The organism is Rhizobium sophoriradicis, assembly GCF_003939025.1.
In the GTDB taxonomy this organism is placed as follows: Bacteria; Pseudomonadota; Alphaproteobacteria; order Rhizobiales; family Rhizobiaceae; genus Rhizobium; species Rhizobium sophoriradicis.
The window spans coordinates 168,120-221,829 of record NZ_RQIH01000013.1 but is presented as its reverse complement, the minus strand read 5'-3'; the positions used below and the strand labels follow the sequence as shown (position 1 = coordinate 221,829).

Annotated in this window: 59 protein-coding genes and 1 pseudogene (2 of these 60 only partly in view); 21 read left to right on the top strand and 39 right to left on the bottom strand. The window is 62.4% G+C overall.

The features are described from left to right. On the top strand, positions 1-493 hold the final stretch of the coding sequence (gene pheS, locus EFR00_RS22580) for a phenylalanine--tRNA ligase subunit alpha (RefSeq protein ID WP_077991293.1). Its footprint begins 590 nt before the window's first position; 493 of the gene's 1,083 nt are visible here — the last part of the coding sequence; the start codon falls outside the window, past its left edge; the stop codon is at positions 491-493. 16 nt (positions 494-509) lie between these two features. After that, positions 510-2,933: a phenylalanine--tRNA ligase subunit beta gene (gene pheT, locus EFR00_RS22575; RefSeq protein ID WP_077991290.1), complete on the top strand. Its 2,424-nt coding sequence runs from the start codon at positions 510-512 to the stop codon at positions 2,931-2,933. Between the two features lie 51 nt (positions 2,934-2,984). On the opposite strand, the gene EFR00_RS22570 is transcribed toward pheT, so the two are convergent. Both EFR00_RS22570 and EFR00_RS22565 read right to left on the bottom strand, forming a co-directional pair. After that, the gene (locus EFR00_RS22570; protein ID WP_010043541.1) at positions 2,985-3,344 is read right to left on the bottom strand and encodes a nuclear transport factor 2 family protein; all 360 of its coding nucleotides are present in this window, start codon (positions 3,342-3,344) and stop codon (positions 2,985-2,987) included. Positions 3,345-3,434: 90 nt separating this feature from the next. Further along, positions 3,435-4,431 (bottom strand): annotated as a pseudogene (locus EFR00_RS22565) (aldo/keto reductase). Between the two features lie 181 nt (positions 4,432-4,612). Here EFR00_RS22565 and EFR00_RS22560 point away from each other — a divergent pair. Continuing rightward, a complete protein-coding gene (locus EFR00_RS22560) occupies positions 4,613-5,521 on the top strand; it encodes a LysR family transcriptional regulator (protein WP_077991319.1) in 909 nt (302 codons plus the stop codon). Between the two features lie 22 nt (positions 5,522-5,543). Here EFR00_RS22560 and EFR00_RS22555 read toward each other — a convergent pair whose 3' ends face one another. Continuing rightward, positions 5,544-6,041 carry a YciE/YciF ferroxidase family protein gene (locus EFR00_RS22555; RefSeq protein ID WP_009995079.1) on the bottom strand — a complete coding sequence of 166 codons (498 nt, stop codon included), beginning with the start codon at positions 6,039-6,041 and terminating at the stop codon, positions 5,544-5,546. A 145-nt stretch (positions 6,042-6,186) separates the two neighbouring features. Between EFR00_RS22555 and EFR00_RS22550 the strand changes: the two genes are divergently transcribed. Beyond that, positions 6,187-6,804: a hypothetical protein gene (locus tag EFR00_RS22550; protein WP_038686288.1), complete on the top strand. Its 618-nt coding sequence runs from the start codon at positions 6,187-6,189 to the stop codon at positions 6,802-6,804. Here EFR00_RS22550 and EFR00_RS22545 read toward each other — a convergent pair. Then, positions 6,794-7,237, bottom strand: a complete 444-nt coding sequence (locus tag EFR00_RS22545; protein WP_009995078.1) for a GNAT family N-acetyltransferase — start codon at positions 7,235-7,237, stop codon at positions 6,794-6,796. The two genes, EFR00_RS22550 and EFR00_RS22545, sit on opposite strands and share 11 nt — an antisense overlap. Continuing rightward, positions 7,234-8,196 carry an aldo/keto reductase gene (locus EFR00_RS22540; RefSeq protein ID WP_077991288.1) on the bottom strand — a complete coding sequence of 321 codons (963 nt, stop codon included), beginning with the start codon at positions 8,194-8,196 and terminating at the stop codon, positions 7,234-7,236. Before EFR00_RS22540 ends, EFR00_RS22545 begins: the two co-directional genes overlap by 4 nt. A 236-nt stretch (positions 8,197-8,432) precedes the next feature. Between EFR00_RS22540 and EFR00_RS22535 the strand changes: the two genes are divergently transcribed. Next, entirely contained in the window at positions 8,433-9,419 is a 987-nt protein-coding gene (locus EFR00_RS22535) for a Gfo/Idh/MocA family protein (protein ID WP_077991286.1), read from the top strand. Positions 9,420-9,422: 3 nt separating this feature from the next. Here the strand turns inward: EFR00_RS22535 and EFR00_RS22530 are convergent, their stop codons facing one another. After that, positions 9,423-9,797: a GtrA family protein gene (locus tag EFR00_RS22530; protein WP_038686295.1), complete on the bottom strand. Its 375-nt coding sequence runs from the start codon at positions 9,795-9,797 to the stop codon at positions 9,423-9,425. Next, positions 9,794-10,801 (bottom strand): glycosyltransferase, encoded by a 1,008-nt coding sequence (locus EFR00_RS22525; RefSeq protein WP_077991285.1) that lies wholly within the window; start codon positions 10,799-10,801, stop codon positions 9,794-9,796. The genes EFR00_RS22530 and EFR00_RS22525 overlap by 4 nt, the downstream gene beginning before the upstream one ends. A gap of 158 nt (positions 10,802-10,959) precedes the next feature. Between EFR00_RS22525 and EFR00_RS22520 the strand changes: the two genes are divergently transcribed. Then, the gene (locus EFR00_RS22520) at positions 10,960-12,807 is read left to right on the top strand and encodes a hypothetical protein (RefSeq protein WP_077991284.1); all 1,848 of its coding nucleotides are present in this window, start codon (positions 10,960-10,962) and stop codon (positions 12,805-12,807) included. Between the two features lie 299 nt (positions 12,808-13,106). Here the strand turns inward: EFR00_RS22520 and EFR00_RS22505 are convergent, their stop codons facing one another. Further along, a complete protein-coding gene (locus EFR00_RS22505; protein WP_038686303.1) occupies positions 13,107-13,349 on the bottom strand; it encodes a hypothetical protein in 243 nt (80 codons plus the stop codon). A 329-nt stretch (positions 13,350-13,678) separates the two neighbouring features. Here EFR00_RS22505 and xseA point away from each other — a divergent pair, with 329 nt between their 5' ends. Further along, positions 13,679-15,259: an exodeoxyribonuclease VII large subunit gene (xseA, locus tag EFR00_RS22500; protein ID WP_077991283.1), complete on the top strand. Its 1,581-nt coding sequence runs from the start codon at positions 13,679-13,681 to the stop codon at positions 15,257-15,259. A gap of 2 nt (positions 15,260-15,261) precedes the next feature. Continuing rightward, positions 15,262-15,852, top strand: a complete 591-nt coding sequence (locus EFR00_RS22495) for an NAD(P)H-dependent oxidoreductase (RefSeq protein ID WP_009986998.1) — start codon at positions 15,262-15,264, stop codon at positions 15,850-15,852. Here the strand turns inward: EFR00_RS22495 and EFR00_RS22490 are convergent, their stop codons facing one another. Beyond that, entirely contained in the window at positions 15,853-16,350 is a 498-nt protein-coding gene (locus EFR00_RS22490) for a MarR family winged helix-turn-helix transcriptional regulator (RefSeq protein WP_009987000.1), read from the bottom strand. 82 nt (positions 16,351-16,432) lie between these two features. On the opposite strand from EFR00_RS22490, the gene EFR00_RS22485 reads away from it, so the two are divergent. Further along, complete coding sequence (locus EFR00_RS22485; protein WP_077991318.1) at positions 16,433-17,356, top strand: EamA family transporter; 924 nt, start codon at positions 16,433-16,435, stop codon at positions 17,354-17,356. Here the strand turns inward: EFR00_RS22485 and EFR00_RS22480 are convergent. Both EFR00_RS22480 and EFR00_RS22475 read right to left on the bottom strand, forming a co-directional pair. After that, positions 17,304-18,557, bottom strand: coding sequence for an aminopeptidase (locus tag EFR00_RS22480; RefSeq protein ID WP_009995897.1), 1,254 nt, complete (start codon positions 18,555-18,557; stop codon positions 17,304-17,306). The genes EFR00_RS22485 and EFR00_RS22480 overlap by 53 nt on opposite strands. Positions 18,558-18,682: 125 nt before the next feature. Further along, on the bottom strand, positions 18,683-19,366 hold the full coding sequence (locus EFR00_RS22475) for a glutathione S-transferase family protein (protein WP_009995899.1): 684 nt from the start codon (positions 19,364-19,366) through the stop codon (positions 18,683-18,685). A gap of 103 nt (positions 19,367-19,469) precedes the next feature. Here EFR00_RS22475 and EFR00_RS22470 point away from each other — a divergent pair, with 103 nt between their 5' ends. Then, positions 19,470-19,913 carry a MarR family winged helix-turn-helix transcriptional regulator gene (locus EFR00_RS22470; protein WP_009995901.1) on the top strand — a complete coding sequence of 148 codons (444 nt, stop codon included), beginning with the start codon at positions 19,470-19,472 and terminating at the stop codon, positions 19,911-19,913. Between the two features lie 45 nt (positions 19,914-19,958). On the opposite strand, the gene ybaK is transcribed toward EFR00_RS22470, so the two are convergent. The 3 genes from ybaK to EFR00_RS22455 form a co-directional block, all read right to left on the bottom strand. Further along, positions 19,959-20,432: a Cys-tRNA(Pro) deacylase gene (gene ybaK / locus EFR00_RS22465; RefSeq protein ID WP_077991282.1), complete on the bottom strand. Its 474-nt coding sequence runs from the start codon at positions 20,430-20,432 to the stop codon at positions 19,959-19,961. A 3-nt stretch (positions 20,433-20,435) separates the two neighbouring features. Beyond that, complete coding sequence (locus EFR00_RS22460) at positions 20,436-20,786, bottom strand: ArsC family reductase (protein WP_077991281.1); 351 nt, start codon at positions 20,784-20,786, stop codon at positions 20,436-20,438. A gap of 102 nt (positions 20,787-20,888) precedes the next feature. Continuing rightward, positions 20,889-21,950: a M14 family metallopeptidase gene (locus EFR00_RS22455; RefSeq protein ID WP_077991280.1), complete on the bottom strand. Its 1,062-nt coding sequence runs from the start codon at positions 21,948-21,950 to the stop codon at positions 20,889-20,891. Positions 21,951-22,178: 228 nt separating this feature from the next. Between EFR00_RS22455 and EFR00_RS22450 the strand changes: the two genes are divergently transcribed. Next, a complete protein-coding gene (locus EFR00_RS22450; RefSeq protein ID WP_077991279.1) occupies positions 22,179-22,742 on the top strand; it encodes a methylated-DNA--[protein]-cysteine S-methyltransferase in 564 nt (187 codons plus the stop codon). Positions 22,743-22,886: 144 nt separating this feature from the next. On the opposite strand, the gene EFR00_RS22445 is transcribed toward EFR00_RS22450, so the two are convergent. From EFR00_RS22445 to EFR00_RS22435, 3 genes are read right to left on the bottom strand one after another with little or no spacing between them, the layout of a single operon-like run. Then, complete coding sequence (locus EFR00_RS22445; RefSeq protein ID WP_077991317.1) at positions 22,887-23,621, bottom strand: SDR family oxidoreductase; 735 nt, start codon at positions 23,619-23,621, stop codon at positions 22,887-22,889. A gap of 43 nt (positions 23,622-23,664) precedes the next feature. Then, positions 23,665-24,516: an oxidoreductase gene (locus EFR00_RS22440; RefSeq protein WP_183599473.1), complete on the bottom strand. Its 852-nt coding sequence runs from the start codon at positions 24,514-24,516 to the stop codon at positions 23,665-23,667. A 37-nt stretch (positions 24,517-24,553) separates the two neighbouring features. After that, positions 24,554-24,928, bottom strand: coding sequence for an Atu4866 domain-containing protein (locus EFR00_RS22435; RefSeq protein ID WP_009991644.1), 375 nt, complete (start codon positions 24,926-24,928; stop codon positions 24,554-24,556). 117 nt (positions 24,929-25,045) lie between these two features. Here EFR00_RS22435 and EFR00_RS22430 point away from each other — a divergent pair, with 117 nt between their 5' ends. The 3 genes from EFR00_RS22430 to EFR00_RS22420 all read left to right on the top strand — a co-directional run bounded on the left by EFR00_RS22430 (position 25,046) and on the right by EFR00_RS22420 (position 27,564). After that, positions 25,046-25,942, top strand: coding sequence for a LysR family transcriptional regulator (locus tag EFR00_RS22430; RefSeq protein ID WP_009991645.1), 897 nt, complete (start codon positions 25,046-25,048; stop codon positions 25,940-25,942). Positions 25,943-26,125: 183 nt separating this feature from the next. Beyond that, the gene (locus EFR00_RS22425; protein ID WP_077991278.1) at positions 26,126-26,977 is read left to right on the top strand and encodes a helix-turn-helix domain-containing protein; all 852 of its coding nucleotides are present in this window, start codon (positions 26,126-26,128) and stop codon (positions 26,975-26,977) included. A gap of 41 nt (positions 26,978-27,018) precedes the next feature. After that, a complete protein-coding gene (locus tag EFR00_RS22420) occupies positions 27,019-27,564 on the top strand; it encodes a YbhB/YbcL family Raf kinase inhibitor-like protein (RefSeq protein ID WP_009990314.1) in 546 nt (181 codons plus the stop codon). 75 nt (positions 27,565-27,639) lie between these two features. On the opposite strand, the gene EFR00_RS22415 is transcribed toward EFR00_RS22420, so the two are convergent. Both EFR00_RS22415 and EFR00_RS22410 read right to left on the bottom strand, forming a co-directional pair. Beyond that, positions 27,640-28,170 (bottom strand): dihydrofolate reductase family protein, encoded by a 531-nt coding sequence (locus tag EFR00_RS22415; RefSeq protein WP_077991276.1) that lies wholly within the window; start codon positions 28,168-28,170, stop codon positions 27,640-27,642. Between the two features lie 176 nt (positions 28,171-28,346). Next, a complete protein-coding gene (locus EFR00_RS22410) occupies positions 28,347-28,745 on the bottom strand; it encodes a VOC family protein (protein ID WP_077991274.1) in 399 nt (132 codons plus the stop codon). A gap of 102 nt (positions 28,746-28,847) precedes the next feature. On the opposite strand from EFR00_RS22410, the gene EFR00_RS22405 reads away from it, so the two are divergent. Continuing rightward, positions 28,848-29,549: a helix-turn-helix transcriptional regulator gene (locus tag EFR00_RS22405; protein WP_009994382.1), complete on the top strand. Its 702-nt coding sequence runs from the start codon at positions 28,848-28,850 to the stop codon at positions 29,547-29,549. Between the two features lie 54 nt (positions 29,550-29,603). On the opposite strand, the gene guaA is transcribed toward EFR00_RS22405, so the two are convergent. The 3 genes from guaA to EFR00_RS22390 form a co-directional block, all read right to left on the bottom strand. After that, the gene (gene guaA / locus EFR00_RS22400; protein ID WP_039617411.1) at positions 29,604-31,166 is read right to left on the bottom strand and encodes a glutamine-hydrolyzing GMP synthase; all 1,563 of its coding nucleotides are present in this window, start codon (positions 31,164-31,166) and stop codon (positions 29,604-29,606) included. 113 nt (positions 31,167-31,279) lie between these two features. Continuing rightward, positions 31,280-31,918 (bottom strand): 5'-methylthioadenosine/S-adenosylhomocysteine nucleosidase, encoded by a 639-nt coding sequence (locus tag EFR00_RS22395; protein WP_010061097.1) that lies wholly within the window; start codon positions 31,916-31,918, stop codon positions 31,280-31,282. Beyond that, entirely contained in the window at positions 31,915-32,364 is a 450-nt protein-coding gene (locus EFR00_RS22390; RefSeq protein ID WP_010028223.1) for a PaaI family thioesterase, read from the bottom strand. Before EFR00_RS22390 ends, EFR00_RS22395 begins: the two co-directional genes overlap by 4 nt. 220 nt (positions 32,365-32,584) lie before the next feature. On the opposite strand from EFR00_RS22390, the gene EFR00_RS22385 reads away from it, so the two are divergent. Further along, positions 32,585-33,661: a DUF2252 family protein gene (locus EFR00_RS22385; RefSeq protein WP_077991272.1), complete on the top strand. Its 1,077-nt coding sequence runs from the start codon at positions 32,585-32,587 to the stop codon at positions 33,659-33,661. Here EFR00_RS22385 and EFR00_RS22380 read toward each other — a convergent pair. The 9 genes from EFR00_RS22380 to EFR00_RS22340 form a co-directional block, all read right to left on the bottom strand. Further along, positions 33,643-34,740 carry a DUF1513 domain-containing protein gene (locus tag EFR00_RS22380; RefSeq protein ID WP_077991270.1) on the bottom strand — a complete coding sequence of 366 codons (1,098 nt, stop codon included), beginning with the start codon at positions 34,738-34,740 and terminating at the stop codon, positions 33,643-33,645. The genes EFR00_RS22385 and EFR00_RS22380 overlap by 19 nt on opposite strands. A gap of 4 nt (positions 34,741-34,744) precedes the next feature. Further along, positions 34,745-35,845: an imelysin family protein gene (locus tag EFR00_RS22375; RefSeq protein ID WP_077991268.1), complete on the bottom strand. Its 1,101-nt coding sequence runs from the start codon at positions 35,843-35,845 to the stop codon at positions 34,745-34,747. Then, a complete protein-coding gene (locus EFR00_RS22370; protein WP_183738971.1) occupies positions 35,845-37,584 on the bottom strand; it encodes a di-heme oxidoreductase family protein in 1,740 nt (579 codons plus the stop codon). Before EFR00_RS22370 ends, EFR00_RS22375 begins: the two co-directional genes overlap by 1 nt. A gap of 47 nt (positions 37,585-37,631) precedes the next feature. Further along, on the bottom strand, positions 37,632-38,906 hold the full coding sequence (locus EFR00_RS22365; protein WP_077991266.1) for an imelysin family protein: 1,275 nt from the start codon (positions 38,904-38,906) through the stop codon (positions 37,632-37,634). A gap of 214 nt (positions 38,907-39,120) precedes the next feature. Then, on the bottom strand, positions 39,121-40,410 hold the full coding sequence (locus EFR00_RS22360) for an RsmB/NOP family class I SAM-dependent RNA methyltransferase (protein ID WP_077991264.1): 1,290 nt from the start codon (positions 40,408-40,410) through the stop codon (positions 39,121-39,123). Between the two features lie 146 nt (positions 40,411-40,556). After that, entirely contained in the window at positions 40,557-40,919 is a 363-nt protein-coding gene (locus EFR00_RS22355) for a septal ring lytic transglycosylase RlpA family protein (RefSeq protein WP_038686341.1), read from the bottom strand. Positions 40,920-41,325: 406 nt separating this feature from the next. Beyond that, entirely contained in the window at positions 41,326-42,195 is an 870-nt protein-coding gene (locus EFR00_RS22350; RefSeq protein WP_077991263.1) for an SDR family oxidoreductase, read from the bottom strand. Then, positions 42,195-43,346, bottom strand: coding sequence for a tRNA epoxyqueuosine(34) reductase QueG (gene queG, locus EFR00_RS22345; RefSeq protein ID WP_077991261.1), 1,152 nt, complete (start codon positions 43,344-43,346; stop codon positions 42,195-42,197). Before queG ends, EFR00_RS22350 begins: the two co-directional genes overlap by 1 nt. Positions 43,347-43,358: 12 nt before the next feature. After that, positions 43,359-44,051: a glutathione S-transferase family protein gene (locus EFR00_RS22340; RefSeq protein ID WP_009990869.1), complete on the bottom strand. Its 693-nt coding sequence runs from the start codon at positions 44,049-44,051 to the stop codon at positions 43,359-43,361. A gap of 236 nt (positions 44,052-44,287) precedes the next feature. Between EFR00_RS22340 and EFR00_RS22335 the strand changes: the two genes are divergently transcribed. Further along, a complete protein-coding gene (locus EFR00_RS22335) occupies positions 44,288-45,085 on the top strand; it encodes an undecaprenyl-diphosphate phosphatase (RefSeq protein ID WP_038686350.1) in 798 nt (265 codons plus the stop codon). Positions 45,086-45,319: 234 nt separating this feature from the next. On the opposite strand, the gene EFR00_RS33110 is transcribed toward EFR00_RS22335, so the two are convergent. From EFR00_RS33110 to dnaN, 8 genes are all read right to left on the bottom strand, one after another. After that, positions 45,320-45,472 (bottom strand): hypothetical protein, encoded by a 153-nt coding sequence (locus tag EFR00_RS33110; RefSeq protein WP_003570911.1) that lies wholly within the window; start codon positions 45,470-45,472, stop codon positions 45,320-45,322. 282 nt (positions 45,473-45,754) lie between these two features. Next, positions 45,755-46,735 carry a complex I NDUFA9 subunit family protein gene (locus EFR00_RS22330; RefSeq protein WP_077991260.1) on the bottom strand — a complete coding sequence of 327 codons (981 nt, stop codon included), beginning with the start codon at positions 46,733-46,735 and terminating at the stop codon, positions 45,755-45,757. Positions 46,736-46,846: 111 nt separating this feature from the next. Continuing rightward, positions 46,847-47,134 carry a DUF1330 domain-containing protein gene (locus EFR00_RS22325; protein ID WP_038686354.1) on the bottom strand — a complete coding sequence of 96 codons (288 nt, stop codon included), beginning with the start codon at positions 47,132-47,134 and terminating at the stop codon, positions 46,847-46,849. A gap of 22 nt (positions 47,135-47,156) precedes the next feature. Further along, entirely contained in the window at positions 47,157-47,864 is a 708-nt protein-coding gene (gene pyrF, locus EFR00_RS22320; RefSeq protein WP_009993837.1) for an orotidine-5'-phosphate decarboxylase, read from the bottom strand. Positions 47,865-47,870: 6 nt separating this feature from the next. After that, entirely contained in the window at positions 47,871-48,452 is a 582-nt protein-coding gene (locus EFR00_RS22315) for a histidine phosphatase family protein (RefSeq protein ID WP_077991258.1), read from the bottom strand. Position 48,453: 1 nt separating this feature from the next. Next, the gene (gene pmtA / locus EFR00_RS22310) at positions 48,454-49,053 is read right to left on the bottom strand and encodes a phospholipid N-methyltransferase PmtA (RefSeq protein ID WP_077991257.1); all 600 of its coding nucleotides are present in this window, start codon (positions 49,051-49,053) and stop codon (positions 48,454-48,456) included. 95 nt (positions 49,054-49,148) lie between these two features. After that, positions 49,149-50,054 (bottom strand): DUF72 domain-containing protein, encoded by a 906-nt coding sequence (locus tag EFR00_RS22305; protein ID WP_077991256.1) that lies wholly within the window; start codon positions 50,052-50,054, stop codon positions 49,149-49,151. A gap of 56 nt (positions 50,055-50,110) precedes the next feature. Continuing rightward, complete coding sequence (gene dnaN, locus EFR00_RS22300) at positions 50,111-51,229, bottom strand: DNA polymerase III subunit beta (RefSeq protein ID WP_077991255.1); 1,119 nt, start codon at positions 51,227-51,229, stop codon at positions 50,111-50,113. A 260-nt stretch (positions 51,230-51,489) separates the two neighbouring features. Between dnaN and rsmI the strand changes: the two genes are divergently transcribed. The 4 genes from rsmI to gshB form a co-directional block, all read left to right on the top strand. Then, on the top strand, positions 51,490-52,407 hold the full coding sequence (gene rsmI / locus EFR00_RS22295; protein ID WP_077991310.1) for a 16S rRNA (cytidine(1402)-2'-O)-methyltransferase: 918 nt from the start codon (positions 51,490-51,492) through the stop codon (positions 52,405-52,407). Next, positions 52,397-52,765, top strand: coding sequence for a YraN family protein (locus EFR00_RS22290; protein WP_009994657.1), 369 nt, complete (start codon positions 52,397-52,399; stop codon positions 52,763-52,765). The genes rsmI and EFR00_RS22290 overlap by 11 nt, the downstream gene beginning before the upstream one ends. Before the next feature lie 183 nt (positions 52,766-52,948). After that, a complete protein-coding gene (locus EFR00_RS22285) occupies positions 52,949-53,452 on the top strand; it encodes a cupin domain-containing protein (RefSeq protein ID WP_077991254.1) in 504 nt (167 codons plus the stop codon). An 86-nt stretch (positions 53,453-53,538) separates the two neighbouring features. Then, on the top strand, positions 53,539-53,710 hold the start of the coding sequence (gene gshB, locus EFR00_RS22280) for a glutathione synthase (protein WP_009994659.1). It continues 776 nt past the right edge of the window; only the first 172 of its 948 coding nucleotides appear in the window; its start codon is at positions 53,539-53,541; the stop codon falls past the right edge of the window.

Below are 53,710 nucleotides of genomic sequence, written 5' to 3'. Positions count from 1 at the left end.
CGGCAAGACTTATCGGCAGGACTCGGACGCCACCCATTCGCCTATGTTCCATCAGGTCGAGGGCCTGGTGATCGACAAGAAGGCCAATGTCGCCAATATCCGCTGGGTGCTCGAGGAGTTCTGCAAGACCTTCTTCGAGGTCGACAGCGTGACGATGCGCTTCCGCCCGTCCTTCTTTCCCTTCACCGAGCCCTCTTTCGAGGTCGATATCCAGTGCGACCGCTCCGGCCCGATCGTCAAGTTCGGCGAAGGCACCGACTGGATGGAGATTCTCGGCTGCGGCATGGTCCATCCGAACGTGCTGCGCTACGGCGGGCTCGATCCGGACGAATATCAGGGTTTTGCCTGGGGCATGGGCCTCGACCGCATCGCCATGCTGAAATACGGCATGCCCGACCTGCGCGACTTCTTCAATGCCGACGTCCGCTGGATGACGCATTACGGCTTCCGCCCGCTCGACATGCCGACGCTGTTCGGCGGCCTCAGCGCTTGAACGGAGATTTGGAACGATGAAATTCACGCTCTCCTGGCTGAAAGAGCATCTGGAAACGGATGCCACGCTCGATGAAATCTGCACCCGCCTGACCGAGATCGGGCTGGAGGTGGAGGATGTCGACGACAAGGCGGCGTTCAAGCCCTTCGTCATCGCCAGAGTTGTTTCGGCGGAAAAACATCCGCAAGCCGATCGCCTGAAGGTGCTGATGGTCGACACCGGCTCCGGTTCACCGGTCCAGGTCGTCTGCGGCGCCCCGAATGCGCGCGCCGGCCTTATCGGCGCCTTCGCAGCACCCGGGACTTATGTTCCCGGTATCGACGTGACGCTTGCCGTCGGCAATATCCGCGGCGTCGAAAGCCGCGGCATGATGTGCTCCGAAAAAGAACTGCAGATCTCCGACAATCACGACGGCATCATCGATCTGCCCGACGATGCGCCGGTGGGTCAAAGCTACGCAGCATATGCGCATCTCGACGACCCGGTCATCGAGATCAACCTGACGCCGAACAGGCCGGACTGCACCTCGATCCACGGCATCGCCCGCGATCTCGCCGCCTCCGGGCTCGGCACGTTGAAGACCCGGACCGCGCCGTCATTTTCCGTGGAAGGCGAGACGCCGATCAAGCTGACGCTCGATCTCGACGATGCCAAGCTCTGCCCCGGCTTTTCGCTCCGCCTCGTGCGCGGCGTCAGGAACGGCCCGAGCCCGCGCTGGATGCAGCAGCGGCTGACCGCCATCGGGCTGCGCCCCATCAATGCGCTGGTCGATATCACCAATTACATGACCTTCGATCAGGGCCGGCCGATGCACGTCTTCGACGCCGCCAAGGTCAAGGGCAACCTCACCGTCCGTCGCGCCAGGGAAGGCGAGACCGTGCTGGCGCTCGACCAGCGCGAATACAAGCTCGGTCCGAACAACGTCGTCATATCAGATGAAGACGGGATCGAATCGATCGGCGGCATCATGGGCGGCGAACACTCCGGCTGCGACGAGAACACCGTCGACGTGCTGATCGAATCGGCCCTCTGGGACCCGATGAACATCGCCAAATCGGGCCGCAGCCTGGGTATTATCACCGATGCGCGCTACCGTTTCGAGCGCGGCGTCGATCCGGAATATATGGTTCCCGGTCTCGAACGCACGACGGAACTGGTGCTCGAACTCTGCGGCGGCACGGCCGCGAGGGCCGAGGTCGTCGGATACAAGCCTCACGAGCCGAAGGTCGTCGATTTCCCCTATTCGGAGGTCAAGCGCCTAACCGGCCTGGAAGTCTCGACGGAGGAAAGCAACTCGATCCTCGCTCGCCTCGGCTTCACGGTTTCCGGCTCCGGCGAACGCGTTTCCGTCTCCGTTCCGTCGTGGCGCCCCGATGTCGACGGCAAGGCCGATCTCGTCGAGGAGGTCATGCGCATCCACGGCGTCGACAAGATCAAGCCGGCGCCGCTCGAAAGCCATGCCGCCGTCAACGGCAGGATCCTGACCACGCTGCAGATCCGCACCCGGGCGGCCAAGCGTGCGCTTGCCTCGCGCGGCATGCTGGAGGCCGTCACCTGGTCCTTCATTCCGGAAGATCAGGCGAAGCTCTTCGGCGGCGGCTCGCCGGCCCTCAAGCTTGCCAATCCGATCGCTGCCGAAATGTCGGATATGCGCCCCTCGCTGCTGCCGGGCCTGCTGACGGCGGCCCAGCGCAATGCCGACAAGGGTTATGGCGACGTGGCGATTTTCGAGGTCTCGGGCACCTATGAGAACGACAGACCGGACGGTCAGCGTCGCGTTGCCGGCGGCATCCGCCGCGGCACCGCCTCGCTCGCCGGAGGGGGCCGCATGTGGTCGAATGCTGTGAAGGGCGGCGGCAAACCGGTCGACGTCTTCGACGCCAAGGCCGATGCGCTCGCCGTCATCGAAGCTTGCGGCTTGCCGATGGGCAATATCCAGATCGAGCAGGGCGGCCCGGAATGGTATCATCCCGGCCGCTCCGGCACGATCAAGATGGGGCCGAAGGTGGTGCTCGGTTACTTCGGTGAATTCCACCCGTTGACGCTGGAAGCGCTCGATGTCTCCGGCGCCCTCTGTGGCTTCGAGGTCTATCTCGACGCGATGGCCGAGCCGAAGAAGAAGGCGACCCGCACCAAGCCGGCGCTGGAACTGTCACCCTTCCAGGCGGTCAAGCGCGACTTCGCCTTCGTCGTCGACAAGACGGTGGAATCGGGCGCCATCATCAAGGCTGCGACCGGGGCAGACCGCAGACTGGTCACCGGCGTCAACGTCTTCGACATCTTCGAAGGTGCGTCTGTCGGCGAAGGCAAGAAATCGGTGGCGATCGAGGTTCAGATCCAGCCGGTCGAGCGCACGTTGACGGATGAAGATTTCGAAGCGCTGACGCAGAAGATCGTGGCGAGCGTCGCGAAATTCACCGGCGGCGTCCTCAGAAGCTGATCCCGCGGTCTCCCGAAAACAAAGAACCGGTCGTTGCGGCGGCCGGTTCTTTCACGTGTGAAGATGGTAGAGCTTGCTGACGATCACCCATCGGCCGTCGATCTTCAGCAATGAGAGATAGTCGGTAAAGCGCATTCCGGCGAAATCGTCGGTGACCTTGACGCTCGCCGCCTCACCCTCGACATCGACGCTTTGTATATCCATGAAGGGCTGCGTGCCGGGCGGCGCCGGTTCCTCCGCCAGGATCGCGGTGATGAATTCGTCCCGGGTCAGCCATTCGACGGCATTCTGGTAATAGCCGATGATCGAGCTTTGCGGGTGAAAGGCCTTCTTCAAGGCTGCCGCATTGCCGAAGGCCATGCCTTCGACATAGAGATGAACCGTCTGTTCGACTGCTTGCCTGTCCGACATGTTTCCATCCCGTTCTCCGAGATGGGGTTAGATAGTTTCGCCGGCGGCGAAGGCAAGCCCGGCCGATTGTATCAGGCCGGGCTTCTTCGATTACAGATTCGTCATCGCAAGCGAGGCGTCCGAATAGCGTTTTCCCGCCACCTGTGCGGCGGGGATCGCTTCGCCGAGCTGCTGGAGCTCTGCTGCGCTCAGCGTGATATCGGCGGCGGCGGCGTTCTGTTCGAGATGGTGAAGCTTGCGGGCGCCGGGGATCGGCACGATGTCGTCGCCCTGGCTGAGCACCCAGGCCAGCGCCAGCTGCGCCGCCGTCACCCCCTTCTCGGCGGCAAGCCGCTCGAGCGCTGCGACGAGGGCGGCGTTGGCCTCAAAATTTTCCGCCTGGAAGCGCGGCACCTGCCGGCGGAAATCGTCGGCGGCGAGATCGTCGGCCTTGCGGATCGCCCCCGTCAGGAAGCCGCGGCCGAGCGGGCTGTAGGGCACGAAGCCGATGCCGAGTTCGCGGCAGGTGGCAAGCACGTCCTCTTCGGGATCGCGGGTCCAGAGCGAATATTCACTCTGCAGCGCTGCGATCGGATGGACCGCTTGCGCCCGGCGGATGGTGGCGCTGCCGGCTTCCGAGAGGCCGAGCGCGCGAACTTTGCCTTCCCTCACCAGCTCGGCCATGACGCCGACAGTCTCCTCGATCGGCACGTTGGGGGTCGACCCGGTGCTGGTAGAGCAGGTCGATGGTCTCGATGCCGAGACGTTTCAGCGAAGCCTCGGCAACCTCTCTGATATGTTCGGGGCGGCTGTCGACGCCGGTGATGGCGGCAGCGCCCGCCTTACTGGTATCGATCTTGAAGCCGAATTTGGTGGCGATCACCACACGATCGCGGAAAGGCTTCAGCGCCTTTCCGAGAAGAACCTCGTTGGTAAACGGGCCGTAGACCTCGGCAGTGTCGAAGAAGGTGACGCCGAGATCGACGGCGCGATGGAGCGTCCGGATCGATTCCGCTTCGTCACTGGCGCCATAGGCAAAGCTCATGCCCATGCAGCCGAGGCCGACGGCGGAGACGGTCAAATCATTTCCGAGTTTACGGGTCTTCATGATGGGGTTCCTTTGCTGAGCTGATTTTGGACCGCTGGAAGCATGATGCCGACACGTGTGAGCGATTTCGGATCACGCTTCCGGAGAAATCGTTGATTGGCGGTACGGACAGACCATAACGGCCACCGATCGATCGGAAAATACATGCAGTTTCAAACAAGCTGTTCTATTGTTTCGATCAATGAACAGGACACAGCTCTCCCAACTCGCCGTTCTTGCCGCCGTTTCGGAGCATCACAGCTTCCGGGCCGCGGCCAGGGAACTCCTCGTCGCGCCGTCAGCGATCAGCCATGCGATCTCAAGTCTCGAGGAAAGCCTGGGCGTCAGGCTTCTGGCGCGCACCACCCGCAGCGTCGCGCCGACCGAAGAAGGGCGCCTGCTTCTCGAGACGCTGCGACCGGCGCTGGAGGAGATCGATATTGCGTTGGAGGCCGTCCGCGACACGCGCGCCAAGCCCGCGGGAAACCTGCGCATTACCGCCCCGCGCTTCGCCTCGGATATCCTGCTTGCTCCGCGCCTCGGCGATTTTCTCAATCTCTATCCCGATATCACCTTGGAGATCGCCAATGAGGACGGCTTCACCGATATCGTCAAGGAAGGTTTCGATGCCGGCCTGAGGCTGGAAGAGAGTTTGGAGGCCGATATGATCGCGGTCAGGTTCTCGCCCAATCTGACGACTGTCATCGCCGCCTCGCGGGACTATTTCGAGCGCCATCCGAAGCCGGAGCATCCGCGTGATCTCGTCAATCATCGATGCATCAAACGACGCTTCACCAACGGCTCCATCTATCGTTGGGAATTCGAAAAGGACGGTGAGGAACTCGTCGTTGCCGTCGACGGGCCGCTGGTTGTCAGCGAGGACCGGCTGGCCCTGCTCGCGGCACTGAACGGCGCCGGCCTTGCCTATCTCTTCGATATGCGGGTGCATGCGGAACTGGCGAGCGGCAGGCTTGTGCGCGTGCTGGAGGATTGGTGCGCGCCCTATCCCGGGCCGTTTCTCTATTATCCGAGCCGGCGGCAGATGCGTCCGGCGCTGCGCGCCTTCATCGATTTTTTCAGATATGTCGAGAAGGATAGGGGCGGCCGCTAGGAGCCGCCCGTTCCTGGATCCGTCAGGCAGCCTTCGCCTTCTGGTTTGCCGCGGTCGTGGCGAGCCGGGAGAGCGTCTTGTCGGTGGCCGTCTCCTCCTGCAGCGTCTGGTCGAGAAGGCTGACGACATCCTTGAGGCCGAGCGTCGCAGCCCAGGTTTTCAGCGTTCCGTAACGGGCGATTTCATAGTGCTCGACGGCCTGGGCTGCCGAGATCAGGCCGGCATCCAGCGCCGGTGTGCCCTTGAACTCCTCCATGATTTCCTCGCCTTCGGCGATAATGCCCTGGATCGCCTCGCAGGTCTTGCCCTGGGCGCGCTTGCCAATCTTCTCGAAGACCTGCTGCAGGCGCTCGACCTGGGCTTCGGTTTCCTCGAGGTGCTTCTGGAAGCCTGCCTTCAGTTCGGAGGACTGAGCGGCGCGCGCCATCTTCGGCAGGGCGCGCAATATCTGCCGCTCGGCGAAATAAATGTCCTTGAGCGTGTCATAGAAGAGATCTTCCAACGTCTTTTCCTTGGCCATTTTCTCGATCCTTGTTTTGGGAAAGGCCGCGAACGCGGCGACACATTAAGAAGCAAGGATCGCGGAAATTGTTCCCGAGCGAATTCGGGTGGACTGGAAATCGGCTCCGGGCAATCATCCCGCCTTTGACGCCGGGAGAAAAATGATGCGGAAGCCGGGTTCGATGAAAGGTCTGGAGGATCTTGGCCGGGTGCGGCTATCGCGGAATTTCTTCTTCCGCGATTTCCTGCATTCCGAAATCGCCGATTTCTATCGCATCCCCAACATTCCCGAGGATCCCGATCTGGCAATCGAGGCGGGGAGGCGGCTTTGCGAGGATCTGCTGGAGCCGCTGGAGGCAACGTTCGGGCGCCTGCACATCCGCTCCGGCTATCGCTCGCCTGATGTCAACAGGTTCGGCAACGAGAACAAGCTGAACTGCTCGACCAATGCCGCCACTGCAGCCCATCACATCTGGGATATCAGGGATTTCGACGGCTGCATGGGCGCCGCCGTCTGCATCGCCGTGCCGTGGATGATCGACCGCTATCGCGATGAAAGCGATTGGCAGCGGCTCGCCTGGTGGATCCACGACCACCTGCCTTATGCATCGCTCTGTTTCTTCCCCAAGCTCTGGGCCTTCAATATCCAGTGGCACGAACAGCCGAAGCGGATCATCCAGAGTTATGTCAGCCCGCGCGGCATCCTCACCAAGCCAGGCATGGCGAACTGGGAGGGCGATCACGGCGCTTTCTACGAGGGATTTCCCGCGCTCAGAAGCTGATGCGATAGCGGATGTGGCCGTCGCTCTCGACATAGCTGTCATAGAGGGCCCGGGCCGTCTTGTTGTTTTCGTTCGTATGCCAATAAAGCCGCGACCAGCCATTCGCCTTCCCGAGCGCCACGAGATCGTTCATCAGCGCCCGGCCGACGCCCTTGCCGCGCGCATCGGGATCGACGAACAGGTCTTCGAGATAGCAGTCCCTGCCGCGGATCCAAGTGCCCTCATGGGTGAGATAGAGCGCAAAACCGATGATCCTGCCGTCGATGTCGGCGACCCGCATCGCGATCGCCGAGGCGGGATCGAAGACCCGCCGCCATGTCTGGTCGGTGATATCGGCCTCGACAGTCACGTCATAAAAGTCGAGATAGGCCGCCCAGAGTTCGCGCCAGCGGGTTTCGTCCTCAGGGCGGGCATCGCGTATCGTCACCGTCATGGCTCGGTTCCTTCAGTGCCGGCTTCGTCGAGCAGCGCCATCGCCTCATCGGAGAGGGACAGTGTCGCCGCTCTCGCCAGGCTTTCGAGTTGCGACAGGCTGGTAGCGCTGGCGATCGGCGCCGTCACGCCTTTCTTGCGCAAGAGCCAGGCAAGCGAGATTTCCGCAGGCTTGGCGCCCGTCTCGGCAGACACCTTGTCGAGTGCCGCAAGGATGCGCAGACCCCTTTCGTCTAAATATTTGGAGACGCGGCCCTCGCGTGCCCGGCCCTGCGTATCGGTCTTGCTGCGATATTTACCGGTGAGAAAGCCGGCGGCCAAGCTGAAGTAGGTGATGACGCCGATATCCTTGTTGACGCAAAGTTCAGCGAGCGATCCCTCGAAGCTTGCGCGCTCATAGAGATTATATTCTGGCTGCAGCACGTCGTAGCGTGGCAACCCAGCCTTTTCGGCCGCATCGAGGGAGGCCTTCAAAAGGCCCGCATCATAGTTCGAGCAGCCGATGGCGCGAATTTTTCCTTGCTGTTTCAGCTTGGCAAAAGCGCCGAGCGTTTCCTCGTGCGGCGTATCGGCATCCGGCCAGTGCGAGAGATAGAGATCGATGTAGTCTGTCTGCAGCCGGCTGAGCGACGCTTCGACCGCTTTCAGAATATAGCTCTCCTTCAGCGTCTTTCCGTGACCCATGTCCGAACCGACCTTGGTGATGATGACGGCTTTGTCGCGCGAAACCCCTGATTGCTTCAGCCAGCGCCCGATGATCTCCTCGGAATCGCCGCCCTTGTTGGCCGGAACCCAGGAGGAATAGACATCCGCCGTATCGATCGCGTTCAGGCCCGCATCGAAAAAGGCGTCGAGAATGGCAAAGGATGTTTTTTCATCGGCCGTCCAGCCGAAGACATTGCCGCCGATGACGATCGGCGCGACCGAAAGCCCTGTTTTTCCAAGCCGGCGCATTTCCATGACGCTCTCCAAAATCGTTAACTGAGTGAAATCGCGGATGCGGCAGAACGCCGCCCCGGAGCATGATGCCGAAAAGTGTATGCGGTTTTCGGACGACATCATGCTCTAACGATCTGAGCTAAACTAGCGCGATGCCGGCATCCGGGAAACCAAACTTCCGTGATTTCATGTCGCACCATTGCGCCGCAGCTGAGCCCTGAATATGGTTCGCGGACATCAGTCTGGGAGGCTTGGACATGCTGCGTTTCGGTATCATTTCGACGGCGAAGATCGGGCGCGACAACGTCGTGCCTGCCATTCAGGACGCGGAAAATTGTGTCGTCACGGCGATTGCGAGCCGCGATCTCGGGCGTGCAAGGGAGATGGCTGACCGCTTTTCCGTGCCGCACGCCTTCGGCTCCTATGAGGAGATGCTGGCTTCTGACGTCATCGACGCCGTCTATATCCCGCTGCCGACCTCGCAGCATATCGAATGGTCGATCAAGGCAGCCGATGCCGGCAAGCATGTGCTCTGCGAAAAGCCCTTGGCGCTGAAGGCCGACGATATCGACGCGGTGATCGCCGCTCGCGACCGCAATAAGGTGGTGGTCACGGAAGCCTATATGGTCACCTATTCGCCGGTCTGGCAGAAGGTGCGTTCACTGATCGATGAGGGCGCGATCGGTTCGCTCCGGCATGTGCAGGGCGCCTTCACCTATTTCAACCGCGATCCCGCCAACATGCGCAACGTTCCCGAGCTCGGCGGCGGCGGGCTTCCCGATATCGGCGTCTATCCCGTCATGAGCACGCGATTTTCGACCGGCAAGGAACCGCTCCGGATCCAGGCGATCACCGAGCGCGATCCGGATTTCGGCACCGATATCTATTCGAGCGTCAAGGCCGACTTCGACGATTTCGAGTTGAGCTTCTATGTCTCGACGCAGATGGCCAACCGCCAGATCATGGTCTTTCACGGCACCGACGGTTACATCGAGGTCAAGTCGCCCTTCAACGCCAATCGCTGGGGGCCGGAGGAGATCGAACTGGCCGATCGCAGCCACAATGAATCGCGCATCTTCCGCTTCCAGGACAATCGACAGTACAGGCGCGAGGTCGAGGCTTTCTCTCGGGCGGTAAAAAGCGGCAAGGAAGAGATCGTCACGCTCGAAAATTCGAAGCTGAACCAGAAAGTGATCGATGCGATCTATCGCGCCAGCGAGAAGGACGGCTGGGAGGCGGTCTGATGATCACGCGCGGAAGACGAAGCGCGAATAGCCGAAGAAGCTGAAGACCATCGCGGCGACACTGGCAACCACCATCGCCGCAAGCGGCTGAAGCCCGGGCAGCGAAAGCAGCAGCGCGGAATAAAGCCCGTAATTGACGAGCGCCGCCGTGACGCCGACCGAGCCGTAGCGGAAGCCTTCGTCGGCGAGCGAACGGCCGGAGCGATCGAAGGTGAAGTTCCGGTTGAAGGCCCAGGTCGCCGCCATTGCCAGGGCGATCGCGATGAGCCGCGCCCCGAAGGGGCCGAGCGGCGTCAGATCGAGCAGCGCCGACAGCACACCTGCATCGACGAGAAAGCCGATGCCGCCTGCAATCGCGAAACGGATGAGCTTCTTCACGCTGCATCCGCCTTGCCGCGGCCGGCGCGCGGCGCCGGCGCTGGCTGGCGATCAGGCAGCTTGGCTGCGCTTGCCGTTACCAGGCTCATATAGTGGATACGCAGCTGTTCGGCGCGGGCCCGCGCAACCGAATCCAGGATGACGCCGGCGGTAAAGAGCATGAAGGAAATCATCATCAGCGCCATCGACAGCACCCAGGTCGGCATGCGGCTGACGAGGCCCGTCTCGAAATATTCCGCCAGCACCGGCGTCATGAAGCCGAGGCTCGCCAGCATGAAGGCGGCGCTGATTGCACTGAAGAAGGCGAAAGGCCGCGTCTCCTTCATTAGCATCGCGAACATCCAGAGGATCTTGCCGCCATCGCGGAACGTCGAAAGCTTGGAATGCGAGCCTTCCGGCCGGCGGCCATAATCCAGTTCCAGCTCGCTGACCGGCAGTTTCAGCCGGGAGGCGTGGACGGACATTTCGGTTTCGATCTCGAAGCCGCCCGAGACCGCCGGGAAGCTCTTGACGAAGCGGCGCGAGAAGGCGCGGTAGCCGGAAAAGATATCGGTGAAATCAGGGCCGAAGATCGTCCGGTAGAGCAGGTTGAAAAGCCGGTTGCCGAGCGCATGGCCCTGGCGGCCGGCATCGGCATGCACGTCGCGCCTGGTTCCCACAACCATGTCGGCGCGCTCGGTCAGCAGCGTGCGCACCAGTTCCTCGGCGTCACTTGGGGCATAGGTGCCGTCGCCGTCCGCGATGATGTAGATGTCGGCTTCGATGTCGGCGAACATCCGGCGCACGACGTGGCCCTTGCCCTGTCGCCGCTCGCGAACGACATGCGCGCCGGCCAGCATCGCCTGCAGCGCGGTCCCATCGGTGGAATTGTTATCGTAGACGTGGATCGCGGCTTCCGGCAGCGTCGCCCGGAACCCTCGCACGACAGAACCGATCGTCGCCGCCTCGTTGTAGCAGGGAAGCAGGACGGCTATCTCAGGATTACCGCGGCGTAATGGGGCCATGACTCTACTCGTTACACAAAAGCCGTGCCGAGCCTAATCGCCCGGCGTTAATAAGACCCTATGACGCAGGCAAAATCGGTCGCGCCGGCAGCCGGCTTTACACTTTCTTGATCGGCGACGGCTAGGGTCGGCCATCCGGAAACGAACCGCTAACCACGATGAACGCCGTACAGCCGATCACCAACGCATCATCCGCGACCGATATCCCGAGCGGCGGCATCCGCGGCCTGCTGATGCGTCTGTGGCCGACCGTCATCGCCTATAGCGTCATTCTCGCCGCCGTCATCGTCGTCACCAAGCTCTATGGCGCTACCGATTACGTCGGCCCCGACAATGACGATGGCATGCGCCTCGTCGAGGTGCGCGATTTTCTCGCCGGCCAGGGCTGGTTCGACCTGATGCAATATCGTCTCGGCCTCAATGGCGGCACGCTGATGCACTGGTCGCGGTTGATCGACCTGCCGATCGCCTCGCTGATCTGGTTCTTCGGCCTGTTTGTGCCGCGTGAGACGGCCGAGGCGCTGGCGCTCGGCGTCTGGCCCGTATCGCTCATCCTGCCCGCCATGCTCGCCATGGGGGTTGCGGGCCGGCGCATCGGCGGCGTTGCCGGCATGCATATCAGCCTCGGACTGACCGCGCTTGCGATCTACACGGGCAACCGGTTCGCGCCGGGCGCCATCGATCATCACAACGCGCAGCTGGCGCTGGTCGCGACGATGACGGCGATGCTGCTGGATCCGAAGCGCGGCGGCTGGAGCTATGCGGTTGCCGGCATTGCGGCCGCCATCGCCATCGCCATCGGCGCCGAGACGACGCCCTTCGTTGCCGCCGTCTGCCTGACGGTCGCCGTTCTATGGGCATGGGAGGGCAAGGATTTCGCCGTCGCCGCCCAGTCCTTCGGGCTTGCGCTGGCGATTGCAATCAGCATTCTCTTTTTCGCAACGGTCCCGCCGCGGCTCTATTCGATGGTTACCTGCGACAATCTCTCGCTCGGTTTCTACAGCCTTGCGGCGATCGGCGGCGGGCTTCTGCTGTTTTGCGCGGTGTTTGCGAGCGGACTGACCAGGCCGCTGCGCTTTGCGGCGCTGGTCGTCGTCGGCGCCGGCGTCCTCGGTTCGGCTGTCGTGATTGCGCCGCAGTGCCTGAGCGATCCGCTGGCCGGTCTCGATCCCATGCTGGTCGAACTCTGGCTGCGCAATGTCTCCGAGGCGAAGTCGATCTTCGCTTTGGCGCGCAACGAACCTTTCGATATCGGCGCTTTCTATGCGGCCGGTCTTTTCGGCATCGCCGTCTGCACCTTCCGCATCGTTCAGCGCGACCGCGTGCAGATTCACCTTGTTCTGCTGTTTCTGCTTGCAATCAGCTGGGCGATCGCGCTCGTCCAGGTGCGCGGCTCGACCTTCTCGAACCTCATCTCCATCCTGCCGATTGCCCTGCTGATTATCGATATCAGGCGCATCTCCAACAGTGACAGCGAAAATGTCGCCGTCGCCTTCGTCTATGTGATGACGGTGCTGGCAGGCGTCCCCGCCACCTGGGCCGTCGGCGGTGGGCTGATCTCGCTGCAGATGAAGAATGAGGCGCAGGAGGAGGCGTCGGAACCGGCAAAGGAAAAGACCTGTGCATCGAGAGAGGCGCTGGCGCCGCTTGCCGGGCTTCCTGTCGGCCTCGTCTCCGCGCCATCGGAAATGGGTGTCGCAATCCTCCGCTTTACGCAAAACCGGGTTCTCTCGGCCCCCTATCACCGCAATCAGGGCGGCATGCTGACGGAGTTGCATATCGGCATGGCTGAGCCGCGGGAGGCGGAAGCTTTTCTGAAGGGGGCGGGCGTCACGACGCTTGCCTTCTGCCCTGGTGATCCGCAGACGCGTCAGCTCGCCAAACTGAAGCCGGACGGCCTCTATGCGCAGCTCGGCAAGGGAAATATTCCGCCCTATCTGGAGCCGCTCCCAAAAGCGGCGGACGCGGCCGTGCAGTTCTTTCGTTATCGGGCGGCGACGAATTGACGCCGGCGATCATCATGACGGCAAATCGTTAGAGCCTTTCCTGGTTAGATTGAAGCATTCTGCCGGAGCAGGTTTTCGTCGGGGCAGAGGCGATTGGCGACGGGCATACCCCAAGGTATGTCCGAGCCGATCGCCTCTGATCCTGGCGGAAAGATGCCCGGCCCTTCGGGTTGGCTGAAACGGGCCGGCTGATCGACCGGCCGGCTTGGCCGTAGAGCTGGGCTACGACGCGCGCCGGCCGGTCGACCATCCGACTCCGTTTGAGCCAACAGAATGCTTCAATCTAACCAGGAAAGGCTCTAATGGGAAACACGCGGCGCGCGAAAGCGTGCATGGGCGTAGAGCCCGAGCACGTAAAGGATCAGGCCGCCATTGTAGCCGAGAATGGCATAGAGTAGCGCCAAAAGCGACACCGGCCCGGGCGAGGTTATCGCCGCCAGCGCAAATGTGATGCCGATCAGCGCGGCGATCAATGCGATCGCTGCGGCCGAGCGCATTTGCGCGGCGCTGATGCCCAATGCTGCTGCTGTGAGAATTATCATTTCAGCACCTTCCCGAAGAGAACGAGGGGAAGCATAGGAAGCGCCAGCTAACAAAGATTTACCGGTCATACCGGCCGAAAAGCCTTTGCTTTGCGGTGGTTAGCAATCCCTTTCGACTGAAACGCATAGTCTAACTATACGTTCCCGTGCGAAACAGATTTACTCGATTTTGTTGCGTTTTTTTCGCGCTCAACGCACGCCTGTAGGAGAGACGGAGATAAGCGCCCGCCCTACGGAGCCTCTTGACCGTCCGCTCGCCTGCCGGGGAAACCGGCCCCAGCCACGATCGCGACCTTCCTGTTTGCCGCCGATCGACATAGAAAGAAGGGATGAGCAACCTCTTCGACAGCGATTCGCCGACCAACCTTGCCGAATATTCGGTTTCGGAGCTTTCCGGCTCGATCAAGCGCACCGTCGAGACGGCCTTCGACCAGGTTCGCGTGCGTGGCGAAATCTCAGGCTATCGTGGGCCGCACTCCTCGGGCCATGCCTATTTCGCGCTGAAGGACGATCGCGCCCGCATCGATGCCGTCATCTGGAAGACCACCTTTTCGCGGCTGAAATTCCGTCCGGAAGAGGGCATGGAAGTGATCGCCACCGGTAAGGTCACCACCTTTCCGGGCTCCTCCAAATATCAGATCGTCATCGAGACGCTGGAGCCGGCCGGCGCCGGCGCGCTGATGGCGCTGATCGAAGAGCGCAAACGCAAGCTCGGCGCCGAGGGCCTGTTCGATGCCGCCCGCAAGAAGCGGCTGCCCTTCATGCCCAAGGTGATCGGTGTCGTCACCTCGCCGACCGGCGCCGTGATCCGCGATATTCTGCACCGCATCTCCGATCGTTTTCCCGTGCATGTCCTCGTCTGGCCGGTCAAAGTCCAGGGGGAGGGGGCCGGCGAAGAGGTGGCGAACGCCATTCGTGGCTTCAATGCGCTGGAGCCGGGAGATGCGATTGCCCGTCCCGACGTGCTGATCGTCGCGCGTGGCGGCGGCAGCCTGGAAGATCTCTGGAGCTTCAACGATGAGATCGTCGTGCGCGCCGCGGCCGAAAGCCGGATTCCGCTGATCTCGGCGGTCGGTCACGAGACCGACTGGACGCTGATCGACTATGCCGCCGATATCCGCGCCCCGACGCCGACCGGGGCTGCGGAAATGGCGGTGCCTGTCAGGGCGGAGCTCGAGGCGCAGCTTGCGGCTCTTGCCGCCCGCCTGCAGGGCTGCATGAACCGGCAGATGGATCAGCGCCGCCAGTCCGTCCGTGCCCTGATGCGGGCATTGCCGTCGCTCGATCAGCTTCTCGCTTTGCCGCGCCGTCGCTTCGACGAGGCAGCCGCCGGGCTTGGCCGCGGACTGGCGCTCAACACCATCAACAAGCGGCGCGGTTTCGAGCGTGTCGCCTCGCATCTGCGCCCCGACGTGCTTTCCAACCGCATCGCCGAACGCCGCCAGACGCTGAACGAGCGCATGGCGCGGGCCGAACGCACCGTGGAGCGGCTGCTCGACCGCTCCAAATCGCGCATCGATCGCGCCGAAGCCATCCTCGCCTCACTGCCGGCGCGGTTGAAGACACAGACCGCTCGCGGCCGTGAGCGCCTGGGCAATTTGACCCGCCATGCCGATACGGCAATCCGCCATCAGCTGACGCGCGCCCGCGCCGAGCTTTCCGCGCAGGATCGGGTGCTGCAGTCGCTCTCCTATAAGAATGTGCTGAAGCGCGGCTATGCCGTCATCCGCGATGAGGATGACAGGCCGGTCTCGCAGGCCGCGACTCTCTCCGCCGGCACAGGCATCGCCATCGAATTCGCCGATGGCCGCGTCGGCGCGATGACCACGGAAGGCGGCGCTCCGCCTGCCGGCGCCAAGAAGCGCAGCGCCAAACTCGCAGAGCCGCCGAAGCAGGGAAGCCTGTTCTGACGATGCGAATCCTCCTGGTGCTTGCCCATCCGCTGCCGGAAAGTTTTGCCGCCTCGGTGGCGCGCACGGCTCGCGACGCCTTGGAAGCCTCCGGCCATGTCGTCGACCTGCTCGATCTCAACGCCGAGGACTTCGATCCGCGCCTGTCCGAGGCGGAACGCCGCGCTTATTTCGATGTGCCTTACGATACCACGGCGGTCGCCGATATCGTCGCCCGGCTGCGGTCGGCCGATGGTCTCGTCCTTGTCTTTCCGCAATGGTGGTTCAATTTCCCGGCCATCCTGAAGGGTTTCTTCGATCGCATCTTTGCGCCGGGTGTGGCCTTCACGCACGATGCCGCCGGCGGCCGCATCGTGCCTCAGCTCACTAATATCAGGCTGCTTTATGCGCTGACGACGACGGGCTCGTCCTGGTGGCTGGTGCATCTCTACATGGGCAATCCCGTTCGCCGCCTGCTGAAGCGCGGTATCGCCAAATTCTGCTCCAGGAAAGTCGTCTTTCGCATGCTGAGTCTGCACGACATGGATCGCGCGACCGAGGCCAGGCGCAAGGCGCATCTGGAGCGCGTCCGCAAGGCACTTTCCGCCGTTTGATTATTCGAAATCCGACAGGAATTTCTTGAGCAGCCGGTCGAACTCGGCCTTGTCCTCGGCTGTCAGATTGCGGGTCAAGCGCTGCTGGTTGGCGACATGGGCGCCGACCGCCTCTTCGACGGTCGCAAGCCCCTTTTCGGTCAGCGCGATCAGCACGCTGCGCCTGTCGTCCGGATTGAGGATGCGCTCGACGAAGCCGGCTTTCTCCAGCTGGTCGATTCGATTGGTCATAGTGCCGGAACTGACCATCGTCATCTTCAGAAGCTCGCCGGGCGAGAGCCGGTGAGGAGCGCCGGAGCGGCGAAGCGTGGCCAGCACATCGAAGGCTGAGGTCGAAAGCCCGTGCTGCATGAGCACGGTTTCCACTTCACGGCTGAGATGGGTGCCGAGACGCTTCAGGCGCCCGAGAATGCCCATCGGTTCGACATCGAGGTCCGGCCGCTCGCGTCGCCATTGCGCCAGGATCCTGTCGACATGATCTTGCTTCTCTTCACTCATGCCACATCGATATCAGCAAGTATCTTGACGTCAAGATAAATTGCGCTATCTTGAATTTTATCTTGGCGTAGAGATTCTTGATATGAAGACAAATTCGCGATATCTCGCCGATGTGCTGATCACCGCCATCGCTCCGGCCATCTGGGGCAGCACCTATTTCGTCACCACATTCTTCCTGCCGCATGGCTATCCGCTGACTGTTGCCATGCTGCGCGCCCTCCCCGCAGGCCTGCTTCTGCTTCTCATCGTCCGCAAGCTGCCGACGGGGGTGTGGTGGGGCCGCGCCTTCATTCTTGGCGCCCTCAACTTCTCGTTCTTCTGGGCGATGCTCTTCGTCTCGGCCTACCGTTTGCCGGGTGGCGTGGCCGCCACGGTCGGCGCCGTGCAGCCGCTGATCGTCATCGCCTTGTCGCGCCTTTTTCTCGGCAAGCCGATCCGCTTCCTCGCAGTCATCGCCGGCCTGATCGGCATGTCAGGCGTGGCGCTGTTGGTGCTGACGCCGAATGCGGCGCTCGATCCGGTCGGCATTGCCGCCGGTCTCGCCGGGGCGGTGTCCATGGCCTTCGGCACGGTCTTGAGCCGCCACTGGCAGCCGCCCGTTTCAAGCCTGACCTTCACTTCATGGCAATTGACCGCTGGCGGCATCCTGCTCGTGCCCGTTGCCTTCCTGTTGGAGCCGGCGCTTCCCGTGCCGACGCCAGCCAATATTCTTGGGATCGCCTATCTCGGCCTGATCGGCGCCGCCTTCACCTATCTGCTTTGGTTTCGCGGCTTATCGCGCATCGAGCCGTCGGCCGCGGCATCGCTCGGCTTCCTCAGTCCCGTTGTCGCGACCCTGCTCGGCTGGCTGGCGCTCGGCCAAAGCCTGACGCCAACCCAGCTTGCCGGGTTTGCCATGGTATTGATCAGCGTTTGGCTCAGTCAGCGGAGCCTGATGCCGAAGGCGGGTGTCGTTACGCCCACTCGCCCTGCCGCATCACCGCAACCCGCGATCCGTCAGGCTTGACGCCGTCGATATCGACCTTGTCGGAGCCGATCATCCAGTCGATATGGATGAGGCTGGAATTGCCGCCCTGCGCCTTGATCTGCTCCTGGCTCAATGTCGCGCCATCGAGGAAGCACTTGGAATAGCACTGGCCGAGTGCGATGTGGCAGGAGGCGTTTTCGTCGAACAGCGTGTTGTAGAACAGGATGCCGCTCGCCGAGATCGGCGAGGAATGCGGCACGAGCGCCACTTCGCCGAGGCGGCGCGCGCCTTCGTCGGTATCGAGCACCTTGTTCAGCACTTCTTCGCCGCGTGACGCCTTGGCCTCGACGATGCGCCCGCCCTCGAAGCGCACCTGGATATTGTCGATCAGCGTGCCCTGGTGTGAAAGCGGCTTGGTGCTCGAAACATGGCCTTCGACGCGCAGCGCATGCGGCGTGGTGAAGACCTCCTCGGTCGGGATATTCGGATTGCAGGTAATGCCGTTCTTGGCGGTGGAAGCGCCGCCATGCCATTCGTGCCCGTCGGCGAGACCGACGGTCAGGTCGGTGCCCGGCCCCTTGAAATGCAGCGAGGCGAAGCGCTCGCCGTTCAGCCAGGCGGAGCGCTTGGCGAGATTGGCATTGTGTTCGGCCCAGGCAGCGATGGGATCGTCCAAATCGACGCGCGAGGCGGCAAAGATCGCTTTGGCGAGCTTGGCGATCGCGATTGTTTCAGGATCGTCAGGGAAGACCACCTTGGCCCATGACGGATTGGGATAGGAAACGATGTTCCAATTGATGTCGAAATTGGCGATCTTCTCCAGCGCCGGCTTGTAGGCGGTGGAGTTGGCGCGATTGGCGCGGCCGACCTTGCCGGCGTCCTGCTCGGAGAGCAGCAAAGGATTGTCGCCGGCAACCGCAAGACGGGCCGCACCATTGGCATAGGCCTTGGCCATGCCCTCATAAAGCCAGTCGGAGGCGCGGTCGAAACTCTCGTCGCTGCCGTACTGATAGCGCGAAAGCGTGGTTTCCTCGTCGGAATAAAAGGTGCTCACCAGCCCGGCGCCGGCCTGATAGGCGTGCTTGGTGATGAGGCGCACGAGCGGCAGCGCCACGACCGGCGCGGTGATCACCAGATCCTGGCCCTTCTGCAGCTGAAGGCCGACCTTGACGGCAACTTCCGCAAGCTTCTCCAGCTTGGCGGGATCAACGGTGTTCTGGGTCTGGGGCATGAAATTCATGGTGCAACCTGCCTCTTGTCGTCGACGGTGGGTGGCTGGAAGACTTAGACCCGTTTGCGGCGAAATTGAAGCGTGCCACATCCGAATTGATGGCGGCCGGGTGCTTATCCGGCCGCCTGGCGCGCTTAAGCGGCAGCGGGCAGCCTGAGCAGGATCGAGTTATGTTTCTCGAGGAACTCCGTCAGCCGTTGCGGATAGTCCTCGCCGACTGCGTCCCGAACGCTTACCCGCGCCGACAGCGCCTTGCGCCAGCGCTTGACCCGGTCGAGTCCGTCGAAGATGCCGCCGTCGCCGAGCGCATCGAAGAGATCGAAATAGCGGAAGACCGGTGCGAAGACGGCGTCGACCAGGCTGAAGCTGCTGCCGGCGAAATAGGGTCCGTCCGCCAATGCGTCCTCGATCGTTGCGAATTTGGCGGCAAGCGCCTTGCGCTTGATCTCCAGCTGCGCCGCATCCTGCGCCGTCTCATAGCCCCAGAGATCGGAAAGCACCGACGAACCGAACTCCATCCAGCCGCGATGGCGGGCGCGGGTCAGCGGATCGGCCGGATGCAGGGCGGCGCCCGCCTGCGTTTCCTCCAGATATTCGCAGATGACGCTGCTCTCGAACAGGATGGCCTCACTGCCGTCTTCCTCCTCGATCCTCAGCAACGGCACCTTGCCGAGCGGCGAGATCTTCAGGAACCAATCCGGTTTATCGGCAAGATCGATGTTGATGCGTTCAAACTCCACGCTCTTTTCGACCAGCGTGATGGCCGCGCGCTGCACATAGGGGCAGAGGTGATGGCTGATGAGGGTAAGCCTGCTCATGAAAATCTCCTGGCGCTTTATGGAAGGGACCGTTGTCGCAAATTGCATGCAAATGCATCTAATATCGCTTGCAGCGAAATTCAAGATAGATGTAATTGCATTTATGTCCGAAAAGATGTTCAAGCCGAGCGAAGCCGTCATCTTAGCCTGGACGCGCATCATGCGCGCTCGCGAGCGCCTGCTCGGCGCAATCGAGGCCGATCTGAAAGCGACCGGCATGCCGCCGCTTGCCTGGTACGACGTGTTATGGGAACTGGCGCGCTCGCAATCCGGCAGGCTGCGTCCCTACGAGATAGAAGAGCGGACGCTGCTGACGCAGTATAATCTTTCCCGTCTGCTCGACCGGCTGGAAAGGGAGGACCTGATCCGACGCGAGGTCTTCGCCGAAGACGGGCGAGGTCGCTGGATCGTCATTACCGAAGCCGGGCGTCAGCTCCGCGAGCGCATGTGGGTTGTCTATGCCAGATCGATCGAGACCCATGTGGGCGGCAAGCTAGCCGAAAGCGAGGCGAGGTCGATCGCCAGCCTGCTCGACCGCTTTCTGTGATGTATCTCATCAGGAAGTATGCGGCGGTTCGGCGCCATGCCCTGATCAGGCGATCAGCGGCGCGGCAACGGCCTTCAGCGCCTTCAACGCCTCCTTCGGATCGAGCCGCAACTGCAGTCCGCGCTGACCGCCATTGATGTAGACGAGCGGTTCGGCCAAGGCAGCCTGCTCGATCGCGATCGGCACGGTCTTCTTCTGGCCGAAGGGGCTGATGCCGCCGACATGGTAGCCCGTCAGCCGCTCGGCATCGGCAGGCTTCATCATATTGGCCGACTTGCCGCGGAATGCGCCCGCAAGCTTCTTCATGCTGACCTCGCGATCCGACGGCACGACGACACAGACCGGTTTGCCGTCCACCTCCGCCATTAGCGTTTTCAACACCCGATGCGGGGCCTCGCCCAAAGCCTCCGCCGCCTGCAGTCCGACGCGCTCGGCGCCGGGGTCGTAGTCATAGGCATGCACGGTGAAGGCGACGCCCGCCTGGGAAAGAACTTGTGTGGCGCGGGTGGTCTTGGACATGGCTCAGCGCCCGAATGCGCCGGCGTAAATCTCCGGCTTGAAGCCGACGAGCAGCTTGCCCTTTGTCTCCAGCACCGGCCGCTTGATCATCGAAGGCTGGTCGAGCATCAGCGCGATCGCCTTTTCCCGCGTCAGATTCTGACGTTCGGCTTCGGGCAATTTACGGAACGTGGTGCCGGCGCGGTTGAGCACGGTATCGAGGCCGGCTTCGTCGATCCAGGCATCCAGATGGGCGCGGTCGATGCCTGACGCCTTGTAGTCGTGAAACGCATAGGCGACATCATGCGCTTCCAGCCAGCTGCGGGCCTTCTTCATCGTGTCGCAATTCTTGATCCCATAGATGGTGACGGTCATGCCCGCTCGATCTCCCTGTGATGACAGCGGGATAACATGCGTGACGGCCTGCGCAAACGTCGGCCGGCGCTCTATCCCCCAGTGCGTCGATAACCGCCCGGCTCAATTCTCCAGCGCGCCGGCCCTGCGTGACGCCTTGCTGGCGCCGCCGCAGGCGATCTTCATCAGGTCACCGCGCCGCCGCACCAGCCGGTCGGAGGTTCGGGTCAGGATCAGCCCGTCCTGCGGCGCATGCAGGTCGATGCTGCCATCAGGCTGACCCGGCCGGATGATGATCGTCGCGAGAAGTTCTCCTGCCGCAACGCGCTCGCCGATATTGCGATGGAAGAGCACGGCTCCGCCTTCGGGAGCGCGGATGATCTCGACATTGTCGAGCGGCACGGCCGGCCCGGAAAACGCGGCGGCCGTCGTCATCTCGCTCCGGACGATTCCCCGCGCCGAGAGAAACTGCCAGAGCCCGTCCGCATCCTTTCTTGCCAGCGCCGGATCGACATCGCGCTGGCCGCGCAGTTCGACGGTGACCGAAAGTTTGCCGGGCAGCCGCGGTCGGCGCTCCCCGGGAATTTCATATTTCCATGCGAAGCCGACGGCCTCCTCGAAGGCCGAGCTTTCGCCGTCCGAAAGCAGCACGGCTTCCATATCAAGCGCAGCGGCAAGATCGGCCGCCTCCGGCCAGAAGGCTTCGTCAATATAGGCATATTGCAGCGATTCGTCGTCGCAATGCAGGTCGAGGACGAGATCGGCGCCGAGCGCCATATGCAGGAGCTGTCGCTTCAGCCTGTTGGTAGCCGGGTAATCATCGAGGTCCTCGATCAGCGTCGACCGGTCGGCGATGGAGATCAGCGGAAAATCCCGGTTGAAATTGACGCGGGAGTCGAGGTCGAACCGACCCTGCAATTCGCCAAAATGTGATTGTGCCGCGCCGATCGGATTAGCCTGCGGTACGATGGTGATGTCGCCTGCGATCGCGCCTTGGCTTTCCGCCTGCCTCAGCCGTTCGCAGAGGAAATGCAGGAGCGCCGTTCCCGGCAGCTCGCCGGCATGGAGTGCCGCCTGGATATAGGTCTTCGGCGCCTTCGGATCGTGGCCCTTGAAGCGCAGCACCGGCAGCCGCCACTCCGTTCCCGGTGTATCGCCTGGAACGATGATCTCCGAAACGTCCATCTGTCCTTGCTCCGCCCTTGCTGAACCGAATTGATTTCCGAGGTTTACGCGCGGAAATCGCGGAAGCGCAAGGCTTGGTCTGCCGCGTCCTTTCCAAAACGCGACGGCGGATGCGCGGGCGAAGTCGAATATCTGGAACAAAAAAAGAACGCGACACGCAAGAATCGGGTTGAAACAGCGGCAATCCCGTAGGATTTTGGTCAGAATCGAAAACCCGGAGGCTCTGTCATGGCCGAGACGATCCACCACTATCTCATCTTCGAAACCGCAGGTGGTTTCTGCGGCATTGCCTGGAGCGACGCCGGCATCGTCCGTTTCCAGCTGCCGACGAAAACCGCGGAGGCAACCGAGCGGCTGTTGCTGCGCCGTCTGCCCGATGGCTTGCCCGGTGCGCCGACACCTCAAGTGCTTGAGACCGTGGCGGCAGTGAAGCGCTACTTCCAGGGTGAGGAGACGGATTTTTCCGGCGTCGAACTCGATCTTGCCGGCCAGGATGCTTTTTTCAGGCAGATTTATGCGGCGGCAAGGCGCGTCGGCTGGGGCCGCACGACCACCTACGGCGCACTGGCCAAAGAGCTGGGCGCCGGGCCGGAAGCGGCCCGCGACGTCGGCCAGGCGATGGCGAAGAACCCAGTCGCGCTGATCATTCCCTGCCACCGGGTGCTGGCGGCCGGCGGCAAGATCGGCGGCTTCTCCGCTCCCGGCGGTTCGACGTCGAAGACCCGCATGCTGGAGCTCGAAGGCGTCCATCTCGGCCCGCCGCCGCCCGCCCAGCAGTCGCTGGGGTTTTAGGCGGCGGCGTCCTGGAACAGGATGATTTTAGGCCCGGTCCGCCGAAAATCTGAATCCTGTTCTAAATTAAAGAGTTAGAGCATGATGTCGCCCGAAAACCGCTCACACTTTTCGGCATCATGCTCTAGTCGCAGAATCGATTGTTCAATGCGGGCTCGCCGTCGGCCGGATGATGATCTCGCTGACATCGACATCGTCAGGCTGGCTGACGGCATAGAGGATCGAATTGGCAACGGCCTCGGGGCTGATTGTGATCGCCCTGAAGGCTTTCATGGCGTCGCGCGCGGTCGTGTCGGTGATCGTGTCGGCCAGTTCCGATGTCGTCGTGCCGGGAGAGATGACGGTGACGCGGATGCGATCGGTCTCCTGCCGCAGCCCGTCCGAGATTGCACGGACTGCGAATTTGGTCGCGCAATAGACGGCCGCCGTTGGCGAGACGGCGTGGCCGCCGATCGAAGACAGGTTGATGATCTGCCCGGATCCCTGCGCTTTCATGATCGGCAGCGCGGCCGCGATGCCGTAGAGCACACCCTTGATGTTGACGTCGACCATCCGGTCCCATTCGTCGACTTTCAGGGCCTCGAGCGGCGAGAGCGGCATGACGCCGGCATTGTTGATCATCACATCAAGCCGGCCGAACTCGGATCTGGCAAAGCCTGCAAAGGCGGCAACTTCGGACCGGTCGGTGACGTCAAGCTTTCTGAGACGTATCGTCCCGCCCGTAGCTTCGATGTCGCCGGCGAGCCGCTCCAGGCGCTCGATGCGGCGGGCGCCGATTAGGATGTGGGCACCCGCCGCAGCCAGCACCTTTGCCGCGGCCTCGCCGATGCCGCTGCTGGCGCCGGTAATGGCAATGACGTTTCCTTCGATATCGGACATTTCAAGCTCCATTTTGTCTGTTGAAGTGTTTCTCGGGCGCGGCTCAGTCGGGGAAGTCGGCGCTGAGGGTCGTCTCCGCCCAGGCGTCGAAATTTGCCCGCAGCGCATCGAGCCGTTCGCGGGCGATCTTCAGGGCGGGCGCGCCGAGCAGCAGGCGCAATGGCGGCTCGTCGGCCTCGAACGCCGAGATGATGGCAGCGGCGGCCCGCGTGGGATCGCCGGGCTGTTTACCGGAGACCGAACGGGTGGCTTGGCGCCGCTTGCCTGACGTTTCGGCATAGTCATCGATAACAGTCTTGGATTCGATCATCGACCGGCCGGCCCAGTCGGTGCGGAAGGCGCCGGGTTCGAGGATCGTCACCCTGATGCCGAGCGGATTGACCTCATGGGACAGCGATTCCGACAGGGCTTCGACGGCGAATTTGCTGGCGTGGTAGTAGCCGGTCGCGGCGAAGGCGACGAGCCCGCCGAGCGACGAGACGTTGAAGATATGCCCGCGCCGGCGTGAGCGCATGCCCGGCAGGATATGCTTGGTGACGGCGACCAGGCCGAAGACATTGGTCTCGAACTGGGCGCGTATCTCTGCCTCCTCGCCCTCTTCGATCGCCGAGAGATAACCGTAGCCGGCATTGTTGACGGCGACGTCGATCGCGCCGAAATGCGCCTCGGCGTCGTGAACGGCGCGGGTGACGGAGCGGCTATCCGTGACATCGAGAGCGAGAGCAAGGGCGCGGTCGCCGTGTTCCGTTGCGAGATCCCGGAGGGTCTCGGGTCTGCGCGCCGTTATCGCGGCGCGCCAGCCACGGGCGAGAACCGCCTCGGCGAGCGCCCGGCCGAGACCAGACGATGCGCCAGTTATGAACCAGATGGGTGTGGTGGAAGACATGATCCTCATCCTTTCCGGTCGGATAGGGCCTTATTGAGCGAGCTTGTCATTTGCGGCGAAGCACCATGCCGCCGTGATGGAGGGTATTGTCGTCAACGAAATTACCATCGGCCGTGAAGCCGGTATCGTCCCAGTATTCGATGTGGGTTCCGGTGACTTCGTAACGGCCCCGATAGGCGCTCTCCCGCTTTCCTCGGGCCTCGTCGTAGCGACCGTTAGGCAGAAGCTGGTGGCGGACCCGGCCGTCGTCGGTGACCCACATGCCGACATAAGGATGTTGCTGCATTGTGTTCTCGCTTGCTTGTTGACGCGTGGATTGGCGGCCGCCGACACTGTCTGCGGCCGCCGGGCTGATCGCCGTGCCGGCCAAGGCGGCGGCGGCGCAGAAATGCAGAACGGATCTCAGGGCAATGTTTTGCATCCTTCTTCCTTTCGAGGTCAGGACCGCTGTTTCGGCGGGCTCGACAGAAAAGATAGGCGCACGAACTGAAGTGATTAAGTTGCCAATCCGCGATGGCTTGGTTAGATTTCTTAACCAATGGTCGACGATCTCGAAGGCATCTCAGTCTTTCTCGCCGTGGCGGAGGCGCGGAGCTTTCGCCTTGCGGGCGAGCGTCTCGGCGTCACCCGCTCCGCCGTCAGTCAGTCCCTGCAGCGTCTGGAGGATCGTCTTGGCGTCGCGCTCGTCCAGCGCACGACGCGCAGCGTCAGCCTGACTGAAGCCGGTGAGGTGTTCTTCGACGCGGTTCGCCCGTCGGTGCGGCAAGTCAGGGATGCGATGCAGACGGTGCGGGACATGCAGGCGCGTCCGAGCGGTCTGCTGAGGATCACGGTGTCCTCGATCGCCGAAAGCTTCCTGTCCGGCACGTTGCTCGCCGGTTTCATCGAAGCTTGTCCCGATGTTAAGCTCGATATCACCATCACCGACGAAGAATTCGATATCGTCGAGGCTGGTTTTGACGCCGGTGTCCGGCTCGGCGAGGTGATCGAACAGGACATGATCGCGATAGCCGTCTCCCAAGAGCAGCGCCAATGCCCGGCGGTTTCTCCTGCCTACATCAAGCGGCACAGCCGTCCGCGCCATCCCCGTGACTTGCAAAGCCATGCCTGCATCGGCTGGCGGCCTAGACCCGATACGGCGCCCTACCGCTGGGAGTTCACCGAAAACAATCGCGATTTCGACGTCGCCGTCGACCCTGCCGTCACAACGAACGATATGAGCATGATGATCCGCCTAGCCTGTGCCGGAGCCGGGATCACTTTCGGCATGGTCGAAACCTTCCAGCCCTATTTCGATCGCGGTGAGCTCGTGCCGCTGCTGGAAGATTTCTGCCCCCCCTTCCCCGGCTTTTATCTCTATTATCCCAGGCGCGAGCGGCAACCGCTGAAGCTGCGGGCGCTGGTTGAGCATATCAGGAAGTCCGCCAGGGGTTAGATACGGTCGAGCCCTGCCGAACTTGCGGTCGTCCAAGCGAACTGAAGTCAGTTTTTCCGGGCGAGGGATGCGACGGCTCGTGCCGGGCATACGCCCCGGCTCAAGGTTGCTCCTGGCACGCGGTTTTGCTATTTCCCATCGCCAAGGATCAGGGGCGAGGGGCGTCCTGTTGCCGGAGAAGCCATGCTGGACGACGTCTTTCGCATTCCAACCAGGGCCCTGATCCGCCAGGGTGGGCGGGCCTGCTTTTTTCGTCTCGTCAATACGAGCCCCCTGTTGATCCAGGTGCAGTCGGGAACCAAAATCGTCATGGCGGATGACAAGGTCTTGCGCCTTGAGGCGGGCGATTATGCGCTGCTGCCCGACTATCGACCGTTGACGATGGAGAACATTCCAAAGGCGCCGCGGAAGTATCAGACCCTGGCGCTTCCTGTTCCAAGACAGCTCTTCGAGGATGCCTATATCGCCATGGGTTCGATCGCCGTTCCCTCGCGGCCGCTCCCGGCAAGCGCCTCGAACCTGCCGGAGGAAGCGGCGGCATTGTTTGCCTATTGCTGTCAGCCAGGCAATCTGACGGGGCTCCCCGGCGCCATTGCCAAGGCTCGATTGATGGAACTGATCACCTGGTTCGCGCTCTGTGGAGCGGTGCTCGGCCGATGCGAAAGTCCTCGGCTCGAGGACCGGCTGAGGCAGATGATTGAAAGTGATACGGCTTTTGATTGGACGCTGGGGCACGCGGCGCGCGCCTTCAACATGAGCGAAGCGACGCTCCGGCGTAAGCTCGCCGCCGAAAAGACAAGTTTCAGCGAGATATTGAGCGATACAAGGATGAATCGCGCCCTCGCCCTCATTCAAACCACAACCCTGCCGATGGCACAGGTGGCGCTCGAGGTCGGTTACGATTCGCCGTCGCAATTTTCGGCGCGGTTCAAGGAGCGGTTCGGTGTCAATCCGCGCCATGTGCGGGGCGGTGCTGAGCGTTTTGAGCGGATCGGGGCAGAAGTTGAGCATAGCGGGGCAGATGCGCTGCCGTGATAGCGGTAGTTTTCCCGCATTATCAACCGCAGGAAAACAACATGCGTCTTATTACAACAGCACTTCTGGCCGCCTCCGTCTTTGGCGCCACGGCCGCCCAAGCCGAAATGAAGCTCACTTCGAAAGACCTGACTCCAGGTCAGACCATGGCCGATGCGCAGGTCTTCAACAGCTTCGGCTGTACGGGCAAGAACATCTCGCCGGAACTCAGCTGGTCGGGTGCTCCAGAGGGAACCAAGAGCTTCGCCGTCATGGTCTACGACCCGGATGCTCCGACCGGTTCGGGCTGGTGGCATTGGTCGGTGTTCAACATTCCGGCAGACGCCTCAAAGATTGCGACCGGTGCCAGCGGAGATAAGAAGCTTCCGGCAGGCGCCGTGGAAGGCCGTACGGATTTCGGTACATCGGGATATGGCGGCGCATGCCCGCCGGTCGGCGATGCGCCGCACCATTACCAGTTCACCGTCTACGCGCTGTCGGTCGACAAGCTGCCGCTTCCAGATACGGCGCCGGGCGCGATGGTTGGCTACTATGTCAGGGCAAATACGCTCGACAAGGCCTCAATCGAGGTCACTTACGGCCGCTGACCGTAGTCACGGCCATTGTCCCTATCGAACGCCGCCGGCTGAGGAAACCTTGGCCGGCTGCTGGGGATTGGGAAATCAAGCAGGAACGTAGACCAGCCGGATCACATTCTCGTCAATCCGGTCATTGGCCACAAGCCGTAGCGGCGGTCGGGGTCCGGCGAAATATGGCTTGCCGTGACCGAGCACGACGGGGTGCAGATAGATAATATACTCATCGATCAGGCCAAGACCGGTGAGGCTTTGCGCCAGGTCCGGGCCTGCCACTTCGATCTCCCCGTCGCCTTCGGCCTTCAGCTTGCGGATAGCAGTCTCAAGATCGCCCTCGACCAGCCTGGCGTTGGGACCGACCGATTTCAACGAGCGCGAGACGACCCATTTCGGCTGGTTTCGCCAGGCGGTCGCGAAGTCGCGTTCGTCTGCGTTCCACTCATGATGATCGTCATCCCAGTAACGCATGATCTCGTACATTTGACGACCGTACACGCTGCCCGCTTGCCTCCGCGTCGACTCGACGAAGTGACGGAAGAGCGTGGGGCTTGGCCCGAACGCCATATGATCGACGTAGCCGTCCAGGGACTGGTTCATTCCGAACACGAGCTTGGCCATGCTCACTTCCTTTCCTTCAAGGGTGCATCCGCATGGAGTCGGATTGCGCTGCGCGGTCGGTCAAAGCTTAGATAAACTGCTTGTGAATTGCAATCAGATTTTCCCAGGTGAACCACTCCTGGACGGCAAAACGGGCGCGAAGCGGCCGTGCCCATATGCGCCTTGGGGCTACGCGCCTATCGTGATGCAAAGCGGTTCTTTGCCGGATCGGTGAACGGCATGAACAGCGCGACAAGCGTGCCTTCCGGATCGCGGAACTGCATCGAACGATTTCCCCACGGCATCAGTTTGGGCGCATGAACAAGGTCGACTTGATCCTTCAACCGGGCGTATTCGGCGTCGACATCGTCCACCATGAACTCGATGATCGCCGTTCGGTTGGCACCGGCCTCGGCGCTGCCTTCCTTGAAGAGCGAAACGGTTTCCATGCTGCCGATGGCAAGTGTCGCCGAAGGGGTGACGATCTCGGCGAAGACCGGCGCCAGCCACTCGGCCGAGTGCAGGGTGACCATTTCGTAGAAGCCGACCATAGCCTTGATATCAGCGGCGATCAGTCGGATTGAGGTGAATTTCATAACTGTCTCCTTTCGACAAGACCGCAGAGCTACGCGCAGCATCGCTGAGGGCCTTGTCGCACAGGCCTGTTGCCAGCATTATGGCAACAGGAGTCAACAGCAATGCGCAAAGCCGATCGCCTGTTTCAGATCATTCAGATCCTGCGCCGTACGAACCGGCCGGTGACTGCCGCGGCAATAGCCGAGGAGATCGAAGTGTCCAGGCGCTCGGTGTATCGCGATATCACCGACCTGATCGGCCAAGGCGTTCCCATCGTCGGAGAGGCCGGCTTCGGCTATGTGCTCGATCCTGGCTATGACATGCCGCCCTTGATGCTGACGCCCGACGAGATCGAGGCGATCGTGCTGGGTACGCAATGGGTCGCAACACGCGGCGATAAGGCGTTATCCGCAGCGGCACAGGACGTACTCAGCAAGATCGCCGACGTTATACCCGAAAGGCTGCGTCCATACATCGCCGAGCCAAGCGTTGGAGCAAAGCCTGGCAGGATCGCTCCGACGGACATGGTCGACTCGAACGAACTGCGGCGGGCAATCCGCGAAGATCGAAAGCTTCGCCTGCGCTATCGATCCGATACTGGGGAGGGGACCGAGCGGATCGTGTGGCCGATCATCCTCGGTTACGGTGAAGCAACGCGTTTGATTGTTGCCTGGTGCGAGCTGAGGCAGGACTTCCGTCACTTCCGAACCGATCGCATGATCGAGATCGAGGTGCTGGAAGCGACCAACGGCCTGCGGAAGGGCGACCTGCGTCGCCGCTGGGAGCGATGGCGCCAGGAGCAGCGCTCTCGCTCCGACCACTGATCGCAACGCGGCGGCAACACTGACGAAAACGACGCTATTGCCGCCTTCGGTCCGTCACTCCCACTCGATCGTGCCGGGCGGCTTGGAGGTGACGTCGTAGACCACGCGGTTGATGCCGCGCACCTCGTTGATGATGCGCGTTGCGGCGCGGCCGAGGAATTCCATGTCGTAGTGGTAGAAATCCGCGGTCATGCCGTCGACGGAGGTGACGGCGCGCAGCGCGCAGACGAATTCATAGGTGCGCCCGTCGCCCATGACGCCGACGGTCTGGACGGGAAGCAGCACGGCAAAAGCCTGCCAGATGGCGTCGTAGAGGCCGGCCTTGCGGATTTCGTCGAGATAGATCGCATCGGCCTCGCGCAGGATCTCCAGCTTTTCGCGGGTGATGCCGCCGGGGCAGCGGATCGCAAGGCCGGGGCCGGGGAAGGGGTGTCGGCCGATGAAGCTGTCTGGCAGGCCGAGTTCGCGGCCGAGCGCGCGCACCTCGTCCTTGAAGAGTTCGCGCAACGGCTCGACGAGCTGCATCTTCATGCGCTCCGGCAGACCGCCGACATTGTGGTGCGACTTGATCGTCACCGAGGGGCCGCCGGTGAAGGAAACGCTCTCGATCACGTCGGGATAGAGCGTGCCCTGGCCGAGGAAATCGGCGCCGCCGAGTTTCTTTGCCTCTTCCTCGAAAGTTTCGATGAACAGCCGGCCGATGATCTTGCGCTTGGTTTCCGGATCGCTGACGCCTTCGAGTTCGCCGATGAAACGGTCGGAAGCGTCGACGTGTAAGAGATGCAGATTGTAGTGCTCGCGGAACATGGCGACGACGTTTGCCGCCTCGTCCTTGCGCATCAGCCCATGGTCGACCAGGATGCAAGTCAGCTGATCGCCGACCGCCTCATGGATCAAAAGTGCAGCGACCGAACTGTCGACGCCGCCGGAAAGCGCGCAGATTACGCGTTTGTCGCCCACCTGCTTGCGGATCTCGTCGACCGCCTTCTGGCGATAGGCCGACATCGACCAGTCGCCCTTGATGCCGGCTATATTGTGAATGAAGTTGCCGATCAGCTTGGCGCCGTCAGGCGTATGCACGACCTCGGGGTGGAACTGCACGCCGTAATATTTGCGCTTCTCGTCGGCGATGAAGGCATAGGGCGCGTTGGAGGAGGTGGCGACCACCTCGAAACCGTCGGGCAGCGCCGTCACGCGGTCGCCATGGCTCATCCACACCTGATGGCGCGAGCCGGACGACCAGAGGCCCTCGAACAGCTGGCAGTCCTTATCGACATCGAGGAAGGCGCGGCCGAATTCGCGGTGATGGCCGCTTTCGACCTTGCCGCCGAGCTGCATGCACATCGTCTGCTGGCCATAGCAGATGCCGAAGACCGGCAGGCCGCTGTCGAAGATGATCTGAGGCGCCCGCGGCGATCCCTCGTCCACCGTCGAGGCCGGGCTGCCGGACAAGATCACGGCTTTCGGCTGAAGGCGCTTGAAGCCCTCTTCGGCCGATTGGAAGGGAACGATTTCGCAATAGACGCCGGCCTCGCGCACGCGCCGTGCGATGAGCTGGGTCACCTGGCTGCCGAAATCGACGATGAGAACGGAGTCGGGATGTGCTGTCTGGGTCATGTCGAGGCTTTAATGAAAAGCGCTTCGCCTGGCAATCCGGGAAATCGGCGGCATCCGGTTTTTATTGTTCCGATTGTCCCTCGCGCGTCTGCAATACGCGCGGCTTTCAGGGCCTAGAACCAGAAAACCCCGTCCTCCAGCGCCGTGAACAGGCTGTCGACGCCGTAGGAGAGCTTGCGGTCGACGATATGCAGATATTCGGTCCAGCCGGAGATGTGCTGCAGTTCGACGGCGCCGTCGGAAATGCCGCGCAGGCCGATCAGCGGCAGCTTGTAGCCCTGGCAGGCACGCAGCACCGCATAGGTCTCCATGTCGACCATGTCGGCGTCGATGTCGGTATAGGCAGCACCCGAGATGACATTGCCGCCCGTGGAAAGGCTTGCCTCCGCAATGCCGGGAATGCGCAGCGGCAGTTCGAGCGTCGCCGGCAGATCGAGGAAGGGTGTCCGGCCCTTTTCGAAGCCGAGCGGCGAGGCGTCCATGTCGCGGTAGGAAACCGAGGTTACCTGATAGATTTCGGTCTGCTCCAGTTTCGCCGAGCCGGCCGAGCCGAGCGAAACGACGAGATCCGGCAGGTCGTCGGCGGCATCGAGCCGCGCCAGCGTCTTGGTCAGCGCGACGGCTGCCTCGACCGGACCGACGCCGGTCATCAAGGGTTCGATGCGCGAACGCAGGAAGGGGCCGTATTCGGCCTCTGCCGCCATGACGAACAGCATGGATTTTCCCGCGACCGATTTCAGTTCGAACTTCATCCCGTAATTCCTTCTCTGCCGCGGATGACCATCATCGTTCCGGTCATGGAGGCGATGAGTTTCGCCGGCCCGTCGCTGATCGCGTAGCCTCGCCCGTCGGCGACGATGATGGTGGAGCCCGGCTTGGTGATTTCGCCGCGAAACAGGAAGCGCTCGCCGCGTCCCGGCGACATGAGATTGACCTTGAATTCGATCGTCAGGATCGAGGCTTCCGGGTCGATCACGCTGTAGGCGGCAAAGCCGCAGGCCGAATCGAGCGCGGCGGAAATGATGCCGGCGTGCAGGATGCCGTGCTGCTGCGTCAGTTTAATGTCGAAGGGAAGCTCGATTTCGACGACGCCGTGCTCGACGCGCGTCAGCTCCGCGCCGATCGTCTGCATCGCCGCCTGGCGCGCAAAGTTGCGGCGGATTCGCGCGCGGAAATCGCCCCTGTCAGTCTCGCTCATGGCTGCCCCTCTCGAAGCCGGGAAAGTGGCATGGCGGGCCGGATTCGACAAGCTGGACATTGCTGAAATCGATCCGGACGGCGATTGAAACGTCAAGGCGTGTCGCCAGCGCAACCTTTCGCCGTGCTGTTGCCCCGTATGCCCCGCGAAGACGATTGCAGCTTCGCGCTCAGCGGGTATTCTCCGGCATTCTATCTCGAAATGAGGGAGCGCCGGCGCCATGACGACGATATCGCAATCGGTTCGGAATTTCGAGACCTGGCTGGCCGGCGAGCTCGGGGCCGATCTCGTCAAGGACGATCTTAAGGAAAAGCACGGGTGGATGCGCAGCGACGATTTCGTCTTCCTGCGCGCCACCTATTGGCGCTGGTGCGAAATCATCCTCGATATCTGCCCGGAGCTCGGCCGCGCGCCCGCAGTGCTGGCGATTGGCGATGCGCATCTGGAGAATTTCGGCACCTGGCGCGATAGCGAGGGCCGGCTCGTCTGGGGCGTCAATGATTTCGACGATGCGGCGGTGATGCGCTATGCGCTGGATCTCGTTCGCCTTGCGGCAAGCGCCATCCTGGCGCGCAACGGCAAGGGTCCCTCGGTTCGGATGATCGGCGAGCTGATCCTCGGCGGTTATCGCAGAGGCCTTGAAAATCCGCTGCCCGTCATCCTCGAGCGCGACCACAAATGGCTGCGCAAGGCGCTGATGCTGCCGAATTCCGAACGCCGGGAATTCTGGGAAAAATGCGAGATGCTGCCTGCGGGCAAGAAGAAGGCGCCGGCAGCCTATAGCGAGGCGCTCGCCGGCGCATTGCCGCCCGGGGCAGGCTCCTTCACGGCCAAGCCGCGCAGCGCCGGCACCGGCAGCCTCGGCCGCCCGCGTTTCGTCGCCTATGCCGAATGGCAGGGCGGGCCGGTCTTGCGCGAGGCGAAGGCGCTGGTGCCGTCGGCCTGGTCGCTTCGCCACAGGCCGCTTGATGTGACGATCCGTGCGGGCGAAATCGCCGCCGGGCGGGCGCGCTCGGCCGATCCTCACTATCGCGTCTGCGGCCGCATCCTCGTGCGCCGGCTTTCGCCGAACAGCCGCAAGATCGAGATCGACAAGCATCCGGAGATCCTGCTTTCGCCGACAATGCTCGAATTGATGGGCTTCGAGATCGCCAATTGCCATTCCGATGATGCGGCTGCGGCCGCAGCGATCCTGCAGGATCTGCAGGCCCGGGGACCTGAATGGCTGCATGAGGCGGCAAGAGCCGCGGCATCGAGCGTCAGCGCCGAGCAGAAGGCCTATGCGCGCACCCGCTGAGAGACCCGGACGATGTGCTGATCCCAGGCGACATCGCTGCGCCTCGAAAGGAAATCGCCGTCATAGGAGGAGACGGCAAAGCCATCTCTCGCCGGCGCGATGCCGGCCGCCTCTGGAACGACGATCTCGGCCAGCACCTTGCCCGTTTTTGCGTCGATGGTCACCGAGGCGCCGCCCTTCGGCGAGGTGATGCCGACGAGACCTTCGCCGCGGTTGACGGCGATCGCGCCGACATAGTTGGCGAGCCTCCTCGTCGTCTCCTCCGGCAGCGCGACGAAGGAAAGATCCTCCCCCTTGGCGAAATGGCCGACGAGTGGCGGCAGATCCTTGCGGTGGCCTTCGTACTGGCAGGCGAACCAGATGCGGCCGTCGCCGTCGAGGTCGACATGGCGGGTCGACAGCTGCGACCATTCGGCCGGCAGCACGTGTTTTTCGATCAAGGCGCCGGTTGCCGCATCGATCAGCGCCAGCGACGGCTGCATCGCGGCGAGATTGAGCTTGGTGCGGCCGAAATCCGGATGTGTCTCGATGCCGCCATTGGCGACGATGAGAAGACGCCCGTCATCGGAAACCGTCATATCGTGCGGACCGATGCCATAGGTCTCGTATTCGCCGATGCGGGTGAAGCGATCGGTTGCGTCATAGAGACCGATCATGCCGCGATTGCCGTCGAAATCATTCTCGCTGGCGTAGAGGATCCGGCCATCGGGCGAGAAGGCGCCGTGCCCAAAGAAATGGCGGTCTTCCCGGGAGTTGATGACGATCGGCTCGCCCTTATCTCGTGGGTCGAAGATCATCGCATAGGTGCCCGGCCGGCGCGCGAAGGCGACCGTCTTGCCGGTGGCGGCGCTGAAGGCCATTCCGTGGGCGCGGGCGGGAAGCGCCACCTGATCGATGATCTCGCCACGCTCGGTCACGGTCGCGATGGCAAAGGAACCGTTTGCCGTGCGAATGCCCGAGGCATAGACCGCATCGGCCCGTTCAAGCGCCAGCAGCGACCTTGGCGCCAGGCTCGCCAGGAAGCCGATCCCTGCCGCCTTGACGAAACTGCGTCGGTTGATCGGGGCGCTTTGCATCATCGCTTCAGTCTCCGTCCGAAAAGGAAAAGCCGGCCGACAGCCCGATGGCCGCGCCATATTCGTCGCTGATCCTGGTGATCAGATCACGGCTTTCGGCCAAAAGCGTGTCGAGCTTGGCCTTTTCGGCATCGCTGGTGGCGGCGTCTATATCAGGATTGAGTTTCGGCACGCTGTCGAGCAGCGATTTGAAATCCTCGTCGATCGAAGCGGCAATCGACCGTTTGTCCGGCGGCAGAAGCTCGGCCATGCCGGCCTTCTGCCAGAGCGTGCGCAGTCCTTCCAGATTGGCGGCCATCGACTTCCACGTATTTTTCGAACGCCAGTAGATCGCCATGCGCGGCCGCGGCGCGGTGTCCTTGCCCTTGTAGAACTGTTCCAGCCGCTGATCGCGGACATTCTCGGCGCCGTGCACGAGAATGCCGAGCAGCGCGGTCACCGCCTCCTTGTTGTCCATGAAATCATTGCTCTGCGGGCCGGGGTGCTTCCAGCTCGCCTGCACCCCGTCCGGCTTTTCCCAGGCGGCGACGACTTCGCCGGCCTCACGCTGGATATTGCCGGCGACGGCGGCGCCGTAAAGGCAGCGGAAGCCGCCCTTCTGCCCGACGAGATTTTCCGAGCCGTTGCCGTAAAGCACGTATTCCAGCGCCGTCAGGCCCTGCAGCGCCACGCTCTTGCCGGCGATCGCATCGACCGTCGCATCCTTCGGATCGGCTTTGGCGATCAGCGCCTGCACCTGTTTCAGGCCGACGCCCTTGCGATCCGGATAAAACAGGATGTGCTCGAAGAGATTGTCCTGGATGACGGGCCCGGTCTGGACGATCTCGATGATCGACCAGTAGCGGATCGTATCGTCGAATGCGGATTTCGCCTTGTCGAGCGTCTGCTGCGTGCCGCCGTCGCAGAGATCCTTCATCGCCGTCGTCAGCCGGGCGGCCGATTGCTGCATGTTGCGATAGCCCGGGCGGATCACTTCGTCGACGGCGCGCTGCATGACGGAGGGAACGGCATCCTCGTTCATCCCTGCCGGAGGAGCGGCGGTCTGGGCGGCCGCCGATGTGGCAAGACCGATCAGAGTGAGGCAGAGCAGGGGGTGCCAAGGGCGCATCAAAGTGACTCCAGGAATGTAATCAGGGCCGCCCTGTCGTCTCGCGACAGGGCGGAGAAAGCGTTGCGGGCCTTTTCGGCTTCGCCGCCGTGCCAGAGGATCGCCTCGGTGAGATCCCGCGCACGGCCGTCATGCAGGAAAAAGCTGTGCCCGCTGATAGTACGGGTCAGTCCTATACCCCATAGCGGTGGCGTGCGCCATTCACGTCCGCTTGCAAGCCCGACCTGCTGCCCGTCGGCAAGCCCGTCACCCATGTCGTGCAGCAGAAAATCGGAATAGGGCCAGATCAGCTGGAAGGATTGCGCCTTGTCAGGCGAATCCCTGCGCGTGACGAATTTCGGCACATGGCAGGAAATGCAGCCGGTTTCGTAGAAAATCCGCTTGCCCTTCAGCGTCTCAGGGAAGCTCGCCCGGCGGCGGGCCGGCACGGCAAGATTTTGCGAATAGAAGGTCACGAGATCGAGAATGGGCCCCGGCGCTTCTTCCTCGCCCAGTCGTTTCTGCACGCCGGTCGGCATATCGAGGCATTTCTCCTCCGCCTTGGTGCAATCGCCATGCGCGTCCGGATGGTCGGGCGTGGAGATGCCGATATCGTTGGCGAAGGCGTCGGCATTCTGGTCGCGCACCGTGGCGTTCTGCGCCTTCCAGCCGAAGCGGCCGAGCGCGATCTCACGGCTGCGATGATCGCGGACGATCGCCGCCTTGCCGGAGATGCCGTCGCCATCGGCATCGTCGGGATCGGCATGGCCAAGGATGTCGGCCTCAGGGATCGCCTCGATCAGCCCGAGGCCGATCATGGCGGGGGCGACACGCGCCGAGATCGTCGTTAATGCATCGAAAGGTCCATAGGCAAGATCCGTCACCGCATAATGCGGCCGGCGCAGCGAGACCGTCTCCCCGTCGCCAAGCCTTACCGTTTCCTCATCGTAGCGGATCGCCATCCGCCCTTCGGCGGCAAGGCCGGGCACGGCAAGATCCTGCAGCTGACGGCCATAGACCGGATCGGGGAAATTGAGAATGTCAGCGCTTGCGATCGCCCTTTCTTCTTCCGGCGTCCTGGCGGCGCGGGAAAGCCGCAGGAACATCGAGACGGCGCTCGGCCCCCCCTCCGGCGGTTTGCCGCGGCCGTCATTGACATGACAGCTCATGCAGGAGCGGGCGTTGAAAAGCGGCCCAAGCCCATCGGAGGCCTGCGTCGAGGAGGGCGAGGAAACCCAGAGCTTGCGGAAGAGCGCATTGCCGAGCTTGAAATCCTGCTCTTCCTCGAAGGGGATATTGGCCGAAATATGCGAGAAGCTGTCTTCGGTGACCGGATCGACCGAGGTCGTCGCACCCGCCTGCATTGCTTCGTATTGTTCGGCCATGGAAAAATCGGCTGTCGGCCGCGTCACATCGGCGACGCGTTTCAGATCGGCGTCGGAAAGGTCGGTGCGTTTCGTCGGCAGATCGAAACCGGCGGCAAAGGCGACGGGCGCGCCTGCAAGCGCAGCGAAAGCGGCGATGCGGAGGGGTAAGGGAAGTTTTCGAGCGGCAAGTTCGAGGGTGCTGGTCCGCGCTTCCCTTTCGACTCCCACATTCTTGTGCTTGTCACAGGAATCCAGTGCGCCCAAGTCCTTGGGCGCGGAAGACTCCCCCCTGACCGAGTCATTCACGGCGCGGACGCGCCGTGGCTGGATTCCTGTGACATCCCTCGGGCGAGGCCCTGAGGACACAGGAATGAGGGAGGCAATAGATGGCATTTCAGGGTTCGGGCCGCCTCGGCTTTCGAAGCGGCCCGCCTTTTTGCTTATTTGAAGACGGCGTTAGGATTATCCAAGCTGTCGGAACCTTCAAGCTGAACCGTGCCGAGATCGAGTGCGGCAATAACGCGCTGGATCGACTTCGTCTGGTCGATCAGCCCGTCGATGGCGGCCTGGACGACGGCGTTGCCTTCCTTGTTGCCTTCGGCGATCATCTGGTCGTACTTCTCGACCGTCTCGCCGCGCTTGGCCATGGCGTTCATCGCATCGAGCGTCTTGTTGAGCTTGCCTTCCATCTCGGCATCGAGCGCCTTGTCCTTGGCGGCCACGAGGTCGTGCAGCGACGGGCCGCTGAGCTTGGTGCCGTCGACGCGGGTATAGTTGCCGGTATAGGCGGCGGCGATGCCGATCGCGTCGTTGAGATGCGAGTTGTAGGTATTGTCGGAGAAGCAATCATGCTCTTCCTCCGGATCGTGCAGCAGCAGCCCGAGCTTCATGCGCTCGCCGGCAAGCTCACCGTAGGAGAGCGAACCCATGCCCGTCAGGATCGCGACGAGACCGGCCTTCGGATCGGCTTCGACGTTCTTCGTCGCAGCCCCGTCCGGCTTCCAGCTGTCGGTCATTTCCTGCAGGTCGGAAACGAGCAGCGTAGAGGCGGACTTCAGATACTCGGCGCGGCGATCGCAATTGCCGTGCGTGCAGTTCTTCAGATCGTAATCCGTTGCGGGGCGATTGCCGGCGCCGGGACCGGTGCCGTTGAGATCCTGGCCCCAGAGCAGGAATTCGATAGCGTGGTAGCCCGTTGCCACATTGGCTTCGATGCCGCCGGCTTCCTGCAGCGTGCCGGAGAGGAATTCCGGCGTCAGCTTCGAGGCGTCGACATCCTTGCCGTCGATCTTGATCGTCTTGTTGGCGATGACATTGGCCACATAGAGGGAGTTTTCGTCGCTCTCGCTGCCGTAGGAGGGATCGACATAGTCGATCAGGCCTTCATCGAGCGGCCATGCGTTGACCTTGCCTTCCCACTCGTCGACAACAGGATTGCCGAAGCGGTAGACTTCCGTCTGCTGGTAAGGCACGCGCGCCTTGATCCAGGCATCCCGGGCGGCCTTCAGCGTCGCGTCGGTCGGCGCCTTCAGAAAGGCGTTGATCGCGGCATCGAGCGCCTTTGCCGTCGTCAGCGAGTCCTCATATTTCGCATGCGCCACATCGGCATAATGTTTCACCACGGCGGCCGCATCGGTGGCGGCATGCGCGGGAAGGGCGAGCAGGGTGGCGGGGGCAATCGCCAGCACGGCTGCGCGGAATTTCTTGAGCTTCATGATCCTCTCCTGTGACGGATCTTCCGTCTAATCGGGGCTCCGTCTCTTCGCGCAAAAGCAAACTGGTGTCAAACGCTCTAGTTTGGAATGATTTTAAGGATGGATCGGTGCCGGCAAGTCGGCTTTTTCTGGACCTCATCTGCTTGAAAAACCGGCAGCAACTGCGCTGGCGCAGCGTCATTCCGCCGCCCGTTACCATCGCTGCTAAGCGGCATCAGCCCTTCCGCTGCATGCGGCAGAAGAAGAAACCGTCCGTGTCGGTGGAAGCAGGCGTCAGCGTCACCGTCTGGGCGTCGGACGAGTGCGGCCGCGGGGCCTCTTTGCCGAAGAGCGCGTCCCAGGCGGGCAGGGCGCTGACGATCTGGAAATCAGCATTGCCGGCGGTAAAACGGCGCACCTGTTCCTCGTTTTCCTGAGGCAGAACCGAGCAGGTGACATAGATCAGCTCGCCGCCCGGTTTGACAAAGCCGCTCGCCTGCGCCAGCGCATCCTGCTGCTGGGCGGTGCGTTCGTCGAGGTTCTTTGCCGTTAGCCGCCATTTCGTATCGGGGCGGCGGCGCCATGTGCCGGTGCCGGTGCAGGGCGCATCGACCAGCACCTTGTCGCAGCGCCCGGCAAGGCCGGAAAGGCCCCTGGCGTCATCGTGCACCTGGACATTGCGCGTGCCCGCCCGCTTCAGCCGTTCGATGATCGGCGCCAGCCGCTTGCGGTCGGCGTCATAGGCGTGAACCTGTCCCTTGTTCTGCATGGCGGCCGCCATGGCGAGGGTCTTGCCGCCGCCGCCGGCGCAATAGTCGAGAATCTGTTCGCCGTCCTTGGCGAGCACCAGGTCGGCGACGATCTGCGAGCCCTCGTCCTGAACTTCGAACCAGCCTTTCTGGAACGAAAGCTCTGCCGTCACGTTGGGAAGGCGCGAGGCGCCTTCGCCGGCGGCAATCCGGATGCCGTAGCGGGCGATCTTCGCAGCATGTGCGCCGGCGCGTTCGAGCGCCTTGACGGCCTTGTCGCGGGAGGCCTTCAGGATGTTGGCGCGCAGATCGAGTGTTGGACGCGCCGCGAGCGCCTGTGCCTCTGTGAGCCAGCCGGTGCCGAAGGCCTGTTCGAAGGAGGGTTGGATCCATTCGGGAATATCGCCGCGTATATGCGGCGGCGCATCGTCGAGCGAGCGGCTCGCAAAGGCGGCGAGGGCATCAGCGGAAAGCGGCGGCGGCGCAAACTTGTCGTCCGCCAATTCGGTGGCGAGGCGATCGGGCGTGAAGCCCCATTGGCGGAACATCACGGCGTGGGCGATGGCCGCGGCGCTGTCGTCATTCATCAGCCACGCATGGGAAAGCCGCATGCGCAAGGCGTCGTAGACGATATTGCCGATCGCCGCACGATCGCCGGAACCCGCGAAGCGGTGCGCGAGGCCCCAGTCCTTGAGCGCGTCGGCGACGGGCCGCTTGCGGGCATCGATATCCGCGAGCACAGAAATCGCCCCTTCGAGGCGGCCGCCCAGACGCATTCACATATCTCCTATTGCCATGACCTGTGAACGATCCGCACACAGGCCGGGCGGACTGTTTACAAGTTTCAACCGCGTGGTAACCGCGATTGGCGGCAAGAGCAAGCGCCGGTCAGGGCGCAGCCGGTTGTGCGGCGCTGTACGCCTTAGCTGATCACCTGGTAGCAGACCTTCGCCGTGCCCGAGCTCACCATGCCGATATTCTGGGCGGCGGCGCGCGACAGATCGATGACGCGTCCACGAATGAACGGACCGCGATCATTGATGCGGACGACGACGGTGCGGCCATTGTTGCGGTTGGTGACCTTCACCTTCGTGCCGAACGCGAGCGAACGATGTGCGGCAGTCAAGATGGCGGGGTTCATACGTTCCCCGGAAGCAGTTTTGGAGCGAAGCGCGTACCATGAAGCACCGCCGCAGCCATTTCCAGCAAAACTCTCCGCCGGAAGCAGGAAAGAGCAGGCCGCAATAGTTACGGCAGCGATAATAGAACGACCTATTTTCTTCAAAACAGAGTATCCCTCAACTATTGAACTCACGCCCTTGCAGGCGGCGGGGCTTAAATCTGCTCAAAAGTGGCGAAAAAGTGCCGTTCTTGTTCACGGAGTGTTACAAACTGTAACATTTGTGAGCATATTGATATAATGACGGAAATAGGCAGCGACCCGTCAGAGTGGAAAAAACATAATGAAATCAGTAAAAAAGAGAATGAATTTTTCGGGGAGGAGCCTGCAGTGCCGCCATTCACAAAAACCGCGAAAATTCTTTTCTCGCTTTGCCAAATTTATTGCCACATTTGGGCAAATTTAAAGGCCGTTAACTATAATAGAGAGCGAAATTTGTCGCTCTGATCGCGCAAAGTAGGAATTTCCTACTCCTTTTGGGTGAGCCCGCCAGCCGTGGTCGCTACCGCCTCTAGCCGCGCCAGCGTCCGTCCTGCCACAATTGTGCAAGCGACATCGGAAAGGTCGGGAAAGAGAATTCGAAGCCCGCCTTCTTGAGTTTCGCATTCGAAACGCGCTTGTTTTCGCCGTAGAAGGTGCGTGCCATCGGCGTCAGTTCTGCGGCTTCGAAAGCCTGCTCCGGCGGCGGTTCGACGCCCATCAGGCGGGCCGCCTCGACAATCACATCCTGCGGCGGGCCGGGCCGGTCGTCGGTGACATTATAGATGCCGCCGAGGCCGCGTTCGGACAGGAAGCGGGTCGCCGCACCGATATCTTCGACGCGGATGCGGTTGAAAACCTGGTCCTTCTTGATCAGGCGCCGTGCCGTGCCCTTGTCCAGATTGCAGAAGGCGTTGCGCCCCGGCCCATAAATGCCGGAAAGGCGCAGCACCGCCGCCGGCACACCGCGCTCCCGGCCCATCGCCAGCCAGCCCTGTTCGGCCTCGAGCCGCTCCTTTGATCGTCCGGAAACCGGCTCGCAGGGCGTTTCCTCGCTCACCCACGCCCCCTTGTGATCGCCATAGACGCCGACTGTGGAGAGATAGCCGATCCATTCGAGCCGGGGCAGGAAACGGGCGCTGTCTTCGCCCAACAGTCGCAGCAGCGGGTCGGCCTTTCCGGGCGCGATCGATTGCACGAGATGGGTGACGCTCTCCAGCGCGCGGCATAAGTCGTCGTCCATGGTCTCGCCGTCGAACAGGAACGCGTCGATGCCGCCATCGCGCAAGCCCTCCATCTTGTCGGCCGAACGCGTGGTGCCGGACACGCGCACATCCTGTCCCGCGAAGGCCTTTGCGATCGCCGTGCCGGAATAGCCGCAGCCAAAGATCATCACATGCATCAGTCCACTCCCGCCAACCGCCATTCGTTCAGCACATCGTCGTCGCTCTCATCGGTCCTTTGTGCGGCAAAGATGGAGAATTCGCCAGCCTCCATCAGCCGCGAAAGCGCCCACACCGCCATGCCGCGCACCGCCGGGGCGGCATCGCCGGCGAGCTCGCGACATTGTGCAATGAGTGCCGTCTCGCCGGAATTGCCGGCGGCGATCAGCACATTGCGGATGAAGCGGTCGCGGCCGATCCGCTTCACCGGCGAACCGCTGAAGAAGGCGCGGAAGGCGGCGTCGTCGAGCGTCAGCAGAAAAGCAAGAGACGGCTCCTTCAGATCTTCCCGCGCCTTCAGCTTCATTTCGAAGGCGGAGATCGCGAACTTGTTCCAGGGACAGACGGCAAGACAGTCGTCGCAGCCATAGATGCGATTGCCGATCAGCGGCCTGAGATCGGGATCGATCGGCCCCTTGTGCTCGATGGTCAGATAGGAGATGCAGCGGCGCGCATCGATCTGATAGGGCGCCGGGAAGGCAGCCGTCGGACAGATGTCGAGGCAGGCGCGGCACGATCCGCAATGGTCCGTTTCCGGCGCATCGACGGCAAGGTCGGCGGTGGTGAACATGCTGCCGAGAAACAGCCAGGACCCATGCGTACGGCTGACGAGATTGGTGTGTTTGCCCTGCCAGCCGAGGCCGGCGGCCGCCGCCAGCGGTTTTTCCATGACAGGCGCGGTATCGACGAACACTTTAACGTCGGCGCCGGCGCGTGCCGCAAAACGCGTGGCGATCTCCTTCAGCCGGCCCTTGATGATGTCGTGATAATCGCGGTTGCGGGCATAGACTGATATCGCTGCCTTGTCCGGCTTGTCGAGGATGCCGCGCGGATCCTCCTCCGGGGCATAGTTGAGGCCGAAGACGACGACGGACCGGACCTCGCTCCAGAGCGTCAGCGGATCGCCGCGCCGCTCGCGCGTCTCCGCCATCCACTCCATCGTCCCGTGGCGCCCGGCATCGATGAACTGGCCGAGGCGCTCTTTCGCTTCCGGGATCGCATCCGGGCGGGTGATGCGGCACAGATCGAATCCCTTGGCGGCGGATTCCGCCCGGACGAACTCGGTCAAATTGTCGCGGCGGCGGCGCTCTTTATCATCATTGTCGGGCATGAAGCGCCCTCGTCAGAAATCCAGATCGGCATAATGCGAAACCGGGGTCAGGCCGCGCACGCGCTCCGTCAGCATCGGCCGGAAGGAGGGGCGCGACTTCAGCCGCTGATACCATTCCTTGACGACAGGGGCCTCGGCCCACTCGATTTCGCCGAGATAATCGAGGATCGAGATCGAGGCGGCAGCGGCAAGATCGGCATAGCTCATCCGCTCGCCAGCCAGCCACTGACGCGAGCCGGCAAGCCAGGTAAGATAACGCATATGCTGGCGGATATTCGCGCGTGCCGTGCGCAAAACCTTGGAATCCGGCGCTCCGCCGCCCTGATCGGTGGTCATCTGCAACTTGTAGACACGCTCGCGGGCGAGCGGTTTCGTCACGTCGTTTTCCATCTTCTGCATGAACCATTCGCTCAGCCGGCGAATTTCCGCCCGCTGGAAAGGGTCCTCGGCGAGCAGCCTCCGGTCGCGCTTCAATACTCCGTGCGTCTCGTCGAGATATTCGGAAATGACGGTCGCGCCACAAAGCGCGCGCATGCTGTCGTCGACATAGACCGGCAGCGTGCCGGCTGGATTGAGCGCCAGGAAATCCCGGCGCTTCTCCCATGTCTGCTCCTCGATCAGATCCGCCTGATAGCCGTATTCGGCCAGGATCAGCCGGACGAAGCGAGATGCGGAGGACATGGGATGATGATAAAGCGTGGGCATCGATACTCGGGCTTTATGATTGCTGTTACAGGACTGTGTGGCAGCTCGTTTATAGCGCCTTAGTCGTGACTCATTGGTTGAAGCTATAGGAGCTTGGCCCGGCCAATACAAGCGAATCGGCTTTCACGCCATCTGACAAGGGACAAAACAACCGTCTTGCGATTGAGGATAGATGCAGCGCCTGATCGGCTCTAGCGCTGTTCAAGTCCGACTGACATTTAAACCGGAGACAATTTATGGACTATATCAATGCCGTCCTTCTCGGTGTCATCGAGGGGATCACCGAGTTTCTGCCGATCTCGAGCACCGGCCATCTCATCATTGCGGAGCAATGGCTCGGCCATCGGTCGGACATGTTCAACATTGTCATTCAAGCCGGCGCCATCCTGGCGGTGACCATCATCTACTGGCGTCGCCTGCTAGATCTGGTGCTCGGCTGGCGCGAGCCGGCGAACCGTGACTATGCCGCCAAGCTGATTGTCGCCTTTCTCATCACCGCAATCCTTGGGTTCGTCGTTAAGAGACTCGGCTTTGAACTGCCGGAGACTGCGACGCCGATTGCCTGGGCGCTGATCATCGGCGGCATCTGGATGATTTTTGCCGAATGGGCGGCCGCGCGTAAGGCGCCTCATAAGGAGATCACCTGGCTCGTCGCCATCCTGGTCGGCATTGCCCAGATCGTTGCCGGCGTCTTTCCGGGAACCTCGCGCTCCGGCGCCACGATCTTCGTCGCCATGCTCGCCGGCACCGGCAACCGCGCCGCGGCGACGGAATTCGCCTTCCTCGTAGGCATCCCCACAATGTATGCCGCAAGCGGCTATGAACTGCTGAAGACCTTCAAGGACGGCGGCGCGGCCGGCGAAGACTGGACGGCGCTCGCCATCGCCTTCGTCGTCTCCACCATCGTCGCCTTCATCGCGGTCAAATGGCTGCTCGCCTATATCAGGAGCAACCGCTTCACGCTGTTTGCCGTCTACCGCATCATTCTCGGCGTTTTGCTGCTCGGCATGGCCACAACAGGCCTGATCGCCTGAACCGTCTCCACCGCATTGCATTCGCGCATCTCCCAGGCGCGGATGCAATTGCCCGTCAGATGTCGCGAAGTGACTTGCAAGCGACAGGCGCAAACGGTCCAGTAATGTTTGAGAGAGTAAGTATCCGCTGCTTTGAAGCCGCCAAGACGAAGCGTTCATTTGGGAACGTCCTGATTCAGACGCTCCGGCCGCTATCTGTCTCTATGAGGCCGGCGTCGAGACCCGGCCTTTTCGTCAATGGCTGATCGAAGCCGTCGAGCAAGGATCGACGCCGTAGGCCGGCGAGCAGCCGCCCTTTACCGCTGCGACCGAACCGGACGCTACGAAGGAGCCTGCAAGGATAACCAGCGCCGCACACGCAAACAGGAGCGCGATTGACTTGCCCATCGAGAAATGCCTTTCACAGTGATTGCCGCACGCTTTCGCAGGCGTCGAGTCCGTTGGAGACGCGCGGGGTTTGGTAGTCAGTGGAATGGCAAATAGCAATAAACGTTCCTGCTAAATTTGGCGTTAATTCCACAAAATTTCCGCTGCGTCTTTTATGCAACTGCACTTGATATGACCGGCACGACAACATTTGAGACTTGCGCCGCCTTTGCTTCAGGCGAACACGCAAAAACGCCGTCCGCGCTGGGCGCGAACGGCGTTGTGTCGAAGGCAGCAAGTTGTTCAGGCAGCCTTGCCGGAGCCGGTGTACTGGCCGTGCGGACGATACTGCACCAGGTAGGATTCGAGCACCGAGGCCACCATGGTCGGCGCAATGCCGAGGCCCTTCAGCGTGCGGCCTTCCGCTTCGGCTTCGGCGGAGACGACATTGTCGCGCTTGAGCAGGCGCACCTGGTCCGGGGTGATCGGCGGCGTCACGAACGGGATCAGCGAGGCGATGCTGCCGATCATCGACGCGATGCCGAAGGGCAGGGAGATGAACGGGTTCTTGCGGCTCGTCACCTTCAGCATCGTCTCGAGACATTCGCGAAAGCTCAGCACCTCGGGCCCGCCAAGTTCATAGACCTTGCCGGAGGATACCTTGCCGTCGACGGCGCGGGCGACCGCCTCGGCGACGTCCTCGACATAAACAGGCTGGAACTTCGTCTTGCCGTCGCCGATGAGCGGCAGGACCGGCGACATGCGCGCCATGTCGGCAAATTTGTTGAAGAAGCTGTCTTCCGGCCCGAAGACGATCGAGGGGCGGAAGATCACCGCATCGGGCTTGATGGAGAGGATGGCCGTTTCGGCGCGGCCCTTGGTGCGGCCATAGTCCGAATCGGAATTGGCGTTGGCGCCGATCGCCGAAATATGGGCGAGGCTGGCGCCGGCATTGCGTGCCGCCTCGGCGACCGCGCGGGCGCCGAATTCCTGCACGGCGTCGAAAGTGTTGCGGCCGGTCTCGTGCAGAATGCCGACGCAGTTGACGACGTGGCTTGCACCCTCGACGGCGCGGTCGATCGAATTGCGGTAACGCAGGTTCGCCTGCACGAAGGAAATCTGGCCGACATTGCCGAGCGGCTGCAGGAAGCCGGCGAGATCGGGGCGTCGTACCGCAACGCGGATGCGATAGCCGCGCTTGGCAAGCGCCCGGACCACGTGCCTGCCCACGAAGCCGGACCCTCCGAACACGGTGACGAGCGGCGGCAGGTTGGCAAGGGTCATGGCAGGCTCCTCGAAAGGCTGTGCGGGATGCTGTATCGGCTCCGTCTTAGCCCAATCCCAGCGCGACGGGAAGGCCCATCGCGTGCCGAGTTTTGCGGATGCGAGGGTGCTTCAGACGCCTTCGACGACGACCATTTCCGCATCCGCCGCTTCCTGGCGGATCTTGGCGGCGATCTGGTATTCCGGCGAATTGTAGCAATCGACCGCATGCTGCACCGAGGGGAATTCGATCACGACGTTGCGGGCGCGGGACCTTCCTTCGAGCTCGGTGATCGCGCCGCCGCGTGCCAGGAAATTCGCGCCGTATCTTTCGAAGGCGGGCTTGGCCGCCGCCACATAATCCTTGTAGCGCTCGGCATCGCGAACGTCGACGCGGGCAATCCAATATCCCTTGGCCATGATCTTCTCCCTTTGGTTCTCGTCAGCGGTTTGCCGGCCAGAGCGCGCCGACCATCTCATTGAGGACGGCGCGGGCGGCATGCCGGGGATCGGGCGCTTTGACGATCGGACGGGCGACGACGAGGTGGGTTGCCCCCGCCTTCAATGCGTCGAACGGCGTCATCACCCGCTTCTGGTCGCCATGGTCGCTGCCGGTCGGGCGAATGCCGGGTGTGACGATCGCCATGTCGGGTCCAAGGACCTCGCGCACTTCGGCCGCTTCCGCTGCCGAACAGACGATACCACCCATGCCGGCCGCGCGCGCCTGAGCGGCGCGGCGCAGCACCAGGCTGTGTGGATCCTGGCTGTAGCCGGCGTCGATAAGATCATCGGCATCCATCGAGGTGAGCACGGTGACCCCAAGCAGACAGAGGCCGGAGCCGGCCGCGGCCTCGACCGCCGCCTTCATTGCTTTCGGATAGGCGTGCAGCGTCAGCATCGACATGCCCATCCTGGCGATGTTCTCGACACCTGAAGCAACAGTGTTGTCGATGTCGAGCAGCTTCATGTCGAGAAAGATCTTCTTGCCGCTTGCGGCAAGATCGCGGGCGAATTCCAGACCGCCGGCAAAGACGAGCTGATAGCCGATCTTGTAGAAGAGAATGTCGTCGCCGAGCGTGGAAACCAATCTTTCCGCCTCGCCGATCGTTGGAACATCCAGGCCGACGATCAGCCGCTCGCGTGCGTCCATTTCAACTCACCCCCGCCAGTCTTCGATGGGTGTCCAGTCGCATGATAAATGGCGATCCGCAAGGCCGAAGGCGTAGAGATTGCCGCCGCCAGGCGGCTGATCGCGATCGCGGCCGATCGGCCTGCCGGCCAGATGGCATTTGAGCAGAGTGCCGACGCCGCCATGGCCGACGAAGGCAATGGGCGCAGTCGCATCATGCGTGGCGAGAACCGTATTCACCGCTTCGACGATTCGGGCCTGCGCATCGACGGCACGCTCCCAGCCTTTGAAGCTTTCTTCCGGATGCGCAAAAAACCAGTTGGCCGCCTCTTCGAATTGCGGCGGCGGCAGAAAGCCGGTGGCCGAGCGGTCGTTCTCGTGCATGCCATGGACGATCTCGATCGTCACGCCGGAGGCTGCAGCCAATATCTCGGCCGTCTCGATCGCCTTTGTCTCGTCGCTGGAGACGATGCGTCGCAATAGCCTCGACCAGTCGCTCTCGGCCGCTTTGCGGGCACGCGCCGCGCCGACATCGGAAAGCCCCCATTTCGGCACCGGCACGTTGGCATCGATCCTGACTTGCGGATGGGTGATATAGATCCCGAACATCTCAGCCGCGCTTATAGATCCAGAGCTGCGCCGGCGGAATGTTGCGCATGACGAAGTCGAAATGCTGGATGTGGTAGCGATCGGCATTGGCGGCGATCGGCGAGATCGCGCCGTAGGAGATTTGCACCACCGGCCGGCCGGTAGGCACGCGGTCGAGCAGGCTTTCCAACAGCGCGATGCGCATCGCCATCGGGAAGTTCAGCAGCGGAATGCAGGAGATGACGCAATCGAATGTCTGGTCGCCGAACGCGCCAAGCGTGGTCTTGAGATCGAAGGCGTCGCCGTTGATGAAGTGCACGCCCGGATAGGTTCGCAGCAGGTGCTGGTGGAAGTCCGTCGAATATTCGATCGCCACCAGATTGTCCGGCTTCACGCCGCGGCCGAGGATCGCTTTGGTGATGGCGCCCGTGCCGGGGCCGAGTTCGAGGACCGGCAGCCCCGAATGCATATCGATGACGCTGGCCATGCGCCTGGCGGTGATCGAGGAGGTCGGCACGATCGAGCCTACCGTCTTCGGCCCCTGCATCATGCCGCGGAAGAAGCGGATTTCCTCATCGAATCTCTTGCCGAAATGTTCCTTCACCTTGACCCGTAAGCGCATTCTCCACCCATCCGCACGTTGATCGACTGTGTTATTATGCTGCTTGTCGCTCTCGCGACAAGGATTTTCGCAACAAGGACATTTGCATCAACAGCTCATGCGGCGTTTCGATGGGAACGCGGCATGAGATCGGCAAGTCTTTCGGCCAGGTGACCGGCGTCGATCGGTGCGCGCAGTTTCTTGTCGGTATTGTCGAAATAGAGATAGACGTCGCGGCCCCTGGCGCGCCCCGGCAGGGGATCCAGAACGCGCGTCGCATTGTCAGGCTCTCCGCCGCCTGTCCAGGCGCGGATGCGCTCTGCCCATATATTAAGCGCTTCGTCTTCATAGCCGCTGACATAGAGCTGTTCGGAACCATGCAGGCGGCAATAGATGAAGTCGGCGGTAATATCCATCAGCAGCGGCCATTTTACCGTGTCGGCGCAAACGAGCGCGACCTTGTGTCGCAGGAGCATGTCGATGAACGCGGCGCAGCGGAAGCTATCGTTGCGGATTTCGAGCGCATGGCGGATCGGCTGGTGCCCGTCGCTTTTGAGCCAGGCCTGTTTGAGGCGCTCGTCATGCCGCTTCGAAAGCGCTATTGCCCCGTCGTGATCGTGCGGCAGCAGCGACAGGAAGGTGTCGAAGCGATCGGGATCGAAGGCCATGTTCGGCGGGAATTGCCAGAGGATCGGCCCGAGCTTGGGGCCGAGCCTGAGCAGCCCAGAGGCGAAGAAATTGGCAAGCGGCGCCTCGATCTCCTTCAGCCGCCGCAAATGGGTGATGAAGCGCGGCCCTTTGACCGCAAAGACGAAATCATCAGGCGTTTCGTCCCGCCAGCGGCCGAAGCTATCGGGCTTCTGCAATCCGTAGAAGGTGCCGTTGATCTCGATCGAACGGAAGTGACGTGCGGCGTAGGAAAGCTCCTGCTTCTGCGGCAGGTCTTCCGGATAGAATTGCCCGCGCCAAGGCGCATAAGTCCAGCCGGATATGCCGATGCGCACCGCTCCCGTCTTTTTCATGCTGGAATCCTCCTGCTGGGCAGGAGGAAAACCGAAAGCGGCCGCCTTCGTTCCCGTCAGACTCGCATCGGCATCAGCACATAAAGCGCATCGTCGCCGGCCGTGTCACGGATCAGCGTCGGCGAGCCGGCATCGGCCAGCAGGAAAATCGCTTCCTCGCCGGAAAGCTGCGCGGTGATGTCGAGCAGGTACTTGGCATTGAAGCCGATTTCCATCGCATCGGTGTCGTAGCCGACGGCGACTTCTTCCGTTGCGCTGCCGGAATCGGGATTGTTGACGGTCAGCATCAGCTGCCCCTCGGAGAGCGCCAGCTTCACGGCGCGGCCGCGCTCGGAAGAGATGGTCGAGACGCGGTCGACGGCCTGGGCGAAGCTCGTGCAGTCGACGCGCATTTCCTTGTCGTTGCCGGTGGGGATGACGCGCTGATAGTCAGGGAAGGTGCCGTCGATCAGCTTCGAGGTCAGCACGATCGAGCCGATCGTCATGCGGATCTTGGCGTCGGAAACCTCGACGGTGACGATCGCTTCCGGATTGTCGACCAGCTTCTGCAGCTCGCCGACCGTCTTGCGCGGAATAATGATGCCCGGCATGCCCTCGGAGCCGGAGGGCGCGTCGACATCGGCGCGCGCCAGCCGGTGGCCGTCGGTCGCGACTGCCCTGAGCTTCAGCTCGCCGTTGCTCTCGATCGTGTGGAAGAAGATGCCGTTGAGGTAATACCGCGTCTCCTCGGTCGAGATGGCGAACTGCGTGCGGTCGATCAGCATCTTCAGATCGGACGCCTTCAGCTTGAAGGAATGGGTGAAGGTGCCGGCGGTCAGGTCGGGAAAATCGGATTCCGGCAGGCACTGCAGCGAGAATTTCGAGCGGCCGGACTGCACGGTCATCGAGCCGCCGTCGGTGCTGGTCGCCAGCAGCACTTCCGAGCCGTCGGAAAGCTTGCGGACGATATCGTAGAGAAGATGGGCGGGAACGGTGGTGGCGCCGGCCTGTTCGACGCTGGCAGGCGTCGCCTCGGTGATCTCGAGGTCGAGGTCGGTCGCCTTCATGTCGAGGTTCTGGCCGTCGGCCTTGAGCAGTACGTTGGAAAGGATCGGGATCGTATTGCGACGTTCGACCACGCGGTGGACGTGGTTCAGCGATTTCAACAGGTTTGACCGCTCAATAGTAATACGCATGGGATGCTACCGCTTTCGACCGTGACTGTCCGGGCGCATCGAGCACCCGAAGAATGCTTTCCCGATTGAGGTCGGGGGAGTGGACGGGCAAAATGGCAGACTTCAGCACCGGTTTGCAAGAGGCATGGGCGGCTGGAGGCCCGCATTTCCGGTTTTCCGGAGCAATCCTCACAGAAATCCGAACCCTTGCCGAAGCGCCGTGGCTCGCCCATAAAGGTTCCCCCATAAGGTTCGACGACGGCGGGACGAAAGCAAAGGGCATGAACGAGGAAACGACGGCGGAGACGGCCACGCGGCGAAGTTTCCGCCTGCACAATATGGCGGTGCCGGCGCGGCCGCTGGAGCCGGCGCTCTATCTCGTCGCCACGCCCATCGGCAATCTCGGCGACATCACGCTGCGCGCGCTGGAAACGCTGGCCGGCGCCGACGTTCTCGCCTGCGAGGATACACGCGTCACCCGCGTGTTGCTCGACCGCTACGGCATCCAGAACCGTCCTTTCGCCTATCACGAGCACAATGCCGACGAGGCTGGTCCGCGGCTCCTCCAGGCGCTCGAAGCCGGCCGCTCGGTGGCGCTGGTGTCGGATGCCGGCACGCCGCTGGTTTCCGACCCCGGCTATCGGCTGGCACAGCAGGCGATCGCGGCCGGCTATCGTGTCGTCCCAATCCCCGGCGCCTCGGCGCCGCTTGCAGCCCTTGTCGGCTCCGGCCTGCCGAACGACGCCTTCCTCTTCGCCGGTTTTCTGCCGGCCAAGGACAAGGCCCGCCGCGACCGCCTGGGCGAACTTGCCGCAGCCCCCGCGACGCTGATCTTCTTTGAATCGCCGCATCGCATCGGCGCCACGCTTCTCGCTGCCGCCGATGTGCTGGGCGGCACGCGCCCGGCCTCCGTCTGCCGCGAACTGACCAAGACCTATGAGGAGTTCCGACGCGGCACGCTGGCGGATCTTGCTGCGCATTATCAAGAGGTGGACAACGTCAAGGGCGAGATCGTTCTTGTCGTCGGTCCGCCGCAACCTGTGGAAACGCCGGAGGCCGACGTCGAGGCCGTGCTGGCCGACCTCGCCAAGTCGATGCCCACGGCAAAGGCCGCCACCGAGGCCGCCCGTCTCACCGGCCTGCCGCGCAAGGCGCTCTATCAGCGCCTCTTGGAGATGAAGGGCGCCGATGGGCGATAACGACCTCACTGCCGTCCGAAGAAAGGCGCTGCGCCGCGGCCTGATGTCGGAATATGTCGCCGCCGTCTTCCTGATGTTGAAGGGCTATCGCATCCTGGCGCTGCGCCACCGCACCCGGCTTGGCGAGATCGATATCGTCGCCCGCAAGGGCGATCTCGCCGTCTTCGTCGAGGTCAAGTCCCGCCACGGCGAGGCCGCGGCCGTCGACGCCGTCTCCGCCGCCGCCCAGAAGCGGATAAGGGCGGCAAGCGATCTCTGGCTCGCCCGCCAGGCCGATCAGGCCCGTCTTTCCCAGCGCTATGATATCGTCGCGGTCACGCCCGGCCGGCTGCCGCGCCATTTTCCGGACGCGTTTTAATGCATGTCGCCCGGAAGTGTGCAGCGGTTCCGGGACAACGACATGCATAAAATCAAAGAGCTTTAGTCATTCCCCGCTTCGCCAAGCTTTCGGACCGTTAAAATTTTAGTTTCGATTTGAACCGGCTTCTTACGACTCTCCGCTATGGCAATCTCTGTAGGGGCAAGAATTGGGGGTTGTTTCATGGCCTGGAAGCTGATGTTTGCAAGTGCGGTCGCCATGGCCGCGCGTTCGGTGCCTTATGCCGTGGCGAAGCCGGCCGGCAAATCCTTCATCGCCCATGCGAGCGACCTGCTGCCGCTGAAATCGACGCCGATCAATCCCGATTGGATTATCAGCGGCAATCCTGAGGCGCGCACCGCCGAACATTCGCGCGGCCATGACGAGGCCTCGCTGACGGCGATCTGGGACTGCACGGCGGGCGAATTCCGATGGTTTTTCGGCTGGGACGAGACGGTAATGATCCTCGAAGGCGAGGTCCATATCACCGCCGAGGACGGCACCGAACGAACCTTGTGCGCCGGCGACGTCGCCTTTTTCGCTGGCGGAACCTGGGCAAGCTGGCGGGTCGACAATTACGTCCGCAAGGTCGCCTTCCTGCGCAAGCCCTTCCCGAAGCCCCTGGCGATCGCCTACCGTCTGCGCAACCTGCTGCGCAGCAACGGCAACCAGGGCATTGCCGCCTGAACATCGGTGCTGTCGCAGCCTTGATTGACCGTTGCGTTTGATACCGGGCCGACCTACATCTGTCCGGCATTCAGCGAGGGACGGAAATGGCCAAGATCACCAATGTAGCGGTCCAGATGGATCATGTCGCCGGCATCAATATCGCAGGCGATTCCACCTTCGCCATGAGCCTGGAAGCGCAGGCGCGCGGCTACCGGCTGTTCCACTACACCCCTGACCGCCTGAGCTTCCGCGACGGCAAGCTTTTTGCCAGCGTCG

Excerpts from the sequence above, each read along its gene's own strand:
- pyrF (WP_009993837.1), bottom strand. The coding sequence starts at position 47,864 with ATGGACGCACGCGAGCGGCTGATCGTCGGCCTGGATGTTCCAACGATC.
- EFR00_RS22315 (WP_077991258.1), bottom strand. The coding sequence starts at position 48,452 with ATGTTCGGGATCTATATCACCCATCCGCAAGTCAGGATCGATGCCAAC.
- EFR00_RS22490 (WP_009987000.1), bottom strand. The coding sequence starts at position 16,350 with ATGAGTGAAGAGAAGCAAGATCATGTCGACAGGATCCTGGCGCAATGG.
- EFR00_RS22375 (WP_077991268.1), bottom strand. The coding sequence starts at position 35,845 with ATGCGCCCTTGGCACCCCCTGCTCTGCCTCACTCTGATCGGTCTTGCC.
- EFR00_RS22455 (WP_077991280.1), bottom strand. The coding sequence starts at position 21,950 with ATGGACGTTTCGGAGATCATCGTTCCAGGCGATACACCGGGAACGGAG.
- EFR00_RS22545 (WP_009995078.1), bottom strand. The coding sequence starts at position 7,237 with ATGACGGTGACGATACGCGATGCCCGCCCTGAGGACGAAACCCGCTGG.
- EFR00_RS22570 (WP_010043541.1), bottom strand. The coding sequence starts at position 3,344 with ATGTCGGACAGGCAAGCAGTCGAACAGACGGTTCATCTCTATGTCGAA.
- EFR00_RS22505 (WP_038686303.1), bottom strand. The coding sequence starts at position 13,349 with ATGATAATTCTCACAGCAGCAGCATTGGGCATCAGCGCCGCGCAAATG.
- EFR00_RS22370 (WP_183738971.1), bottom strand. The coding sequence starts at position 37,584 with ATGCCATCTATTGCCTCCCTCATTCCTGTGTCCTCAGGGCCTCGCCCG.
- EFR00_RS22440 (WP_183599473.1), bottom strand. The coding sequence starts at position 24,516 with ATGAGGATCATGTCTTCCACCACACCCATCTGGTTCATAACTGGCGCA.
- EFR00_RS22425 (WP_077991278.1), top strand. The coding sequence starts at position 26,126 with ATGCTGGACGACGTCTTTCGCATTCCAACCAGGGCCCTGATCCGCCAG.
- queG (WP_077991261.1), bottom strand. The coding sequence starts at position 43,346 with ATGCCCGACAATGATGATAAAGAGCGCCGCCGCCGCGACAATTTGACC.
- EFR00_RS22495 (WP_009986998.1), top strand. The coding sequence starts at position 15,262 with ATGCGAATCCTCCTGGTGCTTGCCCATCCGCTGCCGGAAAGTTTTGCC.
- EFR00_RS22330 (WP_077991260.1), bottom strand. The coding sequence starts at position 46,735 with ATGACCCTTGCCAACCTGCCGCCGCTCGTCACCGTGTTCGGAGGGTCC.
- EFR00_RS22525 (WP_077991285.1), bottom strand. The coding sequence starts at position 10,801 with ATGGCCCCATTACGCCGCGGTAATCCTGAGATAGCCGTCCTGCTTCCC.
- EFR00_RS22365 (WP_077991266.1), bottom strand. The coding sequence starts at position 38,906 with ATGAAGCTCAAGAAATTCCGCGCAGCCGTGCTGGCGATTGCCCCCGCC.
- EFR00_RS22475 (WP_009995899.1), bottom strand. The coding sequence starts at position 19,366 with ATGAGCAGGCTTACCCTCATCAGCCATCACCTCTGCCCCTATGTGCAG.
- EFR00_RS22380 (WP_077991270.1), bottom strand. The coding sequence starts at position 34,740 with ATGATGCAAAGCGCCCCGATCAACCGACGCAGTTTCGTCAAGGCGGCA.
- EFR00_RS22395 (WP_010061097.1), bottom strand. The coding sequence starts at position 31,918 with ATGAAGTTCGAACTGAAATCGGTCGCGGGAAAATCCATGCTGTTCGTC.
- EFR00_RS22430 (WP_009991645.1), top strand. The coding sequence starts at position 25,046 with ATGGTCGACGATCTCGAAGGCATCTCAGTCTTTCTCGCCGTGGCGGAG.
- EFR00_RS22390 (WP_010028223.1), bottom strand. The coding sequence starts at position 32,364 with ATGAGCGAGACTGACAGGGGCGATTTCCGCGCGCGAATCCGCCGCAAC.
- EFR00_RS22285 (WP_077991254.1), top strand. The coding sequence starts at position 52,949 with ATGGCCTGGAAGCTGATGTTTGCAAGTGCGGTCGCCATGGCCGCGCGT.
- EFR00_RS22445 (WP_077991317.1), bottom strand. The coding sequence starts at position 23,621 with ATGTCCGATATCGAAGGAAACGTCATTGCCATTACCGGCGCCAGCAGC.
- EFR00_RS22540 (WP_077991288.1), bottom strand. The coding sequence starts at position 8,196 with ATGGAAATGCGCCGGCTTGGAAAAACAGGGCTTTCGGTCGCGCCGATC.
- EFR00_RS22305 (WP_077991256.1), bottom strand. The coding sequence starts at position 50,054 with ATGAAAAAGACGGGAGCGGTGCGCATCGGCATATCCGGCTGGACTTAT.
- EFR00_RS22325 (WP_038686354.1), bottom strand. The coding sequence starts at position 47,134 with ATGGCCAAGGGATATTGGATTGCCCGCGTCGACGTTCGCGATGCCGAG.
- EFR00_RS22360 (WP_077991264.1), bottom strand. The coding sequence starts at position 40,410 with ATGCGTCTGGGCGGCCGCCTCGAAGGGGCGATTTCTGTGCTCGCGGAT.
- EFR00_RS22420 (WP_009990314.1), top strand. The coding sequence starts at position 27,019 with ATGCGTCTTATTACAACAGCACTTCTGGCCGCCTCCGTCTTTGGCGCC.
- pmtA (WP_077991257.1), bottom strand. The coding sequence starts at position 49,053 with ATGCGCTTACGGGTCAAGGTGAAGGAACATTTCGGCAAGAGATTCGAT.
- EFR00_RS22460 (WP_077991281.1), bottom strand. The coding sequence starts at position 20,786 with ATGACCGTCACCATCTATGGGATCAAGAATTGCGACACGATGAAGAAG.
- pheT (WP_077991290.1), top strand. The coding sequence starts at position 510 with ATGAAATTCACGCTCTCCTGGCTGAAAGAGCATCTGGAAACGGATGCC.
- EFR00_RS22340 (WP_009990869.1), bottom strand. The coding sequence starts at position 44,051 with ATGCCCACGCTTTATCATCATCCCATGTCCTCCGCATCTCGCTTCGTC.
- guaA (WP_039617411.1), bottom strand. The coding sequence starts at position 31,166 with ATGACCCAGACAGCACATCCCGACTCCGTTCTCATCGTCGATTTCGGC.
- dnaN (WP_077991255.1), bottom strand. The coding sequence starts at position 51,229 with ATGCGTATTACTATTGAGCGGTCAAACCTGTTGAAATCGCTGAACCAC.
- EFR00_RS22555 (WP_009995079.1), bottom strand. The coding sequence starts at position 6,041 with ATGGCCAAGGAAAAGACGTTGGAAGATCTCTTCTATGACACGCTCAAG.
- EFR00_RS22535 (WP_077991286.1), top strand. The coding sequence starts at position 8,433 with ATGCTGCGTTTCGGTATCATTTCGACGGCGAAGATCGGGCGCGACAAC.
- EFR00_RS22485 (WP_077991318.1), top strand. The coding sequence starts at position 16,433 with ATGAAGACAAATTCGCGATATCTCGCCGATGTGCTGATCACCGCCATC.
- xseA (WP_077991283.1), top strand. The coding sequence starts at position 13,679 with ATGAGCAACCTCTTCGACAGCGATTCGCCGACCAACCTTGCCGAATAT.
- EFR00_RS22520 (WP_077991284.1), top strand. The coding sequence starts at position 10,960 with ATGAACGCCGTACAGCCGATCACCAACGCATCATCCGCGACCGATATC.
- EFR00_RS22550 (WP_038686288.1), top strand. The coding sequence starts at position 6,187 with ATGCGGAAGCCGGGTTCGATGAAAGGTCTGGAGGATCTTGGCCGGGTG.
- EFR00_RS22410 (WP_077991274.1), bottom strand. The coding sequence starts at position 28,745 with ATGAAATTCACCTCAATCCGACTGATCGCCGCTGATATCAAGGCTATG.
- EFR00_RS22415 (WP_077991276.1), bottom strand. The coding sequence starts at position 28,170 with ATGGCCAAGCTCGTGTTCGGAATGAACCAGTCCCTGGACGGCTACGTC.
- EFR00_RS22290 (WP_009994657.1), top strand. The coding sequence starts at position 52,397 with ATGGGCGATAACGACCTCACTGCCGTCCGAAGAAAGGCGCTGCGCCGC.
- EFR00_RS33110 (WP_003570911.1), bottom strand. The coding sequence starts at position 45,472 with ATGGGCAAGTCAATCGCGCTCCTGTTTGCGTGTGCGGCGCTGGTTATC.
- rsmI (WP_077991310.1), top strand. The coding sequence starts at position 51,490 with ATGAACGAGGAAACGACGGCGGAGACGGCCACGCGGCGAAGTTTCCGC.
- EFR00_RS22470 (WP_009995901.1), top strand. The coding sequence starts at position 19,470 with ATGTCCGAAAAGATGTTCAAGCCGAGCGAAGCCGTCATCTTAGCCTGG.
- EFR00_RS22335 (WP_038686350.1), top strand. The coding sequence starts at position 44,288 with ATGGACTATATCAATGCCGTCCTTCTCGGTGTCATCGAGGGGATCACC.
- EFR00_RS22350 (WP_077991263.1), bottom strand. The coding sequence starts at position 42,195 with ATGCATGTGATGATCTTTGGCTGCGGCTATTCCGGCACGGCGATCGCA.
- ybaK (WP_077991282.1), bottom strand. The coding sequence starts at position 20,432 with ATGTCCAAGACCACCCGCGCCACACAAGTTCTTTCCCAGGCGGGCGTC.
- EFR00_RS22480 (WP_009995897.1), bottom strand. The coding sequence starts at position 18,557 with ATGAATTTCATGCCCCAGACCCAGAACACCGTTGATCCCGCCAAGCTG.
- EFR00_RS22450 (WP_077991279.1), top strand. The coding sequence starts at position 22,179 with ATGGCCGAGACGATCCACCACTATCTCATCTTCGAAACCGCAGGTGGT.
- EFR00_RS22405 (WP_009994382.1), top strand. The coding sequence starts at position 28,848 with ATGCGCAAAGCCGATCGCCTGTTTCAGATCATTCAGATCCTGCGCCGT.
- EFR00_RS22560 (WP_077991319.1), top strand. The coding sequence starts at position 4,613 with ATGAACAGGACACAGCTCTCCCAACTCGCCGTTCTTGCCGCCGTTTCG.
- EFR00_RS22385 (WP_077991272.1), top strand. The coding sequence starts at position 32,585 with ATGACGACGATATCGCAATCGGTTCGGAATTTCGAGACCTGGCTGGCC.
- EFR00_RS22435 (WP_009991644.1), bottom strand. The coding sequence starts at position 24,928 with ATGCAAAACATTGCCCTGAGATCCGTTCTGCATTTCTGCGCCGCCGCC.